This is a genomic window from Pseudomonas tensinigenes, assembly GCF_014268445.2.
Classification (GTDB): domain Bacteria; phylum Pseudomonadota; class Gammaproteobacteria; order Pseudomonadales; family Pseudomonadaceae; genus Aquipseudomonas; species Aquipseudomonas tensinigenes.
Map to the genome: position 1 here is coordinate 5,500,748 of NZ_CP077089.1, position 57,671 is coordinate 5,558,418.

The 57,671-nt window shown below is 59.7% G+C and carries 47 protein-coding genes (2 of these 47 running past the window's edge); 31 read left to right on the top strand and 16 right to left on the bottom strand.

Going from position 1 to position 57,671, the window contains the following annotated elements; all coding sequences use genetic code 11:
- On the top strand, nt 1-523 hold the 3' portion of the coding sequence (gene rnt / locus HU718_RS24400; RefSeq protein WP_186615371.1) for a ribonuclease T. It extends 155 nt beyond the left edge of the window; the window shows 523 of its 678 coding nt (coding positions 156-678); the start codon falls outside the window, past its left edge; its stop codon occupies nt 521-523.
- Nucleotides 524-601: 78 nt separating this feature from the next.
- On the opposite strand, the gene HU718_RS24405 is transcribed toward rnt, so the two are convergent.
- Nucleotides 602-1,204: a peroxiredoxin gene (locus HU718_RS24405; RefSeq protein ID WP_003227723.1), complete on the bottom strand. Its 603-nt coding sequence runs from the start codon at nt 1,202-1,204 to the stop codon at nt 602-604.
- Between the two features lie 314 nt (nt 1,205-1,518).
- On the opposite strand from HU718_RS24405, the gene HU718_RS24410 reads away from it, so the two are divergent.
- Both HU718_RS24410 and bfr read left to right on the top strand, forming a co-directional pair.
- Nucleotides 1,519-1,737 carry a bacterioferritin-associated ferredoxin gene (locus tag HU718_RS24410; RefSeq protein ID WP_003227725.1) on the top strand — a complete coding sequence of 73 codons (219 nt, stop codon included), beginning with the start codon at nt 1,519-1,521 and terminating at the stop codon, nt 1,735-1,737.
- Between the two features lie 201 nt (nt 1,738-1,938).
- Nucleotides 1,939-2,412, top strand: a complete 474-nt coding sequence (gene bfr, locus HU718_RS24415; RefSeq protein WP_007916671.1) for a bacterioferritin — start codon at nt 1,939-1,941, stop codon at nt 2,410-2,412.
- 193 nt (nt 2,413-2,605) lie between these two features.
- Here bfr and grxD read toward each other — a convergent pair whose 3' ends face one another.
- From grxD to plzR, 3 genes are all read right to left on the bottom strand, one after another.
- Nucleotides 2,606-2,947, bottom strand: a complete 342-nt coding sequence (grxD, locus tag HU718_RS24420) for a Grx4 family monothiol glutaredoxin (protein ID WP_007916674.1) — start codon at nt 2,945-2,947, stop codon at nt 2,606-2,608.
- A gap of 97 nt (nt 2,948-3,044) precedes the next feature.
- Nucleotides 3,045-5,150, bottom strand: coding sequence for a molybdopterin oxidoreductase family protein (locus tag HU718_RS24425; RefSeq protein WP_150729704.1), 2,106 nt, complete (start codon nt 5,148-5,150; stop codon nt 3,045-3,047).
- A gap of 134 nt (nt 5,151-5,284) precedes the next feature.
- Nucleotides 5,285-5,575 carry a PlzR type 4 pili assembly inhibitor gene (gene plzR, locus HU718_RS24430; protein ID WP_027612069.1) on the bottom strand — a complete coding sequence of 97 codons (291 nt, stop codon included), beginning with the start codon at nt 5,573-5,575 and terminating at the stop codon, nt 5,285-5,287.
- A gap of 404 nt (nt 5,576-5,979) precedes the next feature.
- Here plzR and argF point away from each other — a divergent pair, with 404 nt between their 5' ends.
- Together argF and HU718_RS24440 are read left to right on the top strand one after the other, a co-directional pair.
- Nucleotides 5,980-6,900 carry an ornithine carbamoyltransferase gene (gene argF, locus HU718_RS24435; protein WP_038369078.1) on the top strand — a complete coding sequence of 307 codons (921 nt, stop codon included), beginning with the start codon at nt 5,980-5,982 and terminating at the stop codon, nt 6,898-6,900.
- Complete coding sequence (locus HU718_RS24440; RefSeq protein WP_095123251.1) at nt 6,897-8,006, top strand: ABC transporter ATP-binding protein; 1,110 nt, start codon at nt 6,897-6,899, stop codon at nt 8,004-8,006. Before argF ends, HU718_RS24440 begins: the two co-directional genes overlap by 4 nt.
- A gap of 78 nt (nt 8,007-8,084) precedes the next feature.
- Here HU718_RS24440 and HU718_RS24445 read toward each other — a convergent pair whose 3' ends face one another.
- Entirely contained in the window at nt 8,085-8,867 is a 783-nt protein-coding gene (locus HU718_RS24445) for a PhzF family phenazine biosynthesis protein (protein ID WP_186615369.1), read from the bottom strand.
- A 95-nt stretch (nt 8,868-8,962) separates the two neighbouring features.
- Nucleotides 8,963-9,433: a Cys-tRNA(Pro) deacylase gene (ybaK, locus tag HU718_RS24450; protein ID WP_003227741.1), complete on the bottom strand. Its 471-nt coding sequence runs from the start codon at nt 9,431-9,433 to the stop codon at nt 8,963-8,965.
- 362 nt (nt 9,434-9,795) lie between these two features.
- Between ybaK and HU718_RS24455 the strand changes: the two genes are divergently transcribed.
- From HU718_RS24455 to glpD, 4 genes are all read left to right on the top strand, one after another.
- Nucleotides 9,796-10,647: an MIP/aquaporin family protein gene (locus HU718_RS24455; protein ID WP_095123248.1), complete on the top strand. Its 852-nt coding sequence runs from the start codon at nt 9,796-9,798 to the stop codon at nt 10,645-10,647.
- A gap of 77 nt (nt 10,648-10,724) precedes the next feature.
- Nucleotides 10,725-12,227 (top strand): glycerol kinase GlpK, encoded by a 1,503-nt coding sequence (gene glpK / locus HU718_RS24460; RefSeq protein ID WP_038369082.1) that lies wholly within the window; start codon nt 10,725-10,727, stop codon nt 12,225-12,227.
- Nucleotides 12,228-12,501: 274 nt separating this feature from the next.
- A complete protein-coding gene (locus HU718_RS24465) occupies nt 12,502-13,257 on the top strand; it encodes a DeoR/GlpR family transcriptional regulator (protein WP_007916700.1) in 756 nt (251 codons plus the stop codon).
- Nucleotides 13,258-13,503: 246 nt separating this feature from the next.
- A complete protein-coding gene (gene glpD, locus HU718_RS24470) occupies nt 13,504-15,042 on the top strand; it encodes a glycerol-3-phosphate dehydrogenase (RefSeq protein WP_186615367.1) in 1,539 nt (512 codons plus the stop codon).
- Between the two features lie 285 nt (nt 15,043-15,327).
- Here the strand turns inward: glpD and HU718_RS24475 are convergent, their stop codons facing one another.
- The gene (locus HU718_RS24475; RefSeq protein ID WP_150729701.1) at nt 15,328-16,215 is read right to left on the bottom strand and encodes a LysR family transcriptional regulator; all 888 of its coding nucleotides are present in this window, start codon (nt 16,213-16,215) and stop codon (nt 15,328-15,330) included.
- Nucleotides 16,216-16,320: 105 nt separating this feature from the next.
- On the opposite strand from HU718_RS24475, the gene HU718_RS24480 reads away from it, so the two are divergent.
- The 15 genes from HU718_RS24480 (at nt 16,321) to HU718_RS24550 (ending at nt 32,562) form a co-directional block, all read left to right on the top strand.
- Nucleotides 16,321-17,688 carry an MFS transporter gene (locus HU718_RS24480; RefSeq protein ID WP_186615365.1) on the top strand — a complete coding sequence of 456 codons (1,368 nt, stop codon included), beginning with the start codon at nt 16,321-16,323 and terminating at the stop codon, nt 17,686-17,688.
- Nucleotides 17,669-18,085: a DUF4440 domain-containing protein gene (locus HU718_RS24485; protein ID WP_150706948.1), complete on the top strand. Its 417-nt coding sequence runs from the start codon at nt 17,669-17,671 to the stop codon at nt 18,083-18,085. Before HU718_RS24480 ends, HU718_RS24485 begins: the two co-directional genes overlap by 20 nt.
- Nucleotides 18,082-19,014 carry a flavin reductase family protein gene (locus HU718_RS24490; protein ID WP_150729699.1) on the top strand — a complete coding sequence of 311 codons (933 nt, stop codon included), beginning with the start codon at nt 18,082-18,084 and terminating at the stop codon, nt 19,012-19,014. Before HU718_RS24485 ends, HU718_RS24490 begins: the two co-directional genes overlap by 4 nt.
- Nucleotides 19,015-19,028: 14 nt before the next feature.
- Nucleotides 19,029-20,327, top strand: coding sequence for a Rieske 2Fe-2S domain-containing protein (locus HU718_RS24495; protein WP_186615363.1), 1,299 nt, complete (start codon nt 19,029-19,031; stop codon nt 20,325-20,327).
- Nucleotides 20,308-20,793 carry an aromatic-ring-hydroxylating dioxygenase subunit beta gene (locus tag HU718_RS24500; RefSeq protein WP_186615360.1) on the top strand — a complete coding sequence of 162 codons (486 nt, stop codon included), beginning with the start codon at nt 20,308-20,310 and terminating at the stop codon, nt 20,791-20,793. The genes HU718_RS24495 and HU718_RS24500 overlap by 20 nt, the downstream gene beginning before the upstream one ends.
- Nucleotides 20,794-20,811: 18 nt before the next feature.
- Nucleotides 20,812-22,521 carry an NAD(P)/FAD-dependent oxidoreductase gene (locus HU718_RS24505; RefSeq protein ID WP_186615358.1) on the top strand — a complete coding sequence of 570 codons (1,710 nt, stop codon included), beginning with the start codon at nt 20,812-20,814 and terminating at the stop codon, nt 22,519-22,521.
- 30 nt (nt 22,522-22,551) lie between these two features.
- A complete protein-coding gene (locus HU718_RS24510; RefSeq protein WP_186615356.1) occupies nt 22,552-23,880 on the top strand; it encodes an amidase family protein in 1,329 nt (442 codons plus the stop codon).
- Nucleotides 23,881-24,030: 150 nt separating this feature from the next.
- Nucleotides 24,031-25,290 carry a tryptophan permease gene (gene mtr / locus HU718_RS24515; RefSeq protein ID WP_186615354.1) on the top strand — a complete coding sequence of 420 codons (1,260 nt, stop codon included), beginning with the start codon at nt 24,031-24,033 and terminating at the stop codon, nt 25,288-25,290.
- A 261-nt stretch (nt 25,291-25,551) separates the two neighbouring features.
- Nucleotides 25,552-26,478 (top strand): glutamate/aspartate ABC transporter substrate-binding protein, encoded by a 927-nt coding sequence (locus tag HU718_RS24520; protein ID WP_110718873.1) that lies wholly within the window; start codon nt 25,552-25,554, stop codon nt 26,476-26,478.
- Between the two features lie 193 nt (nt 26,479-26,671).
- A complete protein-coding gene (locus HU718_RS24525; RefSeq protein WP_102900365.1) occupies nt 26,672-27,418 on the top strand; it encodes an amino acid ABC transporter permease in 747 nt (248 codons plus the stop codon).
- Nucleotides 27,418-28,089, top strand: a complete 672-nt coding sequence (locus HU718_RS24530) for an amino acid ABC transporter permease (protein ID WP_003227756.1) — start codon at nt 27,418-27,420, stop codon at nt 28,087-28,089. Before HU718_RS24525 ends, HU718_RS24530 begins: the two co-directional genes overlap by 1 nt.
- Nucleotides 28,086-28,820 carry an amino acid ABC transporter ATP-binding protein gene (locus HU718_RS24535; RefSeq protein WP_186615352.1) on the top strand — a complete coding sequence of 245 codons (735 nt, stop codon included), beginning with the start codon at nt 28,086-28,088 and terminating at the stop codon, nt 28,818-28,820. The genes HU718_RS24530 and HU718_RS24535 overlap by 4 nt, the downstream gene beginning before the upstream one ends.
- A gap of 177 nt (nt 28,821-28,997) precedes the next feature.
- Entirely contained in the window at nt 28,998-30,899 is a 1,902-nt protein-coding gene (gene aauS / locus HU718_RS24540) for a two-component sensor histidine kinase AauS (RefSeq protein WP_095122381.1), read from the top strand.
- A complete protein-coding gene (gene aauR / locus HU718_RS24545) occupies nt 30,896-32,224 on the top strand; it encodes a two-component response regulator AauR (RefSeq protein ID WP_186615350.1) in 1,329 nt (442 codons plus the stop codon). Before aauS ends, aauR begins: the two co-directional genes overlap by 4 nt.
- Nucleotides 32,224-32,562 carry a GlpM family protein gene (locus HU718_RS24550; RefSeq protein WP_150794611.1) on the top strand — a complete coding sequence of 113 codons (339 nt, stop codon included), beginning with the start codon at nt 32,224-32,226 and terminating at the stop codon, nt 32,560-32,562. The genes aauR and HU718_RS24550 overlap by 1 nt, the downstream gene beginning before the upstream one ends.
- 199 nt (nt 32,563-32,761) lie before the next feature.
- Here the strand turns inward: HU718_RS24550 and HU718_RS24555 are convergent, their stop codons facing one another.
- Together HU718_RS24555 and HU718_RS24560 are read right to left on the bottom strand one after the other, a co-directional pair.
- Entirely contained in the window at nt 32,762-33,427 is a 666-nt protein-coding gene (locus tag HU718_RS24555) for a DsbA family oxidoreductase (RefSeq protein WP_016986626.1), read from the bottom strand.
- A 175-nt stretch (nt 33,428-33,602) separates the two neighbouring features.
- Nucleotides 33,603-34,637: an alpha/beta fold hydrolase gene (locus HU718_RS24560; protein ID WP_186615348.1), complete on the bottom strand. Its 1,035-nt coding sequence runs from the start codon at nt 34,635-34,637 to the stop codon at nt 33,603-33,605.
- A gap of 207 nt (nt 34,638-34,844) precedes the next feature.
- On the opposite strand from HU718_RS24560, the gene HU718_RS24565 reads away from it, so the two are divergent.
- A complete protein-coding gene (locus HU718_RS24565) occupies nt 34,845-40,403 on the top strand; it encodes a hypothetical protein (RefSeq protein WP_225936820.1) in 5,559 nt (1,852 codons plus the stop codon).
- A 63-nt stretch (nt 40,404-40,466) separates the two neighbouring features.
- Here the strand turns inward: HU718_RS24565 and metE are convergent, their stop codons facing one another.
- Nucleotides 40,467-42,779 (bottom strand): 5-methyltetrahydropteroyltriglutamate--homocysteine S-methyltransferase, encoded by a 2,313-nt coding sequence (metE, locus tag HU718_RS24570; protein WP_186615344.1) that lies wholly within the window; start codon nt 42,777-42,779, stop codon nt 40,467-40,469.
- A 112-nt stretch (nt 42,780-42,891) separates the two neighbouring features.
- Between metE and metR the strand changes: the two genes are divergently transcribed.
- The gene (gene metR / locus HU718_RS24575) at nt 42,892-43,809 is read left to right on the top strand and encodes a transcriptional regulator MetR (protein ID WP_016984735.1); all 918 of its coding nucleotides are present in this window, start codon (nt 42,892-42,894) and stop codon (nt 43,807-43,809) included.
- A gap of 110 nt (nt 43,810-43,919) precedes the next feature.
- Here the strand turns inward: metR and HU718_RS24580 are convergent, their stop codons facing one another.
- The 4 genes from HU718_RS24580 to nosR form a co-directional block, all read right to left on the bottom strand.
- Entirely contained in the window at nt 43,920-44,417 is a 498-nt protein-coding gene (locus tag HU718_RS24580; RefSeq protein WP_095122393.1) for a GNAT family N-acetyltransferase, read from the bottom strand.
- A gap of 2 nt (nt 44,418-44,419) precedes the next feature.
- Nucleotides 44,420-45,058, bottom strand: a complete 639-nt coding sequence (locus tag HU718_RS24585) for a LysE family translocator (RefSeq protein ID WP_186615342.1) — start codon at nt 45,056-45,058, stop codon at nt 44,420-44,422.
- A 23-nt stretch (nt 45,059-45,081) separates the two neighbouring features.
- Complete coding sequence (locus HU718_RS24590; RefSeq protein WP_150706961.1) at nt 45,082-45,516, bottom strand: NUDIX hydrolase; 435 nt, start codon at nt 45,514-45,516, stop codon at nt 45,082-45,084.
- 67 nt (nt 45,517-45,583) lie between these two features.
- Nucleotides 45,584-46,945: a response regulator c-di-GMP phosphodiesterase, NosR family gene (nosR, locus tag HU718_RS24595; protein WP_016984731.1), complete on the bottom strand. Its 1,362-nt coding sequence runs from the start codon at nt 46,943-46,945 to the stop codon at nt 45,584-45,586.
- Nucleotides 46,946-47,197: 252 nt separating this feature from the next.
- On the opposite strand from nosR, the gene HU718_RS24600 reads away from it, so the two are divergent.
- Genes HU718_RS24600 through HU718_RS24620 form a run of 5 tightly spaced genes read left to right on the top strand, consistent with a single transcriptional unit; the run spans nt 47,198 to nt 55,532 of the window.
- Nucleotides 47,198-49,456 carry an EAL domain-containing protein gene (locus HU718_RS24600; protein WP_186615340.1) on the top strand — a complete coding sequence of 753 codons (2,259 nt, stop codon included), beginning with the start codon at nt 47,198-47,200 and terminating at the stop codon, nt 49,454-49,456.
- Nucleotides 49,453-51,336, top strand: a complete 1,884-nt coding sequence (locus tag HU718_RS24605; protein ID WP_186615337.1) for a putative bifunctional diguanylate cyclase/phosphodiesterase — start codon at nt 49,453-49,455, stop codon at nt 51,334-51,336. The genes HU718_RS24600 and HU718_RS24605 overlap by 4 nt, the downstream gene beginning before the upstream one ends.
- A gap of 31 nt (nt 51,337-51,367) precedes the next feature.
- Nucleotides 51,368-52,321, top strand: a complete 954-nt coding sequence (locus tag HU718_RS24610; RefSeq protein ID WP_186615335.1) for a cytochrome-c peroxidase — start codon at nt 51,368-51,370, stop codon at nt 52,319-52,321.
- Nucleotides 52,318-54,132: a DAHL domain-containing sensor histidine kinase gene (locus HU718_RS24615; protein ID WP_186615333.1), complete on the top strand. Its 1,815-nt coding sequence runs from the start codon at nt 52,318-52,320 to the stop codon at nt 54,130-54,132. Before HU718_RS24610 ends, HU718_RS24615 begins: the two co-directional genes overlap by 4 nt.
- On the top strand, nt 54,129-55,532 hold the full coding sequence (locus tag HU718_RS24620; protein WP_186615331.1) for an ATP-binding protein: 1,404 nt from the start codon (nt 54,129-54,131) through the stop codon (nt 55,530-55,532). Before HU718_RS24615 ends, HU718_RS24620 begins: the two co-directional genes overlap by 4 nt.
- Before the next feature lie 3 nt (nt 55,533-55,535).
- Here HU718_RS24620 and HU718_RS24625 read toward each other — a convergent pair whose 3' ends face one another.
- Together HU718_RS24625 and HU718_RS24630 are read right to left on the bottom strand one after the other, a co-directional pair.
- A complete protein-coding gene (locus HU718_RS24625; protein ID WP_186615329.1) occupies nt 55,536-56,861 on the bottom strand; it encodes an APC family permease in 1,326 nt (441 codons plus the stop codon).
- A gap of 315 nt (nt 56,862-57,176) precedes the next feature.
- Nucleotides 57,177-57,671: the 3' portion of a carbon-nitrogen hydrolase family protein gene (locus tag HU718_RS24630; protein ID WP_186615327.1), read on the bottom strand. It continues 327 nt past the right edge of the window; only the last 495 of its 822 coding nucleotides appear in the window; the start codon falls outside the window, past its right edge; it ends in the stop codon at nt 57,177-57,179.

Consider the following 57,671-nt stretch of genomic DNA (forward strand, 5'->3'; position numbering starts at 1 on the left):
TGCTGCGACCACCATCGCCATGGATGAAAAGGGCTTTGTTTACCCCGATCACACCTACTTCTTCCGCGTTGAGCCGTTCGAAGGCGCCAACGTTGAAGCGGCAGCGCTGGAGTTCACCGGGATCAAGCTCGATCATCCACTGCGCATGGCGGTCAGCGAAGAAACCGCGCTGACTGACATTTTCCGAGGTATCCGCAAGGCGCTGAAGGCCAATGGCTGCAAGCGCGCGATTCTGGTCGGTCACAACAGCAGCTTCGACCTCGGCTTCCTCAACGCCGCAGTTGCGCGACTGGACATGAAGCGCAACCCGTTCCACCCGTTCTCCAGCTTCGACACCGCGACGCTGGCGGGTCTGGCCTACGGTCAAACCGTGCTGGCTAAAGCCTGCCAGGCTGCCGACATCGATTTCGACGGCCGTGAGGCGCACTCGGCGCGTTACGACACCGAGAAAACCGCAGAGCTGTTCTGCGGCATCGTCAACCGCTGGAAACAGATGGGCGGCTGGGAAGACTTCGAAGACTGATTGATGGTCGTCGGGTAAATCCCGCGCATAAAAAAACCGGCCACTTGGGCCGGTTTTTTTGTACCTCGACGTTGCGCCTTACAGGGCAGCAGCGTTCTCGGTCAGGTATGCAGCAACGCCTTCTGGCGAAGCGTTCATGCCTTTGTCGCCTTTTTTCCAGTTGGCAGGGCAGACTTCGCCGTGCTCTTCGTGGAATTGCAGAGCGTCGACCAGACGAATCAGCTCTTCCATGTTACGGCCCAGCGGCAGGTCGTTGATGATCTGCGAACGGACAACGCCTTTGTCGTCGATCAGGAACGCGCCACGGAAAGCCACGCCGCCTTCGGATTCAACGTCGTAAGCCTTGGCGATGTCGTGCTTCATGTCGGCAGCCATGGTGTATTTCACCTGGCCGATGCCGCCATTGTTCACTGGAGTGTTGCGCCATGCGTTGTGAGTGAAGTGCGAGTCGATCGACACAGCGATCACTTCAACGTTGCGTGCCTTGAAGTCGGCCATGCGGTTGTCCAGAGCGATCAGCTCGGACGGGCAGACGAAGGTGAAGTCCAGTGGGTAGAAGAACACCAGGCCGTATTTGCCTTTGATGGCCGAGGACAGGGTGAAGCTGTCAACGATCTCGCCATTGCCGAGTACGGCCGGGACGGTGAAGTCAGGGGCTTGTTTGCCTACGAGTACGCTCATTGATATCTCCTGGTGTAAAAACTTGAAGTTCAGGGTCCGCGCCAGCCTGCCATCCTCAGACGACAGCCCTGTGACACGAACCCCCTTCGCAAGGGCCGACCATCATACACTGCGAATTTGGCCTGTCCTTAACGGTTTTTTAAAGCAGGCGCAGAACGGCGCTGCATTTACGGGGCCAGGCAAATCGCCAGTAAATACCGTTCGTCAGTCATGGCTGTTAATCAGCTGAAGCCTTCCGAAAGCACTTTGACAATCATTCTCGTTAACATTAAGATCCATCGCAATTGAGTCACAACCAGCGACGGTTCTCACTTATGTATGTTTGTCTCTGCACTGGCGTCACCGACGGACAGATCCGCGAAGCGATCTATGAAGGTTGCTGCAGCTATAAAGAAGTTCGCCAGGCCACCGGCGTCGCCAGCCAATGCGGCAAATGTGCCTGCCTCGCCAAGGAAGTGGTCCGCGAAACCCTGACCAAGCTGCAAACCGCTCAGGCCGCGATCCCCTATCCGGTAGAATTTACTGCCGCGTAATAACACCCCATTTCAAAGAACCGGACTTATGTCCGGTTTTTTTATGCCTGTAAATCAATTGCTTAGGCTCCAGACGCGGAACACAAACATTCTTATTCCGATTAATTTTCATATATTATTCAATAACTTAGGTTTGACACTTATAAGTACGAAGCTCAAACTCCGCCTTATATACAGCTATTACAGGGCAGGACTCCGATCATGAAAGGCGACATTACAGTCATCCAGCATCTCAACAAGATCCTTGCCAATGAGCTGGTCGCGATCAATCAGTACTTCCTGCATGCGCGCATGTACGAAGATTGGGGTCTGAACAAGCTCGGCAAACACGAATACAAAGAATCCATCGACGAGATGAAACACGCGGACAAGCTGATCAAGCGCATCCTGTTCCTCGAAGGCCTGCCAAACGTGCAGGACTTGGGCAAGCTGCACATCGGCGAGCACACCAAGGAAATGCTGGAGTGCGACCTGCGTATCGAGAAGACCGGCCACGCTGACCTGAAGACCGCGATCGCGCATTGCGAGACCGTCGGTGACTTCGGTAGCCGTGAACTGCTTGAAGACATTCTCGAATCCGAAGAAGAACATATCGACTGGCTGGAAACCCAACTGGGCCTGATCGATAAAGTCGGTCTTGAGAACTATCTGCAATCGCAGATGGGCGAAGAGTAAGTTAGCGCCCGCTAAACTCGAGACACTAAAAAGCCCCGCCCTCTTTCGAGGCGCGGGGCTTTTTATTGCCCGGATTGCGGTCAATACCGCAATCCCTGTGGGAGCCAGCCTGCTGGCGATAGCGTCATGTCAGCCGACAACGTCGTCAGCGGCAGAAAGCATTCGCGAGCAGGCTCGCTCCCACAAAAGCTGATCAGGCTTCGGACTTGTTCGCCGCTGCCGCTTCAACAGCCGACTTGATGGTGGTTTGCAGCGAACCGTCTGCAGCCATCTCGGTCATGATGTCGCTACCGCCGACCAATTCACCGCCAACCCACAGTTGTGGGAAAGTCGGCCAGTTGGCGTACTTCGGCAGGTTGGCGCGGATTTCCGGGTTCTGCAGGATGTCCACGTACGCAAACTTTTCGCCACACGCCATGACAGCCTGCGCAGCTTTCGCGGAGAAGCCACACTGTGGGGCATTCGGCGAGCCTTTCATGTAAAGCAGAATGGTGTTGTTGGCAATCTGCTCTTTAATCGTTTCGATGATATCCATGGAGCACCTCGGCTGAACTTTCCGACTCATGGGTCGGCACGGTGGCGCATTGTAACGGAATCCCGAGCGCCATGCTCGGTCTCCCCGACAGACTAGATCAAGCCGCCGCCACCGTCACCGGCACACCATTGAGCGCGGCGTTGCCGGATAGCTCGTCGAGCTGGCATTCATCGGTCAGGTCATTGGCACTTGACCCCGGCTGACCGCTGGCAATCGCCATTTGCACGCCCGGGCGCGCATGGCCCCAACCGTGCGGCAGGCTGACAACGCCTTTCATCATGTCGAGGCTGCCGAGTACTTCGACTTCGATTTGCCCGACCCGCGAACTGACGCGCACCAATTGACCATCGTTGAGACCACGACTGGCAAGGTCATCCGGGTGCATCAACAACTGGTGACGCGGCTTGCCCTTCACCAATCGGTGATAGTTGTGCATCCAGGAGTTGTTGCTGCGCACATGACGGCGGCCAATCATCAACAGCTCATCGGCGGCCGGTGCTTGCAATGCGGCGAAACGCGCGAGGTCAGCAAGGATCTCCGGCGGAGCGGCCTGTACATGCTGATCAGGCGTTTTCAGGCGCGGCGCCAGATTAGCTTTCAACGCCCCCAGATCAATACCGTGCGGATGATCAAACAGCGTCGCTAAAGACAGCTTTTGCTCAGACGCGTCACCGTACATGCCCATGCGAAGGCCCATGTCGATCATCTTCGCCGGCGGCATGGTCGGTTTCAGCTCCTTGCCGGTCTTCTCGGCAAACGCCTTGGCCAGGCCCACGAAGATCTCCCAATCATGCAAAGCGCCCTCGGGCTTGGCGAGGATCGCGCGATTGAAGCGGGTGACGTTACGCACCGCGAACAGATTGAACGTGGTGTCGTAGTGGTCATTTTCCAGCGCCGAGGTCGACGGCAGGATCAGATCGGCGTAGCGCGTGGTTTCGTTGATATACAAGTCGATGCTGACCATGAACTCCAGACCGTCCAGCGCCTGCTCCAGTTGCCGCCCATTCGGCGTCGACAGCACCGGATTACCGGCGACGGTGATCAGCGCACGGATCTGGCCCTCGCCTTCGGTGAGCATCTCTTCGGCAAGCGCCGAGACCGGCAACTCGCCGCCGTATTCAGGACGTCCCGAGACACGGCTCTGCCATTTGTTGAAATGCCCGCCCGAGGTCGACGCCACCAGATCTACCGCAGGTTCGGTGCACAGCGCGCCGCCAACCCGGTCGAGGTTGCCGGTGACCAGATTGATCAACTGCACCACCCAATGGCACAACGTGCCAAAGGCCTGGGTCGAGACGCCCATGCGCCCATAACACACCGCACTCGGCGCAGCAGCGAAGTCACGCGCCAGCTGGCGGATCTGCTCGGCAGGCACGGCGCACAACGGACTCATGGTTTCAGCGGTAAACGATGCAACTGCCGCGCGCACTTCATCCAGACCATCGACCGGCAGATGACTGTCGCGGGTCAGGCCTTCACTGAACAACGTGTTGAGCATGCCAAACAACAGCGCCGCATCGCCACCGGGACGCACGAACAGGTGCTGGTCAGCCATGGCCGCCGTCTCGCTGCGCCGTGGATCGACCACAACGACTTTACCGCCGCGCGCCTGGATTGCCTTTAAACGTTTCTCAACATCTGGCACGGTCATGATGCTGCCGTTGGAGGCCAGCGGATTACCGCCGAGGATCAGCATGAAGTCGGTGTGATCGATGTCCGGAATCGGCAGCAGCAAACCATGGCCGTACATCAGATAACTGCTCAGGTGATGCGGCAACTGATCGACCGAAGTCGCCGAGAAGCGATTGCGCGTCTTCAGCAATCCAAGGAAATAATTGCTGTGGGTCATCAGCCCGTAGTTGTGCACGCTCGGGTTGCCTTGATAGACCGCCACAGCGTTCTGGCCATGACGCTCCTGAATCGCCGCCAGTTTATCGGCCACCAGCGCAAACGCCTCGTCCCACTCGATCGGCAGCCATTCACTGCCAACGCGGCGCATCGGCTGGCGCAAACGATCCGGATCGTTCTGGATGTCTTGCAGGGCCACGGCTTTGGGGCAAATGTGGCCACGGCTGAAGGTATCGAGGGCATCACCTTTGATCGAGGTGATCGCGACGTGGCCATCGGTTTCGGTGGTTTCGATGGTCAGCCCGCAAATGGCTTCACACAGATGGCAGGCACGGTGATGGAGAGTCTTGGTCATGGCCAGTCTCTGTCTTGTTCTGGGCGGGCAATAACGTCCGCGGGAACAAAACTATGGCCCCGGCGCCGTTCAGGCGCCAGCGACGTTCGTCTTGTGAATCGACGCCTATCAGGAGAGCCGATAAACCGCCATGATCAGTTCGACGGCAACTGCGGCGGCGCGGCCAGCTGAATTTCCTGGATGGTTTCGATCTGCTCGTGGGCGACGTGCACGCCGGTGAGTTCGCCGATCAGGCGCCAGTGCTCGTCGAGGCCGGCACTAATGGTCGCCATGCGATCAATCATGTGCCGGCCGGCGGTCTTCACCACTTCGTCTTCGCTGCGCAGCAGTTCGAAAGACATTGAGGTGACCGACGCGGTGAGATGGGTCAGTGAGCGAGCCGTGTGGCCCAGCAATTCCATTAACAGTTTTTCTTTCGATTCCATGCGGAGGCTTCCTGCGTCGCTCGAAAGTTATTTATAACCCAGCGCTTTGCTTTAGCAAATGTTTCAGCCTGAGCATCCGACCAAATGATGGCATGGCGCCACGGTCGTAAACCGACCCAAGCGACTCGATCCCCGCCACACCGCATTGCCAAGCCCTGCGAGGCCAGTGTACAAAGAGGCTCGCGACGCACCTGAACCCGGCTGCAAATGCGCGACTGCAACATCCAGTGCACCCTTCGATTCCCGCAAAAACCGTAGCCTATTGGAAAAACGCGACATTTAGTGTCAATATCGCGCCTCCCCCTATTTCGTCGCCCCGTGCGGCTTACGCCGCAGGTCTCGCCCGTTGTTCCGTTAAACAAGGCTTTGAGCATCTGCGGTTTGTAGCAAAAAGGTAGTCAATGATGAGCGCAAGGCACTTTCTCTCCCTGATGGATTGCACGCCCGAAGAGCTGGTCAGCGTGATCCGTCGAGGCGTTGAGCTCAAGGACCTGCGTAACCGCGGCGTACTGTTCGAGCCTCTGAAAAACCGCGTGCTGGGCATGATCTTCGAGAAGTCCTCGACCCGTACCCGGATCTCCTTCGAGGCCGGCATGATCCAGCTCGGCGGCCAGGCGATCTTCCTCTCGCCCCGCGATACCCAACTGGGCCGTGGCGAGCCGATCGGCGACTGCGCAATTGTCATGTCGAGCATGCTCGATGCGGTGATGATCCGTACCTTTGCCCACAGCACCCTGACCGAATTCGCCGCCAATTCGCGCGTGCCAGTGATCAACGGCCTGTCCGATGACCTGCACCCGTGCCAGTTGCTGGCCGACATGCAGACCTTCCTGGAACACCGTGGCTCGATCCAGGGCAAGACCGTGGCCTGGATCGGCGACGGCAACAACATGTGCAACAGCTATATAGAAGCGGCGATGCAGTTCGACTTCCAGTTGCGCGTTGCCTGCCCGGAAGGCTACGAACCAAACCCTGAGTTCGTCGCGAAGGCTGGCGATCGCGTGACCATCGTTCGCGATCCGGCCGACGCCGTGCGCGGCGCGCATCTGGTGAGCACCGACGTCTGGACTTCGATGGGTCAGGAAGAGGAAACTGCCAAGCGCCTCAAGCTGTTCGCGCCGTTCCAGGTCAACCGTGCCCTGCTCGACCTCGCTGCCGAGGACGTGCTGTTCATGCACTGCTTGCCTGCGCACCGTGGCGAAGAAATCAGCCTCGACCTGCTTGATGATCCGCGCTCCGTCGCCTGGGATCAGGCAGAAAACCGTCTCCACGCACAGAAGGCCCTGCTCGAGTTCCTCGTCGAACCGGCATATCACCACGCATGAGCCATGAATTACTGCTGAACCTGCGCAACCTCGCTTGCGGCTATCAAGATCAACGTGTGGTGCAGAACCTCAATCTGCACCTCAACGCCGGTGACATCGGCTGCCTGCTCGGCTCGTCCGGCTGTGGCAAGACCACCACCCTGCGCGCCATCGCCGGTTTCGAGCCGGTGCATGAAGGTGAAATCACCCTCGGCGGTGAGACCATTTCCAGCGCCGGCTTCACCCTGGCGCCGGAGAAACGCCGGATCGGCATGGTGTTCCAGGATTACGCGCTGTTCCCGCACCTGAGCGTTGCCGACAATATTGCCTTCGGTATTCGCAAGCATCCGAACAAGGAGCGCGTCACCGAAGAGCTGCTCGAACTGGTCAACCTGAAGAACCTCGGCAAGCGCTTCCCGCACGAGTTGTCCGGCGGCCAGCAGCAGCGCGTAGCCCTCGCCCGCGCCTTGGCGCCGGAACCGCAATTGCTACTGCTCGACGAGCCATTCTCCAATCTCGATGGCGAACTACGCCGCAAGCTCAGCCACGAAGTGCGCGACATCCTCAAGGCCCGTGGCACCAGCGCGATTCTGGTGACCCACGACCAGGAAGAGGCCTTTGCCGTCAGCGATCACGTCGGCGTGTTCAAGGAAGGTCGACTGGAACAGTGGGATACGCCGTACAACCTGTATCACGAGCCGGCAACGCCTTATGTGGCCAGCTTCATTGGTCAGGGTTACTTCATTCGCGGCCAGCTTGGCAGCCCGGAATCGGTGCAGACTGAACTGGGTGAGTTGCGCGGTAATCGGGCTTATACCTGGCCGATTGGCGGGGCTGTGGATGTGTTGCTGCGTCCTGATGACATTGTTTATGCGCCGGACAGTGGTTTGAAAGCACGGATTGTCGGCAAGACCTTCCTTGGCGCTTCGACGCTGTATCGCCTGCAATTGCCGACGGGTGCGCAGCTGGAATCGATTTTCCCGAGCCATGCTGATCATCAGGTTGGCGCGGAAGTCGGGATTCGTGTCGCCGCCGAACACCTCGTACTGTTCCAGGCATCGGGCAGCACCGCCGCACAGATCCCGGCAGTGGAAAACGGCGTCCGCCGCTACAGCGCCACGCTTTAAAGATCAAAAGATCGCAGCCTTCGGCAGCTCCTACAGGGATCAATGTAGGAGCTGCCGAAGGCTGCGATCTTTTAGCTTTTAACCGAGGATCAGGGTTCCACTGGCAACCAGCGTCGCATTGCCGCCAATCTTCACCCGCTCACCTTCCAGCCGACAGAACAACTCCCCACCCCGCGCCGAACGCTGATACGCGGTCAGGCTCGACTTGCCCAGTCGCTTCGACCAATACGGAATCAAGCTGCAATGCGTCGAACCGGTCACCGGGTCCTCATTGATGCCGATCGCCGGCGCGAAATAGCGCGAAACGAAATCGTGCTGATTGCCCCGCGCCGTAACGATCGCGCCCAGCCACGGCAGTTTGGCGAGTGCAACCATGTCCGGCTTGCAATCAAGCACTGCCTGCTCTGACTCCAGCACCACAAACAGTTCGTTGGAGCCGAGCACATCAACGGCTTCAACGCCCAATGCTCGTTCGACGTCCAGCGTCACACCAATCTCTGACGGCACGATCGACGGGAAATCCAGCCACAACCGATCACCTTCCCGCGTGACGCTCAGCGGACCGGATTGACAGGTAAAGTCGATACGCCCGGCGCTTTCCTTGTAAATTTCGAACAGCACATAAGCGCTGGCCAGCGTGGCGTGGCCGCACAGTGGCACTTCAGTAGTCGGGGTGAACCAGCGGATATGCCAGGCCGATCCCTCACGCACCAGAAACGCTGTTTCCGCCAGATTGTGCTCGCCGGCGATCTTCTGCATGAGCTCGTCCGCGAGCCACGCATCCAGCCGATAAATCATCGCCGGGTTGCCACTGAACGGCCGATCACTGAACGCATCGACCTGATGAAACTCGAGCTGCATAACCTTCTCCCTAAGTCAGTCGGCAGAGCATGCAACCGCGAGGCGATCAACGCCAGTGACAGAACCGGCCAATTTTCTGCATACAGTGATAACGACTACGCACGGCCAATATCGGCAAATTTCGCCTGGGTGTGTTCGGCGAGCACGGCGGGTGCCAGTTCCACCTCAAGGCCTCGCCGGCCGGCGCTGACATAAATAGTCGCAAAACCCTGAGCCGAGTTATCGATGAAGGTGCGCAGGCGCTTCTTCTGCCCCAATGGGCTGATACCACCTAACAGGTAACCGGTCGAGCGCTGTGCGGCCGCCGGGTCCGCCATCTCGACTTTTTTCACGCCTGCCGCATGCGCCAGACCTTTGAGGTCGAGGCTTCCGACGACCGGCACCACTGCCACCAGCAACTCGCCCTTTTCGCTGGCCGCCAGCAGGGTTTTGAACACCTGCGCTGGCTCAAGCGCGAGTTTCTCTGCGGCCTCCAGCCCATAGGACGCGGCCTTTGGGTCATGTTCGTAACTGTGCACGCGATGTTCGGCACGAACTTTTTTCAACAAGTCCAACGCAGGGGTCATGGCAGCTCCGGGCTCGGCAGTGATGGAAAAACACTGTGCCGGATTCTAGGTGATCAGCCCCTAAAAGGCTCTATCCCAAGCCACGATTCCCGTGGCTTGCAGACATTCTGCAAACACCATCGCGCGTGGACGACACAGGATCATTCACACAACGAATAGTTTTATTGTGACCGACGGTTCACTTTCGACCTTTGACAGGTTTGTTTCTTGTCTATATTTTTTCGAATCTGAATAATGTAAGAATTATCATCACCGCAGCACTCAGCAGTAAACCGGGAAAGGAATGGGGATTCCTGACCGGGGAAAATCGCGCCATGCCCTGACGGCATCGCGCCAGACAACAACAAAAAACGAGGTTTTCAATGACAACTGCTTTACAGCAACCAACGCTCTCGAGCCAATGCATGGCCGAGTTTCTGGGTACTGCCCTCCTGATCTTTTTCGGCACCGGTTGTGTCGCCGCGCTCAAAGTCGCGGGCGCCAGCTTTGGCCTGTGGGAAATCAGCATCATCTGGGGCGTCGGCGTGAGCATGGCGATCTACCTCACTGCCGGCGTTTCCGGCGCGCACCTGAACCCGGCCGTGAGCATCGCTCTGGCAATCTTCGCTGACTTCGAAAAGCGCAAACTGCCGTTCTACATTCTTGCGCAGATCGCCGGCGCCTTCTGCGGCGCGCTGCTGGTTTACACGCTTTACAGCAATCTTTTCTTCGATTACGAACAAACTCATCAAATGGTCCGCGGCTCGGCCGCCAGCCTTGAGTTGGCCTCGGTGTTTTCGACCTTCCCGAATCCCGTTCTGTCGACTGCTCAGGCGTTCCTGGTCGAGATGATCATCACCGCGATTCTGATGGGCGTGATCATGTCGCTGACCGACGACAACAACGGTCTGCCGAAAGGCCCGCTGGCGCCGCTGCTGATCGGTTTGCTGATCGCGGTGATCGGCAGCTCGATGGGCCCACTGACCGGTTTCGCGATGAACCCGGCGCGTGACTTCGGTCCGAAACTGATGACTTTCTTTACCGGCTGGGGTGAAATTTCCTTCACTGGTGGTCGCGATATTCCGTACTTCCTGATTCCGATTTTTGCACCGATTGTCGGTGCTTGCCTCGGCGCTGCCGGGTATCGCGGGCTCATCGCCCGTCACCTGACCGGCGCCACACCTGCTACAAAGGATGCAGAACCGGCCATTGACGGCAAACCAAGAACTTCTTGAAACAGTCGGCGCGGGTTCCTGCCCTTTAGAGCCTGCGCCACGGCCCACTCTCCCTTATTTCGTCCAAGGCAATCGACATGACCGACATTCAGAATAAGAACTACATCATTGCCCTTGATCAGGGTACGACCAGCTCCCGCGCGATCATTTTCGACCGCGACGCGAACGTGGTCTGCACCGCGCAACGCGAGTTCGCCCAGCATTACCCACAGGCCGGTTGGGTCGAACACGATCCGATGGAAATCTTCGCCACCCAGAGCGCGGTAATGGTTGAAGCGCTGGCCCAGGCCGGTCTGCACCACGACCAGGTCGCTGCCATCGGCATCACCAACCAGCGCGAAACCACCGTGGTCTGGGACAAGACCACCGGCCGCCCGGTGTACAACGCCATCGTCTGGCAGTGCCGCCGCAGCACCGAGATCTGCCAGCAACTCAAGCGCGATGGCCACGAAGAGTACATCCGCGATAACACCGGCCTGGTCACCGACCCGTACTTCTCCGGCACCAAACTGAAGTGGATCCTCGACAACGTCGAAGGCAGCCGCGAGCGTGCGCGCAACGGCGAACTGCTGTTCGGCACCGTCGATAGCTGGCTGATCTGGAAATTCACCGGCGGCAAGGTGCACGTCACCGATTACACCAACGCCTCGCGCACCATGCTCTTCAACATCCACTCGCTGGAGTGGGATTCGAAGATGCTCGAGATCCTCGACATCCCGCGCGAAATGCTTCCGGAAGTGAAGGCTTCTTCGGAAATCTACGGTCGCACCAAGAGCGGCATCGCCATCGGCGGTATTGCCGGCGACCAGCAAGCGGCGTTGTTCGGGCAGATGTGCGTCGAGCCGGGCCAGGCGAAAAACACCTACGGCACCGGCTGCTTCCTGCTGATGAACACCGGCGACAAAGCGGTGAAATCCCAGCACGGCATGCTCACCACCATCGCTTGCGGCCCGCGTGGCGAAGTCGCTTACGCGCTGGAAGGCGCGGTGTTCAACGGCGGCTCTACCGTACAATGGCTGCGCGATGAACTGAAGATCATCAACGACGCCCATGACACCGAATACTTCGCCAATAAAGTGAAGGACAGCAACGGCGTGTACCTGGTACCAGCGTTCACAGGTCTCGGCGCTCCCTACTGGGACCCGTATGCCCGTGGCGCGCTGTTCGGTCTGACGCGTGGTGTGCGTGTGGATCACATCATCCGCGCCGCGCTGGAGTCGATCGCCTACCAGACCCGCGACGTCCTCGACGCCATGCAACAGGACTCCGGCGAACGCCTCAAGGCTCTGCGTGTGGACGGTGGCGCGGTGGCGAACAACTTCCTCATGCAGTTCCAGGCCGACATCCTTGGTACCCAAGTCGAGCGCCCGCAAATGCGCGAGACCACGGCACTCGGCGCGGCGTATCTGGCCGGTCTGGCGTGCGGTTTCTGGGGCAGCCTGGACGAACTGCGCGGTAAAGCGGTGATCGAGCGCGAGTTCGAGCCGAGCCTGGACGAAGTGGAGAAAGAGAAGCTGTACAAAGGCTGGAAAAAAGCCGTCAGCCGCACCCGTGACTGGGCGCGTGAAGACGCTGAATAAGCCAACCTTAGGACTGGCTGAAGCGGTCCAAACAGCGTGAAAGCGTAGCGAGCGAAGGCAAGCCAAGGCAAAAACAGGCGAGGACCGGCTGGGGTCGCACTCGACTTTACGGGTTTGTAAATGAGCAGTCCGAGCCTGTTTTTAACGCAGGATGGCTTGCGTAACGCCGTAGGCGCCCAGCACGAAGTAGCTTTCACGTTGTTTGGAAACTGGTCGGGAGCGGATTCCTGCGTCATCATGGGCAAATTTTGCACGGCAGCCCAAAGGAAGCCCCATGAATCTGCCTCCCCGTCAGCAGCAAATCCTCGAGCTGGTCCGCGAACGCGGCTATGTGAGCATCGAGGAAATGGCCACGCTGTTCGTTGTTACCCCGCAAACCATCCGCCGCGACATCAATCAGCTCGCGGAAGCCAATCTGCTGCGTCGCTACCATGGCGGTGCTGCCTATGATTCCAGCGTCGAAAACACTGCCTATGCGATGCGCGCCGATCAGATGCGCGATGAAAAACAACGCATCGGTGAAGCCATCGCCGCACAGATCCCCGATCACGCCTCGCTGTTCATCAATATCGGCACGACCACCGAATCGATTGCCCGCGCCCTGCTCAATCACAATCACCTGAAAATCATCACCAACAACCTGCACGTAGCGTCGATGCTCAGTGCCAAGGATGATTTCGATGTGTTGCTGACCGGCGGCAATGTCCGTCGTGATGGCGGTGTGGTCGGTCAGGCGAGTGTGGATTTCATTAATCAGTTCAAGGTTGATTTCGCCCTCGTCGGGATCAGCGGCATCGATGAAGACGGCAGTTTGCTGGATTTTGATTATCAGGAAGTGCGGGTTTCGCAGGCGATCATTGCCAATGCGCGGCAAGTGATTCTGGCGGCGGACTCGAGCAAGTTCGGGCGTAACGCCATGATTCGGTTGGGGCCGATCAGTCTGATTGATTGCCTGGTGACCGATCAGCAGCCGGTGCCGGCGCTGGCGCAGTTGTTGAGTCAGCACAAGATTCGCCTGGAAGTCGTTTAACCCCCCAAACATCAAAAGATCGCAGCCTTCGGCAGCTCCTACATGGGTTCATCTGACCTGTAGGAGCTGCCGAAGGCTGCGATCTTTTGCTTTTAATGTTCGAAAATTTTCCTTTCTCTGCCCTTCGATGAGTTTTTTCAATCGAACGTGACTGGCTGCGCGCGTCTTTATGGGCTACCATTTTCGCAAATGAACATTCATGTTCGATTTCCAATATAGAAAATCAAAAGAACCCGAGGCCAGCCGATGTCCACCTCTACCTTGCGTACGCCCCCACTCTCCGAGATCTACGACATCGCCGTTATCGGCGGCGGGATCAATGGCGTGGGGATCGCAGCGGATGCCGCCGGTCGCGGGCTTTCGGTGTTCCTTTGCGAAAAGGACGATCTGGCCAGCCACACCTCGTCGGCCAGCAGCAAGCTGATCCACGGTGGCCTGCGCTACCTCGAACATTACGAATTCCGTCTGGTGCGTGAAGCGCTGGCCGAACGCGAAGTGCTGCTGGCCAAGGCGCCGCACATCGTCAAACCGATGCGCTTCGTGCTGCCGCACCGTCCGCACCTGCGCCCGGCGTGGATGATCCGCGCTGGCCTGTTCCTCTACGACAACCTCGGCAAGCGCGAAAAACTGCCAGGCTCGAAAAGCCTGAAGTTCGGTGCCGACAGCGCGCTGAAAAGCGAAATCAAGAAAGGCTTCGAATACTCCGACTGCTGGGTCGACGACGCCCGCCTCGTGGTGCTCAACGCCATGGCCGCCCGCGAAAAAGGCGCCCACGTGCACACCCAGACCCGTTGCGTCAGCGCCCGCCGCGCCAAAGGCTTGTGGCACCTGAACCTGGAACGTGCCGACGGCAGCCTGTTTTCGATCACTGCCAAAGCGCTGGTGAACGCCGCTGGCCCATGGGTTGCCAAATTCATTCGTGACGATCTGAAGATGGAATCGCCGTACGGCATCCGCCTGATTCAGGGCAGCCACATCATCGTGCCGAAGCTCTATGAAGGCGATCACGCGCACATTCTGCAAAACGAAGATCAGCGCATCGTTTTCACCATTCCGTACCTGAACAACCACTTCACCCTGATCGGCACCACCGACCGTGAATACACTGGCGATCCGGCGAAAGTGGCAATCACCGACGCCGAAACCGATTACCTGCTGAAAGTGGTCAATGCGCATTTCAAGCAGCAGCTCAGCCGCGACGACATCCAGCACAGCTACTCGGGCGTACGTCCACTGTGCAACGACGAATCCGACAACCCGTCGGCCGTGACCCGCGATTACACCCTGGCGTTGTCGGCCGGCGGCGAAGAAGCGCCGCTGCTGTCAGTGTTTGGCGGCAAGCTGACCACCTACCGCAAACTCGCTGAGTCGGCGATGGCGCAGTTGCTGCCATTTTTCACCCAGATGCGCCCGAGCTGGACGGCCACCGCCACCCTGCCCGGTGGCGAAGACATGACCACCCCGCAGGCTCTGTGCGCGCAGATTCGCGACAAGTTCGACTTCGTGCCGACCGAGATCGCTCGTCGCTGGTCCACCACCTACGGCAGCCGCACCTGGCGCATGCTTGAAGGCGTGGAAACCCTGGCCGACATGGGCGAACACCTCGGCGGCGGGCTCTACACCCGTGAAGTCGACTACCTGTGCAGCGAAGAGTGGGCAACCACTGCCCACGACATTCTGTGGCGCCGCAGCAAACTGGGCTTGTTCACCACCCCGGTCGAGCAGGAAAAACTGGCGGCTTATCTGGGCAAGGTTGAACAGAACCGCAAGATCGAAGCGGCCTGATCAACGCTTAAACGAAAGCCCCTGAATTGTGAGATTCAGGGGCTTTTTGTTGTGCCATGAGATCCAGCCCCCCTCACCCCAGCCCTCTCCCCCCAAGGGGGGCGAGGGGGAAAGGGAGCAGATCGGGGCTCGCTCAAATACCGCGCTGGGAAAAAGGAGCCGATCGAGGGCTTTTTCAATCCTGAGTTCGACTCGATATTTCAGGTCGGCATCACTCGCAAGGACAACACGATCAGTCCCCTCTCCCTCTGGGAGAGGGCTAGGGTGAGGGCTTTGGAGCCGGCATCACTGCGCCAAATGCAACAACAGAAAATCAATGAACGCCCGCGACTTGTGCGGCAGATGCGGGGTGTTGGGAAATACCACATTGATTGACTGCGAAGGCAGCGAATACTCCGGCAACAAGCGCACCAGACGTCCGGCGGCAATGTCATCTGCCACCACCCACGCCGGCAGAACCGATACGCCCAGCGACGACAACGTCATCGAGCGAATGGCCGTCGACGAGTTCGATTCGAAGTGGCTGGTACCGCCAACCTCGACGCCCTGCCCTGACCCATGACGCAATGTCCACTGGGTCGGCGCCTGCAAATTGCTGTTGGCAATCCACGGCACGTTGTTCAAATCCTGCGGTTGACCCACAGGGTGTCGGGCGAGAAATTGCTCGGTGGCGACCAGCACAATTTCATAATCAGCCAACTTGCGGCTCTTGAATGCCGAATCCGCCAAGTTGCCCAGACGAATCACCAGATCAAGCTTTTCCGCCACCAGATCATTCAACGAAGAGTTGAAGTTGTAGCACAGGCGAATTTCCGGATAACGCTCGGAGAACAGTGGGATCAACGGCAGAATATACTTTTCACCGTATTCACTGGTTGAACTAATCCGCAACTTTCCGGATACCCGATTATTACCTTTCAGAACATTATCAAACGCATTGTCGATGTCCGCGACAATACCCTTGAACTCCTCATAAAACTCCTGACCTATTTCGGTCAGCGATATATTGCGGGTATTGCGGATCAACAGCGTCGCCGACAAAACCTCTTCCAGCGCCTTGACATGCAGGCTGGCCATGGCTTTGCTGATACTCAGATAATTCGCGGCTTTGGTGTAAGAACCAAAATCCACCACCGCAAGGAACGTCTGAACCCGATTAAGATGAGAATGCATGGCGCTATGGCTCACTGTTAAATCCTGTCAAACATTGTTTTAAGCATAGTCGTATCGACACTTCAAGTCCATCGCCCCTATGCTGCGCGGCAAAGGGGATACAACATGAACTATCGCTACAAGATTGCGCTGATCTTTTTGATCGGCTTTTTTATTGACTGTATAAACATATTCATGTCGGCTGTGGCTTTGCCGAGTATATCGGCAACTTTACAGGTCAGTACTTCATCAGTGGCGTGGGTCGCCAATGCTTATATTCTTGGCCTGACCCTGATTATTCCGGTCAGCACCTGGCTGGCCGGGCGTTTTGGCAGTCGCGAGATTCTCACCGCTTCGATGCTGGTGTTCACCGGCTCTGTGTGGATGTGCGGCATGGCCGACAGTTTCCATGAACTGGTGATCTGGCGGTTCGTGCAGGGCGTCGGTGGTGGCTTGCTGATTCCGGTCGGTCAGGCGCTGACCTTCAATCTGTTTCAGGGCGAGCAGCGGGCGAAGATCTCCACACTGGTGATGGCCGTCGCGCTGATTGCCCCGGCCATTTCGCCAACGGTCGGCGGCATCATCGTCGACAGCAGCTCCTGGCGTTGGGTGTTCTACAGCAACATTCCGTTCTCGCTGATCGCCGCCGGACTGTCGTGGTTGTGGATCAAGGAAAGCAAACCAGCGGACCTGCCACGTCCGGACATCAAAGGCCTGCTGTTGGTCAGTGCCGCACTCGCCAGCCTGCTGATGGGCATGTCGCTGTACGGCGGCGACTACCCGGCGCTGGCCGCGTTGAGCTGTGTCGCGGCGGGCTTGCTGTTCATCGTGCTGTACCTGCGGCACTACCGCCGCTGCAGCAACGCGATCATCGAATTGAGCCTGCTCAAAAGCAAAAAACTCAGCACCTCAATCTTGATCTATTACGCGATTCCCGGCGTGTTCACCGGGGTCAACCTGATGAGCATTTTCTTCCTGCAGAACACCCTGCACTTCAGCGCCCGGCTGACCGGGATGTTCATGATCCTCTACGCCATCGGCGCGTTCGTTGCGATGACGATTTGCGGCCGGGTCTACAACCGCGTCGGCGCGAAACGTCTGTTCACCCTCGGCATGCTGCTGCACAGCGCCGGCATCGCCACGCTGATGCTGGTCAACGCGCCGACGGACCTGTGGGTGATCGTCATCGCTTACAGCCTGATGGGCATCGGCGGTGGCATCGGCGCCAACACCGCACAGACCACCTCGTTGATGGATTTCGCCGGCGGCGATACGCACAAGGCCAGCGTGATCTGGAACATCAATCGGCAGATGTCTTTCAGCCTCGGTGCTGCGTTGTTTCTGATGATCTTCAATGTGCTGCTCAAGCAGTTCGACACCACACAGGCTTACCACGCGACGTTCGCGATTGCGGCACTGGTCGGGCTGTTCCCGCTGTTTCAGATGAGTCAATTGAACCCTCCAAAGGAATGCCATGAACAACAACCTGGTTGAACGAGCGCAACACAGTATTCACCACGTGCACGATCTGATTCACCGCGTCTTCACCGATGCCGACGGTGCTGGCGCAGAGGCCATCGCGCCGCTGATGGCGGTGTTCGCCGAACACTTCAGCATGGTCACCACGTCGGCCGCCGTGATCGGCCGGGCGCAAGTCGAGCAACTGTTCAGCGGTGCCGTCGGTGCCCGCAAAGGTCTGGAGATTCTGATCAGCGACCTGCAAACGGTCTGGCACGAAGGCTCGACCGTGGCCCTGCGCTACAAGGAAAGCCACCGCCTGAACCAGATAGAAACGTCGCGCATCTCGGTCGCGATCCTTCGCGTCCAGCACCATGACGTCCAATGGTTGTACCTGCACGAAACGCCGATCAGTCAGGAACAGCCTGCATGAAATTCACCGTCACTCAATGCCGGATGCTCTCGGCGTCGATCAAGGAAGTTACCGTCAGCGGTCCGGCCACCCTGGCGGACATGACCCACGCGGGTGCGCATTTCAAATGGCTGATCCCGGGGCTGGACGAGTGCCGTCATTATTCGACAGTTCATGTGGACGAGGTGGCCGAAGGTTGCTTCACCTTCGCCATCCGCCTCTCGCCGAATTCCGTCAGCGGCCGCTACGTCAACGCACTGGCCGTCAATGACTGGGTGGAACTCGAAGGCCCGTTCAACACGTTCAACTACCCGCTCGACGTCAGCAGCGGCCGCGATATCGCGATTGCCGGCGGCATCGGGATCACGCCGCTGACCGGCATCCTGCGCCATCTGCAATCGCTTGAGCGAATGCCGCAGCTTCACTACTTCGCCAAAAGTGACGTCGACGCGGCCTACGCCCAGGACCTGCAAGCGCAGCTGCAGGAACGCATGCAGCTGCACTTTTCCGGCAGCCGTCCGGCGATCAGTCAGCTCCTTGCCGACCTGAGCGCCGATGACCGTCTGTATGTCTGCGGCCCGGCGGCGATGCTCAGCGCCGTGCTCAGCCACGCCGAAAGCGTTGGCCTGGCGCGGGAGCAGATCCATCTGGAAGTGTTCAACGTTGCCCGCGATGACGCCGCGCAAGGCTTTGTCATCGAGGCGGCCGACTCCGGCGTCAGCGTCAATGTCGGCCCGCAACAGTCGCTGCTCGAAGCCTTGGAGGCGGCCGGACTCGATCCGCTGTACGACTGCCGTCGTGGTGAATGCGGAGTCTGTGCGCTGGACGTACTGGAAGGTGAAGTCGACCACCGTGATTTCATCATGAGCGAACAAGAAGCTGCCTGTAGCGCACGGATCTATCCCTGCGTCTCCCGCGCCAAAAGCCCGCGCCTGAAACTGGCAATCTGAGAGAGGACACCCCGTTGGACAACTATTTCAATGGCAGAGAAGTGCATAAATCTCTGTTCCTTGATCAGGCGCTTTTCGAACAGGAACAGCAGCGCGTGTTTGCCGCGAGCTGGTGCTACCTGGGTCACGACAGCCTGATCCCCGAGACCGGCGATTACTTCACCACCACCCTCGCGCAACAGCCGCTGGCGATGGTGCGGCAGAAGAACGGCGCCATCGTCGTGCTGCACAATCGCTGCCCGCACAAAGGCGTGAAAGTGCTGGCCGAAGCACGCGGCAATGTCGGCCGCTTCATGCGCTGCCCGTACCACGCCTGGACGTTCAAGACTGACGGCGAGCTGCTGAGCATTCCGCTGAAAAAGGAATACGACGACTGCGACCTCAGCAGTTGTTCTGCGCACAAAGGCATGCGCCCGGTGAACGCGGTGCACAACTATCGCGGCTTCGTCTTTGTCCGTTTGACGGAACAAGGCATCGGCTTCGAGGCGTTTTTCGGCGAGTCGCTGTCGACGCTGGACAATATGGTCATGCGCTCGCCGCTTGGTCAGCTGAAAGTGATCGGCCAGCCATTGCTGCACCGCCATCGCTGCAACTGGAAAATGGTCGTCGACAACCAGACCGACACCTGCCACCCGATGATCGCCCACGAATCTTCGGCCGGCGAAGCCATACGCCTGTGGCAGGAAACCGGCGCTCAGGGCAAGCCACCGATGGCGGTCGAACTGTTCTCGCCGTTCATGGCCTCCTACGAGTTTTTCGCCGGCATGGGCATTCGCGTCTGGGCCAACGGCCACGGGCACACCGGGGTCAGTAATTCGATCCACAAGGCGTACACCGACATCCCCGGCTACTGGGAACAGATGGTCGAAAGCTACGGTGAAGAGCAGGCCCAAGCAATCCTCGATGACACCCGCCACAACACCGTGTATTTCCCCAACCTGATGGTCAAGGGACCGATCCAGACCTTGCGCGTGATCAAACCGGTCAGCGCCCGCGAAACCATCGTCGAGTCGTGGATCTTCGAACTGCAAGGTGCGCCCGTGCAGTTGCTGGAAAGAACCGTGCAGTACAACAACCTGATCAACTCGCCGTGCTCGATGGTCGCCCACGACGATGTGGAAATGTACGAACGGGCCATGGAAGGCCTGGGCAGCGACGCCAACGAATGGGTCAACGTCGCCCGCCTGTTCAGCCCGAACGAATCCTATGCGCAGACCCAAGTGGTGTCCGGCACCAGCGAAATGGCCATGCGTAATTTCTATAACAGTTGGCAGCACTTGATGCGGGACGACCATGCAACACGATCAATCTAATCACCACGCCATCGAGCAACTGATCGAAACCGAACTGCACTTGCTCGACCAGCAGGATTTCGACGCCTGGCAACAACTGCTCAGCGATGACTACCACTACTGGATTCCCATGACCCGTGAGCAGGTCAGCCCGTTGCACGAATCGTCGCTGGTGTATGAGGACCGTTTTCTGACCACGCTGCGGATCAACCGGCTGTCCAATGCGCGCAACTTTTCCCAGCAGCCCAAGAGTCGCAGCCTGCACATCGCCCAGCGCCCGCGGATCACCCTCGACGCAGCCTCATTCAGCGCTTTCGCCAGCTCCAACATGCTCTATTGCGAAGCCCGCGGCGACAACGAATGGCACTACCCGGTGACCGTCGAACATCAACTGATCAACATCGATGGCACGTGGAAAATCCACGGCAAGAAGATCCTGTTGCTCAACCCCGCACGCGCCCTTGAAAGCCTGCAGCTCATTATCTGATCGACCGAGAAATCCCCTGTGAAGTCTATTCCCCATGATTCCAGCCAGGCGTCCGCGTGCCTGTCTTTTCCCTACGTCGATCTGCTGTATGACTATGGCCAGTTCCTGCGCAGTGCCGATGAGGCCATCGGTTACCTGCCGGCGGAAACTGCCGAGAAACACATCGGCATCGTTGGCGCCGGCCTCAGCGGTCTGGTCGCCGCTTACGAATTGCTGCGCGCCGGTGCGCGTCGCGTGACGTTGTTTGAAGCCGAACCTGAGCATGTTGGCGGGCGTCTGCTGACCCAATGTTTTGACGAAGAGCAGCCGCAATTCATCGCCGAAATGGGCGCCATGCGCTTTCCGCCGAGTGAAGTCGGGCTGTTTCACTACCTCAATCGTTTCGGCATCCAGACCACCGAAGCGTTTCCCGACCCGGGCGTCGTCGACACTGAAATTCACTACCGCGGCGAAGCCCATCACTGGGCAGCCATGCAACCGCCGCCAGCGCTGTTCAGCACCGTGCACCAGGGCTGGATCGCGTTTCTCAGCGAGGGCGTCACCCTCGATGACGGCACGTGTCTGGCGCCACCGCTGCTGATCACCGAATTGCTCAAGCAGCACAATTACTGCGAAGTGCAGCCCGAGTGGCAACGCTATCTGGACTGCTTCGGCGACAGCTCGTTTTACTCGGCGATGGTGCGTATCTTCACCGGCAAAAAGCCGCCCGGCGGCAAACCGTGGCGCAAGCCCGAAGACTTCCACCTGTTCGGCTCGCTGGGCATTGGCTCGGGCGGTTTCCAGTCGGTGTACCGCGCCTCGTTCACCGAGATCCTGCGGCTGGTGGTGAATGCGCTGGAGGTCAATCAGCGTCTGGTGCCCAACGGCATTTCTTCGCTGGCCGAGCGGATTGCCGACAGCGAATTCAACGGTATTCAGGTGCGCGACATGATTTGCCGCACGCGCATCGAGTCGATCAACAAAGGTGCGCACGGCGAGATTCTGCTGGCCGGCAGCAATGGCGAAACCTACGCCTGCGACCGGGTGATCACCACCACCACGACCCGCGCCCTGCAAGTGAACCTCAAGCTCACGCAGAACCAGGCCTTCGTCAATCGCGACGTCGCGCGGGCGATCAACGAAACGCACATGGTCGGCTCATCCAAGCTGTTCATCCTGACCAAGGACAAGTTCTGGCTCAAACATGGCCTGGCGCAAAACATCCAGACCGACACCCTGGTCAAGGGTGTGTATTGCCTCGACTACGCGCCGCACGATGCGGATTCCTGGGGCGTGGTGCTGATCAGTTACACCTGGGAAGACGACTCGCACAAGATGGTCTCGATGACCGACAAGGTGCAACGCTGCCTGCGGCTGGTCGATGAATTGGCGATGAGCGCGCCGGAATTTGCCAGCCATCTGCTGCCGCTGGACGGTGACTACCAGCGTTACGTTCTGGAATACGACTGGCTGACCGACAAGCACGCGTTGGGCGCTTTCAAGCTGAATTTCCCCGGCGACGATATTTATTCCGAGCGCCTGTTCTATCAGTTCCGCACCGCACTCGATCCGCAACAGGACACCGGTTTGTACCTGGCCGGTTGCGGCGCCTCGTTCACCGGTGGCTGGGCCGAGGGCGCGATTCAAACCGCGCTGAATGGCGCGTGCGCGGTGATCAGCAGCCTGGGCGGCGATTTGATTGCCGGTAACCCGCTCGACGACTTGCACTCGCAGTACCGCTACTGCTGACCCAGTCCCTTTTTACGCCGAGAATCATCCATGTACAGCCAGCTTTCTATTGAACAGCTCGTCAATGGCTTTCGCAGTGGCCAACACTGCCCGGACACCTGGCAGCGCGCCCTGCGCGAGCGCCACGGGCAGATGCAGCACCTGAACAGTTTCATCACCTTCGACCCGTCAGCGTTCAAGGCAAATGCCGCCGAACGCGAGAACGCGCTGTATGGCCTGCCAGTGTCGTTCAAGGACAACATCAACGTCAGCGGCATGCCCACCACCGCCGGAACACCCGGGCTGGCCGACTATGTGCCGCAGGTCGATGCCGGCATCGTCGAGCGCTTTCGGCAATTGGGCGCGCAGATTGTCGGCAAGAACAACATGCACGAATTGTCGTTCGGCGTGACCTCGGCCAACCATTCTCATGGTGCCGTGCTCAACCCCGTCAACGAACGCTACAGTGCCGGCGGCAGCAGCGGTGGTTGTGCCGCGGCTGTCGCTGCCGGACTGGTGGCGTGCGCAGTCGGCACCGACACCGGCGGTTCGGTGCGGATACCGGCGGCGTTCTGCGGCATCGTCGGGTTTCGACCCACCACCGGCGTGTATCCGGTCGACGGCATCGTCCCGGTGTCGCAAACCAAAGACACTCCGGGCCTGCTGACCCGCACCGTGGAAGATTGTCAGTTCGTTCACGCGCAACTGACCGGCAGCCTGCATCAGCCTGAAACCCGGCCGTTGCGCATTGGCATTCCCGAGCGTTTTCTCTGGGCCGAGCTCGCCGACAATGTGCAGCGTGATTGCCACGCGGCCATTGATACCTTGGCCGATCGCGGTGTGATCATCGTGCCGGTCGACGATGCAATGATTGGCGAGATCAACGAGAGCATTCAGTTTCCGCTGCCGATCTACGAGTTCTTCATCGACTTTCCACGCTTCCTGATGAAAGCAGGACGCGGCGAACAGTTCCTCGACATCCTCGCGCAGATTCGCGACCCGGCGATCAAGAGAATCCTCACCGCGCAACTGGAAAGCCCGGCGATTTCCTACACCGACTACGTGCAGGCATTGATGAGCAAACTGCGTCTGGAGAAGGAATACCGCGCCCTCTTCAGCCGCCATCAACTGGATCTGCTGGCTTACCCGACCGTCACTTGCAGCGCGCCACTGCTCAGCGCTTGCGCGGATGAGAGCAACTTCGAAACCTTCGTGCGCAACACCGACCCGGCGAGCAACCTGGCGGCGCCGAGTATCAGCGTTCCGGTCGCGGCGGCGGGTGAGTTGCCAGTGGGTTTGTCGTTCGATGCGTTGCCGGGGCAGGACGGCTTTTTGCTGGCGAATGTTCAACGGTTAGCTCGTTTGCTCAACATCGCCTGAACCACGATCCCTGTGGGAGCGAGCCTGCTCGCGAAGGCGTCGTGTCAGTCGACATCAACTTCGTCTGCCAGACCGCTATCGCGAGCGGGCTCGCTCCCACAAGGGCTCTGCGTCGATGCACCTATAACAATTCAGATTGCAGGCCTTGCCATGCGCGTCACCTCAATATCCTCCATTCCCGCTGTCGAACGCTCGCCGTCGATTCTCGGCGGCGCCATGATCATCGGCGGCACCATCGTCGGTGCCGGCATGTTCTCGCTGCCAGTGATCATGTCCGGACTATGGTTCTACGGCTCCGTCGCCGTGCTGCTGTTTGCCTGGTTCTGCACCTTGCACTCAGGCTTGATGATCCTCGAGGCCAATCTCAACTACCGCGAAGGCGCGAGTTTCTCCACGATCACCCGCGATCTGCTCGGCCGTGGCTGGAGCCGTTTGAACGGTTTGAGCATTGTGTTTGTCCTCTACACCCTGACGTACGCCTACATTTCCGCCAGCGGCTCAGTGATTCATCACACCGCGCAATCCTTCGGGCTGGAGTGGTCATCGCGCGCCGGCGGTTTCGGGTTCACGCTGCTGGTGGCGTTCATTGTCTGGTTGAGCACCACGGCGGTGAGTCGCATGACCACGCTGGTGTTCGGGGCAAAAATCCTCGCATTCTTTTTGACCTTCGGCGGTTTGCTCGGCCATGTGCAAAGCACCACGCTGCTTGATCTGAACGGCGGCGACAGTCATTACTGGCCCTATCTGTTGGTGACCCTGCCCTTCTGCCTGACTTCGTTCGGTTTTCACGGCAACGTGCCGAGCCTGATGAAGCATTACGGCAAGGACCCGCAGCGAATTCGCGCCTGTCTGGTTGGCGGCACCTTGATCGCACTGGCGCTGTATCTGGTGTGGATGCTCTGCAGCATGGGCAACATTCCCCGCGACACGTTCAAGGACATCGCCCAGCGCGGCGGTAACATCGATGTGCTGATCAGCGCCCTGGGGGCACGGCTCAACAGCGCCAACGTCGATCTGCTGCTGACGTTTTTCTCCAACTTCGCCGTGGCCTGTTCATTTCTCGGGGTGACCCTGGGTTTGTTCGATTACCTGGCCGATGTGCTGGGTTTCGATGACAGTCCCCTCGGTCGCTTGCAGACCGCCGCCGTGACCTTCGTGCCGCCGATGCTTTGCGGCTTGCTCTGGCCGGAAGGCTTTCTGCATGCCATCGGCTTTGCCGGTCTGGCGGCAACGTTGTGGGCGGTGATCACCCCGGCGCTGCTGGCGCGGGCTTCGCGCAAACGCTTCGGCAGCCCGCGCTATCGCGTGTGGGGCGGCACGCCGATGATCGCGCTGGTGCTGTTTTTCGGAGTGATCTGCGCGGTATCCCATTTGTTGTTCGTGTTTGATTGTCTGCCGGTGTGGCGCTGAAGTGTCTCGTTCGGTTTTCCGAACGCGACTTCACGGTCGATTCGGTTAACCGGATCAGCCAAGGTGAAAAATACCGCCACAAAACTTTAATAACGTTATAAATCATCAGGTTAGCTATCAGCGACTGGTCTGGCACGACTCATGCTCTACACTCTCTCGACGAATGCCTGTTGTGCCAACACTTCAGGAGCCGTCAGGCATTCGAAGCACAAAAGGGCCGACGAACTGGCTCCATAAAAAAAACAATTCGAGGAAAATTTGATGCGCATCGTTCCCCATATCCTGGGCGCAGCCATTGCGGCCGCTCTGATCAGCACGCCAGTTTTCGCCGCCGAACTCACCGGCACCCTGAAGAAAATCAACGATTCGGGCACCATCACACTCGCTCACCGCGACAGCTCCATTCCGTTTTCCTACATTGCCGATGCTTCCGGCAAACCAGTGGGCTACTCCCACGACATTCAAGTGGCCATCGTTGAAGCCCTGAAAAAAGACCTGAACAAGCCAGACCTGCAGGTCAAATACAACCTGGTCACCTCGCAAACCCGTATCCCGCTGATCCAGAACGGCACCGCGGATATCGAGTGCGGCTCCACCACCAACAACGCCGAACGCGCTCAACAAGTCGACTTCACCGTCAACATCTTCGAAATCGGCACCCGTCTGCTGGTCAAGAAAGACAAGGATGGCAAGCCGTCCTACGCTGACTTTGCCGACCTCAAAGGCAAAAACGTCGTGACCACCGCCGGCACCACGTCCGAGCGCATCATCAAAGCGATGAACGCCGACAAGCAGATGGGCATGAACATCATCTCCGCCAAAGACCACGGCGAATCCTTCAACATGCTGGAAAGCGGCCGCGCCGTTGCCTTCATGATGGACGACGCCCTGCTGGCCGGCGAAGAAGCCAAGGCGAAGAAACCGGCTGACTGGATCATCACCGGTACTCCGCAGTCCTTCGAAGCCTATGCGTGCATGGTTCGCAAAGACGACCCGGCCTTCAAGAAGGCGGTCGATGCCGCCATCGTTGGCCTGTACAAGTCTGGCGAGATCAACAAGATCTACAGCAAGTGGTTCGAGAGCCCGATTCCACCAAAAGGCCTGAACCTGAACTTCCCGATGAGCGACAAGGTAAAAGGACTGATCGCCAACCCGAGCGACAAGCCGGCGCCTGACGTAAAAATCTGATTACTGACTAACCTTATCTCCTGAGGGAGCCACCCTCCCTCAGGCGTCTGTTACTACCTGCTGGCTATACAGTGGAACACTCGACCTGGCGGTTTTCGAGCCGATCGCGTGTGCCTGGCGTTCAACGTCAGGCGGGAAAGGATCTTCCCCACGCGGGTGCTTGTACATCGATCGATTTCGAGGGGAGACCCTAATGAATTACAACTGGGACTGGGGCGTGTTCTTCAAGTCCACCGGCGTCGGCAGCGAGACTTATCTCGACTGGTACGTCTCCGGTTTGGGCTGGACCATTGCCATTGCCATCGTGGCATGGATCATCGCCTTGCTGCTGGGCTCCATTCTGGGGGTCATGCGCACGGTGCCAAACCGCATCGTATCGGGCATCGCCACCTGCTACGTCGAGCTGTTCCGTAACGTGCCGCTGCTGGTTCAGCTGTTCATCTGGTACTTCCTGGTACCCGACCTGCTGCCGCAGAACCTGCAGGACTGGTACAAACAGGACCTTAACCCAACCACCTCGGCTTACCTGAGCGTTGTCGTCTGCCTGGGCCTGTTCACCGCTGCCCGTGTCTGCGAACAAGTGCGTACCGGCATCCAGGCGCTGCCACGCGGCCAGGAAGCCGCCGCCCGCGCCATGGGCTTCAAGTTGCCGCAGATCTACTGGAACGTGCTGCTGCCCCAGGCCTACCGGATCATCATTCCGCCGCTCACCTCGGAATTCCTCAACGTCTTCAAGAACTCCTCCGTGGCGTCCCTGATCGGCCTGATGGAACTGCTGGCGCAAACCAAACAGACCGCTGAATTCTCGGCCAACCTGTTTGAAGCGTTCACCCTGGCCACGCTGATCTACTTCACCCTGAACATGAGCCTGATGCTGCTGATGCGCATGGTCGAGAAGAAAGTCGCAGTGCCCGGCCTGATCTCCGTGGGGGGTAAATAATGGACTTCGATTTCAGCGGCATCATCCCCGCCATTCCGGGCCTGTGGAACGGCATGGTCATGACCTTGCAGTTGATGGTCATGGGCGTGGTCGGCGGCATCGTGCTCGGTACCATCCTTGCGCTGATGCGCCTGTCGTCGAGCAAACTGCTGTCGCGGGTGGCCGGCGCTTATGTGAACTACTTCCGTTCGATCCCGCTGCTGCTGGTGATCACCTGGTTCTATCTGGCGGTGCCGTTCGTGCTGCGCTGGATCACCGGCGAAGACACGCCGATCGGTGCGTTCACCTCCTGCGTCGTGGCGTTCATGATGTTCGAAGCCGCGTACTTCTGCGAAATCGTCCGCGCCGGTGTGCAGTCGATCCCCAAAGGCCAGATGGCTGCCGCGCAAGCGATGGGCATGACCTATGGCCAGACCATGCGCCTGATCATCCTGCCCCAGGCGTTCCGCAAGATGACGCCGTTGCTGCTGCAACAGTCGATCATTCTGTTCCAGGACACCTCGCTGGTTTACACCGTGGGCCTGGTGGACTTCCTCAACTCCGCCCGCTCCAGCGGCGACATCATTGGCCGGTCCAACGAGTTCCTGATCTTCGCCGGTGTCGTCTACTTCATCATCAGCTTTTCCGCCTCGCTGCTGGTCAAGCGTCTGCAAAAAAGGTTCGCCGTATGATCTCTATCAAGAACATCAACAAGTGGTATGGGGACTTCCAGGTGCTGACTGATTGCAGCACCGAGGTCAAAAAAGGCGAAGTGATCGTGGTCTGCGGCCCGTCGGGTTCCGGCAAATCGACCCTGATCAAATGCGTCAACGCGCTGGAGCCGTTCCAGAAAGGCGACATCGTCGTCGACGGCACCTCGATTGCCGACTCGAAGACCAACCTGCCGAAACTGCGTTCGCGCGTGGGCATGGTGTTCCAGCATTTCGAACTGTTCCCGCACCTGACCATCACCGAAAACCTGACCATCGCGCAGATCAAGGTGTTGGGCCGCAGCAAGGAAGAGGCGACCAAAAAAGGTCTGCAACTGCTCGATCGCGTTGGCCTGTCGGCGCACGCTCACAAGCATCCGGGGCAACTCTCCGGTGGTCAGCAACAGCGTGTGGCGATTGCCCGTGCGCTGGCGATGGACCCGATCGTCATGCTGTTCGACGAACCGACCTCGGCGCTCGACCCGGAAATGGTCAACGAAGTGCTCGACGTGATGGTGCAACTGGCCCACGAAGGCATGACCATGATGTGCGTGACCCACGAAATGGGCTTCGCCCGCAAAGTGGCCGACCGCGTAATCTTCATGGACGCCGGCAAGATCATCGAAGACTGCCCGAAAGAGGAATTCTTCGGCGACATCAGTGCTCGCTCGGAACGCGCGCAGCACTTCCTCGAGAAAATCCTGCAGCACTAAAAGCAACACACCCGCCGGGGCATTGCTCCTTCCCTGTGGGAGCGAGCCTGCTCGCGAAGAGGCCATTACATTCAGCCTGGATGTTGAATGTCAGTGCGCTTTCGCGAGCAGGCTCGCTCCCACAAGGGCCGGCGTTGCCCTCGCAACAAGTGTGGTGGTTGACCCAAGGCAACTGTGATGAAATGCGACCCCAATCTCTATCGCGCCGCGCCGCCATCACTTGCCGTGAAGCCTCGTCTGATTCGTCATTTGTTCCTGCCGCCGCTGGTCATCATCCTGATGATCGGCTTGGGTTTTATCGGCTTCTGGACCAGTGAGCATTTCGGCATTCGCAGCCTCGGCGAGAACGGTCAGCGTCAGCTGGAACTGCATGCCCGCGCGGTCGAAAGCGAGATCAGCAAATACACCTACCTGCCCAGCCTGCTGGAACTCGAAACGAGTGTGTCGCAGTTGCTGGCCGACCCGACCCCGCAATACCGGGAAACGGTCAACGCTTACCTCGAAGGCCTGAACCGGCGCAGTCGCAGTCGGGCCATCTACGTCATGGACACCACCGGCCGCGTCATGGCCACCAGCAACTGGCGCGATGTCGACAGTTACCTCGGTGAAGACCTGTCCTTCCGCGCCTATTTCCAGAAAGCCGTACGCGGCGAACCCGGGCGTTTCTACGGCATCGGCAGCACCAACGGCGAACCCGGTTACTACCTCGCTCATGGCCTCGAAGAGCATGGCAAGATCATTGGCGTCGCCGTGGTCAAAGTGCGCCTGGAAGCCATGGAAGAACGTTGGCAACGGGCGCGTCTGGAAGCCTTCGTCAGCGATGAAAACGGCATCATCATTCTCTCCAGCGATCCGGCCCGGCGCCTGAAAGCAGTGATTCCCTTGAGTGAAGCCACCAAGGAAAAACTCGCCCGCAGCCTGCAGTACTACTGGTTCCCGCTCAACGAACTGCAACCGTTGGCTCGCGAAACCCTGTCCGAAGGCGTGGAGAAACTCACCTTCCCGGCCAACAGCGAAGTGCAGTCCGGCGAGGATGACATCAGCTATCTGGCGCAGACCCGACCGCTGAGCGACACGCCGTGGAATTTCACCCTGCTCACGCCATTACAGGACTTGCGCCGCGAAGCGATCAACCAAGGCATTCTGGTTGCCGTCGCGTTCGCCTTGGTGGCCTTCCTGCTGATCGCCTGGAACGAGCGGCGCAAGGTCATCGCCACTCGGCTTGCCGCCCGCGAAGCCTTGCAGGAAGCCAACAATCAACTGGAGCGTCGGATTACCGAACGCACCACCGACCTGCGCGCCAGCAACGAGCGACTGAAAAGCCAGATCCGCGAACGCCGCCAGGCCGAAGAGACTTTGCGCCGCGCGCAGGATGAACTGGTCCAGGCTGGCAAACTCGCCGCCATCGGCCAGATGTCGACCAGCATTGCCCATGAATTGAACCAGCCGCTGGCCGCGATGCGCACGCTGTCGGGCAACACCATACGCTTCCTCGAACGCGGTCAGCTCGACGTCGCCAGCACCAACCTGAAGACTATCAATGACCTGATCGACCGCATGGGCCGGATCACCGCCAGCCTGCGCTCGTTCGCCCGCCGTGGGGACGATCAGGGCCAGGCCAGTCTTGGCAAAGCGGTCGATGCCGCGTTGCAAGTGCTCGGCGCGAGGGTGGAAACCTCGGGGCTGGACGTGCATCGCCAGTTCGTCGACGTACAAGTGCAGATCGACCAGACCCGCCTCGAACAGATTCTGGTCAACCTGATCGGCAACGCCCTCGACGCCATGCAGGCGCAACCACAGCCCGAACTGTGGCTGGAGGGCGAAGAGTTCAACGCCAAGTATCGCCTGCGCGTGCGCGACAACGGCCACGGCATCGACGCCGAAGCGCGCAAGCATCTGTTCGAGCCGTTCTTCACCACCAAGCCCGGCGAACAAGGCCTGGGCCTGGGCCTGACCCTTTCCGCCAGCCTCGCGGCCGCCACCGGCGGGCATCTGGGTGTCGAACACCCGGCCAGCGGTGGCACCACCTTCGTCCTCAGTTTACCGTTGGTAAGCCCTACTCCTGCCGAGCCAATATGAACCACGACCTTAGTGTGCTGATCGTCGAAGACGACCCCCATGTGCTGCTCGGCTGCCAACAGGCGCTGACCCTGGAAGATATTCCCTGCGTCGGCGTCGGCAGTGCCGAGGAAGCGCTGGAGCGTGTCGGCGACAACTTTGCCGGCATCGTCATCAGCGACATTCGCTTGCCGGGCATTGATGGCCTGGAACTGCTGACCCGCCTCAAGCAGCGCGATCGCAGCCTGCCGGTGGTGTTGATCACCGGCCACGGCGACATTTCCATGGCCGTGGGCGCGATGCAGAAAGGCGCCTACGACTTCATGGAAAAACCGTTCTCGCCGGAGCGCCTGGTCGACGTCGCGCGGCGGGCGCTGGAGCAACGCAGTCTTGCTCGCGAAGTGTCATCGCTGCGTCGGCAACTGGCCGAACGTGATTCGCTCGAGGGACGCATCATCGGCCGCTCGCCAGCAATGCAGAATCTGCGCGAACTGATCGCCAACGTCGCCGACACTTCGGCCAACGTGTTGATCGAAGGCGAAACCGGCACCGGTAAAGAATTGGTCGCCCGTTGCCTGCACGACTTCAGTCGGCGCCACAGCAAACAGTTCGTCGCGCTGAACTGCGGCGGCTTGCCGGAAAACCTCTTCGAAAGCGAGATCTTCGGCCACGAGGCCAACGCGTTCACCGGCGCCGGTAAACGCCGGATCGGCAAGATCGAACACGCTGATGGCGGCACATTGTTCCTCGATGAAGTGGAGAGCATGCCGCTGCCGCTGCAGATCAAACTGCTGCGTGTGTTGCAGGAACGTACCCTCGAACGCCTCGGCTCGAACCAGAGCGTGGCGGTGGATTGCCGAGTGATCGCGGCGACCAAGTCCGACCTCGACGAAGCGAGCAAGGCCGGCGAATTTCGCAGCGACTTGTACTATCGCCTCAACGTGGTGACGCTGGAATTGCCGCCACTGCGTGAGCGCCGTGAAGACATTTTGCAACTGTTCGAGCACTTCACCCAGCAGTCGGCCCTGCGTTTCGACCGCGCGCTGCCGGAACTGGACAACCAGACCCTGTCGAACCTGATGAGCCACGACTGGCCGGGCAACGTGCGTGAACTGCGCAACGTTGCCGAACGTTTTGCCCTCGGTCTGCCGGCGTTCAAAAAGTCCGGCGCCAGCAGTGCTGGCCAAGGCCTGGCGTTTGCCGAAGCGGTGGAAGCGTTCGAACGCAACCTGCTCAGCGATGCCCTGCAACGCAGCGGTGGCAACCTGACTCAGGCGAGTCTTGAGCTGGGTATGGCCAAGACCACGCTGTTCGACAAAGTGAAAAAGTACGGGTTGAGCCACTGATGGATCTGTTTTTCAAAGCCCTGTTGGGCGCCGCAGTAGTACTGATCATCGCGGCGCTGTCGAAAACCAGAAACTATTACATCGCCGGGCTGGTGCCGCTGTTTCCGACGTTTGCGCTGATTGCGCATTACATCGTCGGCAAGGGGCGTTCGATTGAGGATTTGAAGACCACGATCGTGTTCGGGATGTGGTCGATCATTCCGTACTTTGTGTATCTGGCGACGTTGTATGTGATGGTCGATCGGATGCGGCTGGAGGCATCGCTGGCGGTGGCGGCGGTGGCGTGGCTGATGGCTGCCACTGTTTTGGTGACTGTTTGGGTTCGCCTGCACAGCTAAGGTCAAAAGCCACCCTCACCCCAGCCCTCTCCCGGAGGGAGAGGGGGCCGACCGCAGTGTCTCGCGTCTGACATCGACCTGAAAAACCGAGTCGATTATGGATTCGGTACAACACGCTCAGGTCGGCGTATCACTCCAACATCCCCCAATCAGTCCCCTCTCCCTCCGGGAGAGGGTTAGGGTGAGGGGCTTTTGCTCTTCAGTTGACGGTACCGCCCTTGGACTCCGCCATAATCTGCCGAATCGCCCCGACAAACGTTTCCACCGGTTGCCCACCCGTCACCGCATACTGCCCGTTGAACACTACCGTCGGCACCGAACTCACCCCACGCTGCAGCCACTGCTGCTCTTCTTCGCGCACCTCATCGGCAAACTCGTCGGACGCCAGAACGGCCTCGGCCCGCTGGCGATCCAGGCCGACGTTTTCCGCAATCTGCACCAGTTGCCGGTGATCCGACGGATTGCCGCCATCACTGAAATACGCCTTGAACAGCGCCTCTTTCAACGGTAGCTGCACACCTTCAAGCCCCGCCCAATGCAGCAAGCGGTGTGCATCAAAGGTGTTGTAGATGCGGCTGTTGCCATCGGTGCGAAAGGCAAAACCCAATTCAGCACCACGGGCACGAATGGCTTCGCGATTCTTCTGCGACTGCTCCGGCGTCGAGCCGTATTTCTCTTGAATATGCTCGGTGATGTTCTGCCCTTCGGCGCCCATCTTCGGATTCAGCTCAAACGGCTGGAAACGGATCTCGGCCTGCACTTCGTTGCGCAGGATCTCCAACGCTTCGAGCAAGCCATACAAACCGACGACGCACCAAGGGCAGGACACGTCGCTGACAAAGTCGATTTTCAGAGCGGAACTCATCAAATACCTCGCAGGGGAAATCGTGCGGGAAAGTTTGCACAATACACCTGCGTCAGATTTTTTGGTGACCATAGCGGCCCCTTCGCGAGCAGGCTCGCTCCCACAGGGCTAGGCATTCCAAATGTGGGAGCGAGCTTGCTCGCGAAGGGGCATAACCAACACCGCCAACTGTCGGTTACAGCAGATTCCCGCCCACCGCTGGCTCAATCTGCGCCCAGTGCGAAGTGTCTTCACGATGCGCCTGCAAATACGGCAACACCGCCGCCAGTAACGGCTCTTTGAACGCCTCCTGAAAACGATGCGCCAGGCCAGGAATCAACTTCAACTGGCTTCCACGAATATGCGCCGCCAGATGGACACCGTGCATCACCGGCAACAATGGATCTGCCGTGCCATGCACCACCAGCGTCGGCACGCGCAATTGGTTGAGCAAGGCCACCCGACTTGGCTCGGCGAGGATCGCCATGATCTGGCGCTTCACACCTTCCGGGTTGAACGCTCGGTCATACGACAGCGCCGCCTGATGCAGCAAGGCCTGGCGATCATCGGTAACCGCCGGGCTGCCCAGTGCCGCCAGCAGATCAGCCTGTTGCTCCAGTGCCACCTGACGATTCGGTGCACCGCGTCGCGATAAAAGTTGGACCAGCGCCGCACTCGGTGCCGGCAAACCTTCGGCGCCAGAGGTGGTCATGATCAACGTCAGGCTCTCGACCCGCTGCGGCGCCATGGCCGCCATGTGTTGGGCGATCATCCCGCCCATGCTCGCGCCCAGGACGTGGAATTGCTCGATGTGCAACGCGTCCATCAAACCCAGTGCGTCATCGGCCATGTCCGTCAGGCTGTACGGTGCCGCCACCGGCAGACCGAGCTTGTAGCGCAGCACTTCGAACGTCAGATTGGCTTCCACCGGCGCCTGACGCCAGGTTGACAGGCCGACATCGCGGTTGTCATAGCGAATCACCCGAAAGCCTTGCTGACATAGCGCGACCACCACTTCGTCCGGCCAGTGGATCAACTGCCCACCCAGGCCCATGACCAGTAACAACGCAGGATCCGACGCACGACCGATGCTCTGGTAAGCCAGGCTCACCTGCGCCAGGTCGGCATACTCGGTCGGCACATTCACATCACAACGCGCCGCCGCCCACGACGACGATCCGAAAAAAATCGCGGCCAACAAAGCCGCGACCGATAAAAAACCCTTAGCCATGAAAAACACCGAAACGCAGAACCCCAGTAGAGCGCGAGTCTGATGAAGTTTGTACAAGTGCGCTGCCACAGTTCGATGACAGTTTGATGAAGAGTGCCGAGCGGTCGTGCGGCGATAACTATGTACCGCCATGGGTTGCCGGGTTTTCAGTTCAATGGTGGCGCCAAGAAGCGGATCCGCCGCTTCACAACTCGAGCCATCGTTGCCATGCCCGACCGTTTTTTGTCCGAACTCTTAGATCCCGGCCCGACGGCCTCATCGTCCTGGGCTCATCTGCCCGGCAATCCTGACACCGCGCTGGCGCTGAGTGCCGCGAACCGATGGCGCGACAGTAGCCAGGCACTGCGTGAACTGGTCGCCGGGGTGCCGACCACTCGAGAGGCCCTCACTCGGTTGCTCGAGCAGAAGCTGGATCTGGGCGAGCCTGATATCGGTTTCCTCTTTGCGGCGACCCCGCAACGTCCCGAACATTTCATGGCGATTGTGCAGGCCTGTGCCTTCGCTTTTCAGCAGCCGTTACCGGCGGACACGCTTGACCAGCAATGCCGTGTGACCGGCCTGCCCGCCAGCCATCGACTGTTTGCCCTCACGCCACTGCAATTGCTTGAACGGCTCAAGGGTCTGGACCTGGTCAAGGCGCTGGACGAGGACTGGAATCAATATTGGCAGGCGCGGGCATCCGGTACTCCGGTCTCGCGGCGCGAACGCGCCAACCAACTGTATCGCCAGCATTTCGAGGCGACCGTCCTGAGCGCCGTTGCCCAGCGTCGTGTGACGGCTGAACAGCGTATTTCGCTGTTCGCGTTGATGGATGCAACCAGCCATGAGGCGACGGTCACCTGTGAACAGGTTTCGCTGGTGCTGAGCAACGGCAGCAAAGTGAAATTCCCTGCGGCCTGGGTCATCAGCTTTGGTGACCAGCCGCCATTGCACTGGCTGTACCTGCCGCTGCGCCCCGAAGCATTCAAAGGTTTTACCCAACGCAGCGACCTTGAGGCGTGGATGTCCGCTCAGTCGCTGATTCCCAGCGGTTTGCCGCAAACCGGTCTGAGCTTTGAATACGCCCGTAGAGACTTGCCACTGTCCACCGGCATGAGCGACCTGCTGACGCACTTTCGCCAGGCTCGAGTCGATGCCCTGCGTAACGGTAGCGCGGGCAAGTCCGGATTCGCCGAACACGCCAGCAACGCCCTTGATTTCGCCGACCGCACAGATCGCCAGCGCCAAACCGCTGCCGTGTTCGGTTCCCCCGCCGTTACTGACGCCGTCATTGTCGAGGACGCTGAACAGTCGCTGTTCGGCAGTCTTTATGCCGACATTCCCTTGGCCCTGCGTCAGGCCGCTCTCAATCGCCAGCGTGATGCCCTGGAAGCGCGACTGGGTGCATCGGGCGACAGCGCCGCCCTGCAATCGATCGAGGCGTTGCAACTGACGCTGGAAACCGCCGAGCAAGCAGCAGACAACGCCGCAATAGCCCTGTTGGGGCGCCCACGGCCTCTTGACCTGCTGACGTTTAATCGTCAGTTCACCGCTTTGCATCAGGCGCACAAGGCAGGTCTGCAAGCCGAAGCCGACTTGCAACGGGAGCTTGAACAGATCAGCAGCGAAGACCACCAACTGCTCAAGCTTCTGCTCGACCCTGCTACCGCCCTGCGCAGCGACTGTGTGGCGGCCAGCCTGGAGCTTTCAATGGGCGAACCGGCTGACGGCAGCATGAACGAGACCCTCAACGGCTCGTTTGTCATGACCCGCGCAGCTACGTTGCTCGACCCGACGTCGCCCCACAGCCTGTTGCTTTACTGGCCCGGCACAGGTGGAGGACTGCAGCACTTTGCCAATCGTCGGGCGCTGGAAAGCCAGATGTTCGCGATTACCGAGCCGGCCACATCGCTGACTCTGCGCTTGAAAAAAATCAGTGGTGACCCACTGCACTACGCGTTGGATCAACTGACCAGTGAGTTCGAAGTGCAGGCCGGCGAAATCCGTGTGCGCTATCCCGAGTCGACAGCGTCCTCCGAGCGCAGCAGCCAACTACAGGCCTTGCGTACACGCTTCAGGGGCCTGCTGCAGGTGCCATTACACGCCGCACGAAACCTGGCTTTTGCCCACCTGCTGGAGCAGCACCGCAGCGGCACGCTGGCTACCCTTCTGCCGGCCTGGCAACGCAAGATGTCCACTGACGAGCGCAGTCACCTGAAGGCACAGATACAGGCCTACATCACTGCCATGCACCGCAGCCACTCGTTGCTGACGCTGGCCGTGCCGCCGCGTGATGACTTCACCCGTCAGCATCTGTACCAACGCCTGCGTGAGGACTTCTCGGTTGAGGGAACCTTCTCGGTGCTGATCGATCTGCCGGATTCAGCCAGGCTGCAAAAGCAACTGAGCAATGGCTCCACCATGACCACCCCGCAAAAACTGGTTGCGGTACCCAGCGCAACTCGCAGCAAGATACCCCTTGAAGAGCTGGCGCAATCGAACATCGACAACACCCCCTCCATGCGCCTGGGATCGGAGTCCTTGCGCCTGCTGTTCATGAAGGTCGAGGTCACCGCTGCCAATGACCGCACACGAGAAGCCTTGAAAAGCGGCATTACCCATGAATACCTGCGCACGATCCTGCCGGATATGGACTTGCCCAAAGCCTACGAGCAAACGATCCGTGACGCCTTCATGGGCGGGCCCGGCGAAGCCACATTCGTACGCGAACATCGCCGCGAATGCCTGCTCGAACCATGGCAACTGATGCTCAAGATGCAGGGCGAATGCGCACGCCTGCAACAGCGGATCAACGACCACGAGTGGCAAATATTCAACATCGCCATTACCGCCGACACCACACAGGCCTGGAACAACGGCACCAGGCGCATTGTGTTGTTGCCGGCCTTCCTCAGAGCCGGTGGCAACGACACGCCCAATCAAGGTCCCGTGACGTTGTCCGGTGTAACCTTTATCCAGGAGCAGATCAGCGGGACAACCTTGCTGTATTTGCCGGACGGTCCCGACGACCAGGTCTTGCGTCGTTACGACAGTCTGGAAGATGCCCGCATCGGACTGTTCAGACTGTGCCAGCAAGACTCATGGATCAGCTATCTGTCCGGCCGGGCCCTGCAGGGTGATGTGCGCGCCCATGCATTGCGCCTCGGTCAGGCGATCGAGAAGAAAAATAACGCCATGATTGGCGTCGGCATACCGTGGCCTTCAACCACGTCATTGACCCAGCACCTGCTCAACGTCCACATGGGACGGCTGATCGAAGCGCATCGGGGCACGTCGCGCTCCAACGATGCGCTATACATGGAGCGCTATGCGCTCAAAGGACCCAGGGCCTTCAACTACTTGAAAATGGCGCTGGGATTACTGCCCCTCATCGGCACCGCGTTTGCCCTTTACGATGCCTGGAGCAGCGCCAATCAGGCCGTGGCGGCTTTTTTGCGCGGCGATGTAGGGGATGGCCTGGCGGAGGTTGAGTCCGTACTGTTGTCACTGATCGACGCGGCCATGGACCTGCTGCCGGGCGAAGCGGCGGTCTCGGCGGTGTCCCGAACGGCCCGCTCGCTGACCCGTGCCCGCCAACTGCGTACGCTGGCACGAAGTGCCGGCGCATTGCATGTGCCCAACCGACGTCAGGCGCAGAATCTGGCGGCGCGCTTCTCCGGCTACGAATACGAAAAGCCGATTTCGCTGTCCGGGCAGGAACCGGCCGCCGATGGGCCCTATCGCGGCATCTACCGGCATGCCGACGGCGACTTCATCCTGAGTCAGGGGCGGATCTTCGAAGTTCACCGCAGCCACAAAGCCGACGAATGGCGTTTACGCGGCACAAGTACCAAGACCTATAAACAACCCATTGCTCTGGATGAAAACGGACAGTGGGATACCTGGTTCGGCGTTTACGGCACCGCTGTCGGCGGGTTGCCTGGTGGCGGAAATGTCGCCGGGTATCTGGTCGATACCGCTGATTCATTCTGGCCGCAGGCGATCCGGCAGCGATTGCCTCGCTGGTTGGTGGCCAGTGACACGGCTCGTCAGCTGCGCTTGACCCGCGAAGCCGACAACCTGGCCGATCAGCTCCAGGCCAGGGGCGTGGCGAGCGATGCCGCTATCAACCGCTATGGCAGTGCCTCGCCGCAGGACAGGCGGGCCAGGTTGCCGGCGTCCGAAGCCGCCTGTGCCGGCGATATCCAGCTGGCTACCCGACAATACGAAAAACTGGCGGAGTTGATGCCCCTGACCAAGGGCAACAAAAAACGAACCCTGCTCGAAATACAAAGCAAGTGCGCCTCGTTGCTGACCGATCGTTACTGGCGCCGCGCTTACCACCTCTCCCAAAGCAGCGTCGATGTGATCAACCGGATTGACGAGCTGATGCAGGCGCTCGACAACCTGCCGGGCAATACGCTCGTCCAGCAGTTGGAAATGCTCGAAGGCATTCGCTCATTGCGTGTGGATTACCTGCGTCAGCTCAATCAAATGGAACAGCTCAAGGCCGATGCCAATTACTGGTATGAACGCATCCGCGTCAAAGCGCACAAAGAAACCAGAACAGCACTGATCGAAGACATCAACACCAAGCACAGCTATGCCAACCTGCTGTATCTGAAAACCGGGCAACGCCTGGAAATCATCAAGCGACATGGCCGAACCGACGATGTTTCCTGGTTTTACCTGATGGCGCAGGCTCACGAGCTTCGTGCCAATGTCGATCGGGCCCTGTACACGCAATACAACCTGCGCAACAGCAATGCGAGCCGGGTTCAGCGCAGTCAGATTTTGCAGAACTGCGTTGATCTGTACACCCGCTTCCTTCGCGAGATGAAGATCTGGACCTCCACGTATCCGCAACACTTTCACCTGGAGGAAGTGCCGGCGTTGCTGAGCGGGATCGAATGGCTCGCGGAACGGGCCCGCAAAGGCATCATCGAAGAGCCCGCGCCCGTGCCGGCAGGGCAGGCGGTACCAAGCGTGTTCACCACTGCAGACAACCAACTGCTGCACGGTGCCGAGCGCTGGGAACCGACAACGCACAAACATCAATACGTTTCGACCACGCGCGGCGGCTACGAGGAAGTCTGGGAGCAAGGCAGCGATGGCAGCTACCGACTGTTGAACCCGCGAAACACAGAGCCACCGGCCCCCGCGTCAATCAGCCTGGCCGCGTTAATGGTCGATGCGCAACGGCGCCTGGATGCCCAGACGGATTACCAGATCAGGGTCGAGTCCTACGCCGAGCAGGACATGCTGCCGGTCGACCTTCAGCACATGATGGACAGCGAAGCGACCGAGCTCAATCGGCGCGCCGCCCGCATCGAGACGCTGGCAGCGCAAAACCCGATCATTGCGCAGTTGCGCAACAAGGCCAGCGAACTGACCCTTACCGGCCGGGCTCTGCGTACCCGCCAATCGCTGACCAGCCAAAGACCCACCGATGGCATGCTCGAAGACCTGATCACGCAGAAGGCCGTGGATATCCGCAAGACCAGCCCACTGAAAAACCTCGGCAAACGCCACGGCCGCACTGATTACCTGCAAGAATATGAGATCTGGGATGTAACGCTGTCGCCGGCAGAACTGCTTTGGTATGCCCACTTCCATTATCGCAGCGCGACCAGAACGTTCAGGGGGTTCGAGAAAGCCCATTTGAAACTGCCTGGCCACCGCTTCCTGACCCACGCGGACGACGCCACCCTGCCCTATGCCGATATTGGCACGCAGTCGGCGGTGCTTGTGCACTTCGAGGCGATCCTGGCTAACGAAGCGATCTAACCCCTGGCTCATCAACCACTAAAAAAGCCAGCCTCACTCATGAGGCTGGCTTTTTTGCAGGCGTTACGCCAACTGACTGCGCAACTGACGCGCCGCCGCCACCATGTTGACCAATGCCGCCTCCGTCTCCGGCCATGCCCGAGTCTTCAAGCCGCAATCGGGGTTGACCCACAGTCGCCCGGCTGGAATCCGTTTGACCGCTTTGCTCATCAGCTTGACCATCTCGGCAGTGTCCGGCACCCGTGGCGAGTGGATGTCATAGACGCCGGGGCCGATGTCGTTCGGGTAGTCGAACGCCTCGAACGCATCGAGCAGCTCCATGTCCGAACGCGAGGTTTCAATGGTGATGACGTCGGCGTCCATGTCGGCAATCGCCTTGATCACGTCGTTGAATTCGCTGTAGCACATGTGGGTGTGAATCTGAGTGTCGTCCTTGACACCGGATGCCGTCAGGCGGAACGCCTCGACCGCCCAGTCCAGGTATTCCTGCCATTGCGCGCGGCGCAGCGGCAAGCCTTCGCGGAACGCGGCTTCGTCGATCTGCACGATCTTGATTCCGGCGCGTTCCAGATCCACCACTTCGTCACGCAGGGCCAGCGCCAGTTGTTGCGCCTGGACTTTGCGCGAGACGTCTTCGCGGGGAAACGACCACATCAGCATGGTCACAGGGCCGGTGAGCATGCCTTTCATGACCTTGTCGGTCAGGCTCTGTGCGTAGGTGATCCAGTCCACCGTCATCGCCTGCGGACGGCTCAGGTCACCGTAAATCACTGCCGGTTTGACACAGCGCGAACCGTAGCTTTGCACCCAGCCGAACCGGGTGAACAGGTAACCATCGAGCTGTTCGGCGAAATACTCGACCATGTCGTTGCGCTCGGCTTCACCATGCACCAGCACGTCCAGCCCCAGACGTTCCTGCACCTGTACGGCGTGGCGGATTTCACTGCGCATGGCGTCGTAGTAATCGTTGGCCGACAGCTTGCCCTGCCTGAACGCCTGACGCGCCAGACGGATGGAACCGGTCTGCGGGAACGAGCCAATGGTTGTGGTCGGAAACGTCGGCAATTGCAGACGCGCCTGTTGTTGGGCGATGCGTGTGGCAAACGGTGAATGACGCTGACTGTCACTGGCATTGACTGCGTTGATGCGGGCCTGCACCTGGGCTTTATGAATGCGTGGCGAGTGCGCACGGTTGCGCGCAATGGTGCGACTGGCCTCCAGCGCGGTGCGTACGTTGGCCGCTTGCGGATCATTCAGCGCATCACGCAGAACGGCGATCTCGCCGCACTTCTGCACGGCAAAGGCCAGCCAGCTTTTCAGTTCCGGATCGAGTTTGTCTTCACGCTCGACATCCACCGGGCTGTGCAGCAACGAACAGGAACTGCTGACCCACAGGTTGTCGCCGAACCGCTCTTGCGCCGGTTGCAATTGCGCCAGCGCCTGCTCCAGTTCGCAGCGCCAGACGTTGCGCCCATTGACCAGACCGACCGAGAGAATCTTGTAAGCAGGCAGACGATCAAGCACCTGCCCCAATTGCTCCGGCGCCCGCACCGCGTCGATATGCAGCCCCTGCACCGGCAGACCTACAGCCAGGCCGAGGTTGTCTTCAAGACCACTGAAATACGTCGCTACCAGTTTTTTCAACGGCGAGTACTGCAGGATGTGATAGGCGCGTTCAAAGGCATTTTTCCATGCCTGAGGCAGATCCAGGGTGAGGATCGGTTCGTCGATCTGCACCCATTCCACGCCTTGCCCGGCAAGACGAACAAGGATTTCGTTGTAGACCGGCAGCAAGCGCTCAAGCAGCTCGAGCTTGTCGAAATCTTCGCCTTTCGCCTTGCCCAGCCACAGGTAAGTCAGCGGGCCGATGATCACCGGTTTGACGTTGTGGCCCAGCGTCCTGGCTTCTTCGACTTCGTCGAACAACTGCTCCCAACTCAGCTTGAACTGTTGGTCAGCGCTGAACTCCGGGACCAGATAGTGGTAGTTGGTGTCGAACCATTTGGTCAGCTCTTGCGCATATTGCGTTTGGCCGTGCTCGCCGCCGCAGCAGCTGGTCGTCGCGCCTCGGGCCATGGCTAACAGGGTGTCGAGGCTCGGCTGACCATGCTCGTCGCGCACGCTGGCGAAACGCTCAGGGATCACGCCGAAGGTCAGCGAGTGGGTCAGCACCTGGTCATACCAGGCGAAGTCGCCGACCGGCAGCAAATCGATGCCCGCATCCTTTTGCAATTGCCAGTGAGTGGCGCGCAGATCACGGCCGACCTTGTTCAAGGCAGCTTGGTCGAGATCGCCTTTCCAGAAGGCTTCGAGGGCTTTTTTCAGTTCGCGGTCGGCGCCGATGCGCGGAAAACCAAGGGTGTGGGCCACGGCCATGTCGAATGTGCTCCATTGAGTAAATGATGGCGCCATTGTCGACAGCCAAGCCAACATGAGACAAACTCAACCTTTTCGTGTTGATCACAAGTTTTACTCATGGAGCCAATCGGTGCTTGAAATACGTCACCTGAAAACCCTGCACGCACTTCGCGAAGCCGACAGTCTGGTGGATGCTGCCGACCGTTTGCACCTGACCCAATCGGCGCTGTCCCACCAGTTCAAGGAACTGGAAGAGCGCATGGGCATGCAATTGTTCGTGCGCAAAACCAAACCGGTACGTTTCACCAGCGCCGGTCTGCGTCTGTTGCAACTGGCCGACGCGACACTGCCACTGCTGCGCGCCGCCGAGCGTGACATCGCTCGACTGGCCGGTGGCACCGCCGGTCGTTTGCACATGGCCATCGAATGCCACAGCTGTTTCCAGTGGCTGATGCCAACCATCGACCAGTTCCGCGATGCCTGGCCGGAAGTTGAACTCGACCTCGCTTCGGGCTTCTCTTTTGCACCGCTGCCGGCCCTGGCCCGTGGCGACCTGGATCTGGTGGTGACCTCCGACCCACTGGAAATCGCCGGCATTACCTATGTACCGCTGTTCACCTACGAAGCGATGCTGGCAGTGGCCAACCAGCATGCACTGGCAAGCAAACCGTACATCGTTCCCGAAGACTTGCTGACTGAAACATTGATCACCTACCCGGTGGAGCGTGACCGTCTCGACATCTTCACGCGCTTCCTGGAACCAGCCGACATCGAGCCGGCGCAGGTGCGCACCTCAGAGCTGACGGTGATGATGATGCAACTGGTCGCCAGCGGCCGTGGCGTTTGCGGGATGCCGCACTGGGCGCTGCACGAATACAGTTCGCGCGGTTACGTGAAGGGTAAGCGGCTGGGGGAGAAAGGCTTGTTTGCGACTTTGTACGCGGCGATTCGCACCGACATGCTCGATGCACCGTACATGCGTGATTTTCTGCTGACGGCGAAAGACACGTCGTTTTCGACCCTTGATGGTGTCAGCGCGGTTCGCTGAGTCACTTGTGGGAGCGAGCCTGCTCGCGAAAGCGATGTATCAGACACACAAATAGTGACTGTCAGATTGCCTTCGCGAGCAGGCTCGCTCCCACAGGGATCAGCGCAATATCAGAGCTGACGCCACATGTGGATCTTGTCGAAATAGTCTTCGCCCACCCGCACTGCCAGCGGTTCGAGGCCGAACTGGATGAAGCCGCAGCGCTGGTAGAGGTTGAACGCGGCGTCATTGCCAGCCGTGACGGTCAATTGGATGAGTTTCAACGCCGGATGGGTTTGCGCTTCGGCAATCGCCGCCTGCACCAGTTCGAGCCCCAAACCGTGCTGACGAAAATCGGCTGATACGTACATGCCAAACAGGGTGGCCTTATGGCGGGCCTTCTCGCGAGGCTCAAACGCCAGCCCGACAATCCCGGCCAACGTGCCGGCTTCAAACGCGCCAAGCACCACATCGAGTTTGCTGGTCAGGCGCCCTTCCCACCAGCTCAACGGCATCACCGCGCGCTCACGCACGCTGGAAGTGAACGCCTGCGGATGTCGGTCATACGCTTCGAGCATCAGTTCGCGGTAAGCCAGGGCATGACTGGCGTCCAACCGTTCGATCCACATGTTCACGCCGACCTGCGTTGCTCAAACATCAGGCGCACGGCCAGACCAGCCAAAACGAAGCCCATGAAATAACGCTGCAGCGCCAGCCATGTCGGGTTGCGCACAAACCACGAAGCGATGCCCGCCGCGAACAGTGCGATCAGCAAATTGACAGAGAAACTCACGCTGATCTGGGTCAGGCCGAGAATGATGCTTTGGGTGAACACAGAACCGTGTTCTGGCGTGATGAATTGCGGGAATACCGAAAGGTAGAACACCGCAATTTTCGGGTTCAATGCGCTGGTCAGAAAGCCCATGGTGATCAGCTTGCGCGACGAGTCCGCCGGCAATTGCTGCGCCTCGAACGGCGAGCGCGCGCCAGGTTTCAGCGCTTGCCAGGCCAGCCACAGCAGGTACAGCGCACCGGCCCATTTCAACACTTCATAGGCCATCGGCACCGCCAGAAACACGGCGGTCAAACCCGCCGCTGCCGCAAACAGGTGCACAAAGAACCCCGCCACCACGCCCAGCAACGACGTCACCCCGGCCTTGCGTCCCTGACAGATCGAACGCGAGATCAGGTAGATCATGTTCGGCCCCGGTGTCAGCACCATCAACAAGGCTGCAGCGGCGAAGATCAGCAAGTCTTGAAGCGGGATCATGGCAAAGTCCTTTGCGTGGATGATCAGGCGATGGCCGTCAATGACTGGCGATAAAACGGCAGGATCAGGTCGCGTGTCAATGGCGCCAGCTCGACGACTGGATCAGTGGCAGGATCGACCCAGATCACCTCTTCGATTTCCGCTGCCGGCATGACTTCAGTGTCGATCGTCAGTTGAAAGATCTGCGCCTGAACGACAAACCCCGGTTCGTTGGCGGCAGGCGCCGAGAACTGCCCGAGAAATGCAGCCTGCGCCGGGTCGATCTGCAAACCCAGCTCTTCTTCCAGCTCACGCGCCAGTGCGTGCACCGGCAACTCATGCGCTTCGATCTTGCCGCCCGGTTGCATGAACGCCGTGGTGCCGCGCTTGCGCACCAACAGAGTCTGGCCTGCGGGATTGAGCACCAGCGCGGCGGCGATACGAATGAGGTTTGCAGAGACAACGGATGCAGAGGTCATGGGTCAGCCACCGGCCTGGAAAAACCGCAAGGATCCCATGCCCGGCCCAATGACGTCACCTCACCGATCATTCGCCCAGCGCCTTGAGCGTGGCTTCAACCTCCTCCGGCACCTTGACGAAAATCGTGTACTTGCCACCCTCCATGGCTTCGAACGCAATCAGTTTTTCCACCAGCAGCGCGCTGAGCACCTTGCCGGCGTTGAGCAGTAGCATGCCGTTATCGGCATTGAGGTTGCGCGCCAGAATCATCCCCGCCGCCAGATCCCGAGTGGAGAGCACCTTGACCGACGGATCGGCCAGCGTCACGTCGCTGAGGAACGCCGCGCACACCAGAATGAAATCTTCGACCAGATCAGGATCGTACAAACGCCCGGCGTACTGCCGCAAGTACAGCAGCGCTTCATCGCTGTTCATCTGCCGCTCGAGGATCAGCCCGCGCTGCAACTCGACGAAATCCACCGCCAGTTTCAGCAAGCGTGAGCCGAACGGAATGCCCTCGCCCTTGAGCCGGTCGGGAAAGCCGCTGCCGTCCCAGCGCTCCTGATGATGCAGGATCAGACGCGCCGCATCCTTCATCGGGTCCAGGGTCATGAGCAACGATTCGCTCTGCTTCGGATAACCGCGATAGCGCTCGCGTTCGGTATGGCGCAGCAGATCCGAGGGCGTGGTCATCATCGCATCGGTCCAGCTCAGCTTGCCGACGTTGTACAGCGCCGCCGCCATGGTCAGGTCGCGGCTGGTGGCCTCGTCCAGCCCGTGCTGTTTGCAGTAGCTGCGCACCAGTTCGATGATCTGCCGGTTGGTCTGTTTGGCAGGTGGCAAGCGCAGATTGGCCAGCAGCGAAAACACTTCGGTGCCGGTGACATAGCTGTGTTTGAGCTCTTCGTACGCCAGATCGAGCATGTCGGCGGTTTGCTGCAGTTCGGCGGTGCGCGCCGCGACATGCTTTTCCAGGGTGCTGTTGAGCAGTTTGAGCTGCTCGTTCTGCACCTGGTTCAAGCGTTCCAGACGCTCGCGCTCCTGCTCGGAGTGCTGGTGTTCGAGGGACTGGCGCAGAATCAGCTGCAACTCTTCGTCATTCCACGGTTTGCTGATGTAACGGTGAATCTGCCCGTCATTGATGGCTTTGATGATCGCCGCCGGGTCGGCATAACCAGTGAGCATGATCCGCGCAGTCGCCGGATAGCGCTCACGGACATGCGCCAGCAACGACGCACCGTCCATGCCCGGCATGCGCGCATCGCTCACCACCAGATTCACCGGCTGCTGCGCGAGGATCTCCAGCGCCTGGGCGCCGCTGGTGGCCAACAGAAGATCGTAGGGTTGGCCGCGTAACAGGCGACGCAGGCTGTTGAGGATCGATTCCTCGTCATCGACCAGCAGCACTGTGGGTCGATGCGCCGGCGTCGGCGCGGATAGCTCTTCCATGGCATGGCCTCAAGCAAACAGGGAAATAACGACGCACCGACCCAATACTTCGCCGGTCCGCGCCTGAGTCCAAGGCTAGATGATTTTGGCCGGCCTTCACGCCGATCTTTGTCCGGGGCCGAAAGCGCAGTACCGGGGAGCCGACTATGCTGAACACAGCGCAAGACTCCATCGGCTGATACAAACAGGCAAATGGCGAGGGAAAAGGATGCCCCGGATCACCACAGCATGCCTCCCCACGGGTGGCGCGGCATGACAATGCCAACCGTGCACATCAATCGCCGCGTGCTGATCGTTGACGACAGCCCGGCGATCCATGGCGATTTCGCCAAGATTCTCAGCCCGGTCATCCCCGGCGACGATGGTTTGGGCGAAACCGAGAATCTGTTGTTCGGCACCCCGTCTGCAAAACAATCCCAACATTTCGAGCTGGACTCGGCGTTTCAGGGCCGCGAAGCGCTGGACAAACTCGAAGCCGCGCTGGCTGAAAACCGCCCCTACGCCATGGCTTTCATCGACATGCGCATGCCGCCGGGCTGGGATGGTCTGGAAACCATCGAACGGCTGTGGCAGGTCGACCCCAAGCTGCAAGTTGCGCTGTGCACGGCCTATTCCGATTATTCCTGGGAAGACATCGACCGGCGTCTGGCACTGAACGACCGGTTACTGATTCTGAAAAAGCCCTTCGACGCCATCGAGATCCGCCAGATGGCCAGCGCCCTCACGGTCAAATGGCAGATGACCGAAGACGCCGAACTCAAGATGAACCTGCTGGAGCAAGCGGTGCAGGAACGCACCCGGGAGCTGTCGGACGCCAACGTGATCGTGCAGAACAGCCCGACCATTCTTTACCGTTTGCGCGGCGAACCCTCGTTTGCGCTGATGTACATCTCCCACAACATAACCCGTTACGGCCATGTCGCCGCCGACCTTGTGGGGTCGCCCGACTGGGCACAGGCACTGATTCATCCGGACGATCAGGCGAACGTCGATGCGGCCATGGCCCGGGTGCTGGATCGGCATGCGTCGGGCGCGTCCATCGAATTCCGCATGCGCACCGGTCAGGGCACCTGGCGCTGGGTGGAAAACCGCTACATCCCGGTGCGCGATCAGGACGGCCGACTTCTGGAAGTCGAAGGCATCATCCTCGACATCACCGAACGCCGCCTGGCCGAGGAAAAACTGGCCTTGCTGGCGCGCTCCGATGGCCTGACGGGCCTGGCCAATCGCGCCACGCTGATCGAGCGCCTGCATCAGGCGTTCGCCGCCGCGCGACGGGGTGCCATGCCGTTCGCGGTGTTCTATCTGGACCTTGACCATTTCAAGCGGATCAATGACACCCTGGGCCACCCGGTGGGCGACCTGCTGCTGCAGGAAGTCGCCCGGCGCATCAAGTCCGGCGTACGGGAAAGCGACGTGGTAGCGCGCCTGGGCGGCGACGAGTTCGCGATCCTGCAACTGGACGTCAGCGACCCGACCCAATCGGCCACGATGGCTGCCAACATCCGCGACACGCTGCTGGCGCCCTACCTGCTGGCCGGCAATGCGCTGCACATTTCGGTGAGCATCGGCATCAGCAGTTACAGCGACCTCAGCCTCGACGCCGACAGCCTGCTCGGGCAGGCCGACATGGCGCTGTACCGCGCCAAGGAAATGGGCCGCAACCAGTACCACTTCCACTCCGAGGAAATCTCTCGGGAAGTGGCCGAACGCATGACCCTCGTCAGCGAATTGACGACCGCCCTCGAGGGCAATGAGCTGATGCTGCGGTATGCGCCGGATGTCGATCTGCACAGTGGCAGGATTCTCGGCATGGAGGCGCAAGTCCTCTGGCAGCATCCCCGTCGCGGCCTGCTGTCGGCCGCCGACTTCGTGCCGATCGCGGAGAAAACCGGCGCGATCATTCCGCTCGGGCACTGGGTGCTGGATCACGCCTGCCACCAGATGCATCTGTGGCGTAATGAAGGCGTCGCGCCGCCGGTGATGGCGATCAAGCTCTCGCTGGCCCAACTCAAGAGCGGCCCCGAACTGATCTACAACGTGCTACGCACTACCGCCCGCTGGGAACTCGCGCCCTGGGACCTGCGCTTCGATGTCACCGAGGCCACGCTGGCCCAGACCAAGTGGACACACAACGACGCGTTACCGCGCCTGCGGGAACTGGGCGTGAGTATTGCCATCGATGATTTCGGCACCGAATACTCCTCGTTCGACTACCTGAAAACCTACCGGGTCAATCACCTCAAACTGGCGCAGAGTTTCGTCGACAGTGCTGCCCACGATGTCGCCGGTGCCAATGCCCTGCGCGCGATCGTCAACTTCGCCCGGGACCTGGACATCGGCATCATCGCTGAAGGCCAGCCGTCGTCTGATCAGCCGTGCACACCACCCGCCGCGCCCCCGCTGCCGAGCGCCCGGGGCATGTATTTCAGTGCAGCGGTCAGCGCCGAACAGGCCGGGCATTTGCTCAAGGACAGTGCCCGTCTGACGCCAAGGGAGGACGAGGCATGAAAACGCCTTTTCCCCAGACCAACCGGCGCATCCTGATCATCGACGACACGCCGGCGATCCACGAGGACTTTCGCAAGATCCTCGCCCCGCAGGTGGCGGACGCCGTCGATTTGCAGCAACTGGAACAGACGCTGTTCGGCAGCCAGCAGACGCCGCGCCTGAGCTTCCAGCTCGACTCCGCCTATCAGGGCCAGGAAGCCTTGGCACTGGTCAACCGCGCACTGGCCAGTGGCAATCCCTACGCCCTCGCCTTTATCGACATGCGCATGCCGCCCGGCTGGGATGGCCTGGAAACCATCGAGCAACTGTGGCGGGTCGACCCGAACCTGCAAATCGCCTTGTGCACGGCGTACAGCGACTACAGCTGGGAGGCGATGGCTGAACGGCTGGAGTTTGGCGACCAGTTGCTGATCCTGAAAAAGCCGTTCGACAGTCTGGAAATCCGTCAGATGGCCAACGCCCTGACCTGGAAATGGCAACTGGCGCAGGACGCGGCGCTGAAGATGCTCAGTCTTGAACGGACCATCGAAGCGCGGGTGCACGAACTGCTCAAGGTCTCGCACCTGCTGCAATACGACAGCCTCACGGAACTGCCCAACAGCACCCTGCTCGGTGATCGCCTGAGCCAGGCCATGGCGGTGTGCCGCCGGCATGACAAACAACTGGTGGTGATGTTTCTCGGCCTGGATCGCTTCAAGCGCATCAACAATGCGCTGGGCCATCCGGCGGGTGACGAGATGCTTAAGCGGGTCGCCCGGCAACTGTTGTCCTGTGTGCGTGATTCGGACTCGGTGTTTCGCTACGGCTCCGATGAGTTCGTGGTGATCCTCGGCGACATCAACCACCCTCAGCAAACCCACGGCATCGCGGAAAAACTCCTCGCCGCCATTCGCCTGCCGCAGACGATTGCCGGCCACGACGTCAGCGTTACCGCCAGCGTCGGCATCAGCGTCTACCCGGATGACGGCCTCGAAGCCACCGAGCTGATCAAGAAGGCCGAGACCGCGATGCGCAACGTCAAGGAACAGGGCCCCGACAGCATCGGCTTCTTCATCGAAGCCATGAACCAGCACGCCCGGGAACAGCACAGCATCGAGTCGGGCATTCGCCGAGCGCTGCAAGAGCATGAATTCGTCCTGCACTATCAGCCGAAAATCGACCTGCGCACGGCCGCCGTAGTGGGTGCCGAAGCACTGGTGCGCTGGCAAAAACCGGGGCATGGCTGGGTCTATCCGGCGGACTTCATCCCGGTGGCCGAGGACAGCGGTCTGATCGTGCCGCTGAGCAAATGGGTGCTGGCTGAGGCCTGTCGGCAGACCCGCGCCTGGCAACTGGCCGGACTGCCGCCGATCCGTATGTCGGTCAACACCTCGCCGATCGATTTTCGCCAGCGTGACTTTGTCGCCGGCATCGAGCGCGTACTGGAACAGACAGGTCTGGCGCCCGAGTGGCTGGAACTGGAAATCACCGAAGGCGTGCTGATGCAAAACGTCGAGGCAACGATGGCTGCGCTCAATCGCCTGAAGGGGCTGGGCACGCGTCTGGCCATCGATGACTTTGGCACCGGCTATTCCAGCCTGAGCTACCTGCGGCGGTTTCCCATCGACGTGCTGAAGATCGACCAGTCGTTCATTCGCAACCTGTGCAACGACCGCAGCGATGCCGCGCTGGTGAGCGCGATCATCAACCTGGGCAAGAGTCTTGGCCTGAACGTCATCGCCGAGGGCATCGAAACCGCCGAACAACTGGCGTTTCTCAAGGCCCATCACTGCGAAGAAGGCCAGGGTTACTTTTTCAGCAAAGCCCTGCCGGCAGACACGTTTGCGCGTTTGCTCGCCGGCACGCAACCCGCGCCGTGGACGATGGGATCAGCACTGTGAAACCGGCCTTGAGTCAGGGAGACAATTGCCAATGAAGCTTTTCCACCACGCCATGGCGTTACTGCTGTGCGGACTCTGTGTCGGCGCCAGTGCCGAGCCACTGGACGAGCCGCTAAAACCGTTGCCCGCAATGCCGTCGCAGGATGCCCGGCACGTGGAACTCGGTCGACGGCTATTCCACGAGCCACGCTTGTCGATCAACAACACGCTGTCCTGCGCCAGCTGCCACCAACTCGACAAGAACGGTGCCGACAGCCGCGCCTTGTCACTGGGCTTCGACGGCAAACCGGTGGCCGTCAACACCCCCACCGTGTTCAACGCGGCCCTCAACTTTCGCCAGTTCTGGGATGGCCGCGTCGAAACACTGGAGGAACAAAGCAACGTCGTCATCACCAGCCCCCATGAAATGGGCAGCGACTGGCACACCGTGATCGAACGCATCGGCAACGACCCCGACTACCGTCGCGATTTCGCCGCTGCCTACCCGGACGGCGTGACCCAGGCCAATGTCCAGCAGGCGCTGGCCAGTTTTGAACGTACCCTGTTGACGCCCGATTCGCGCTTCGATCAATACCTGCAAGGCAATACCGACATCCTCACCCTGGAAGAAAAGTACGGTTACCAGCGCTTCAAGGAGTACGGCTGCATTGCCTGCCATCAGGGGGTGAACATCGGCGGCAATATGTTCCAGAAGTTCGGTGTGTTCGGCGATTACATTGCCGATCGCGGCAACCCGACCGTGGCCGACCAGGGCCGCTTCAACGTGACCGGTGACGAAGCGGACCGGGCCGTGTTCAAGGTGCCGAGCCTGCGCAACGTCGCGATCACCGCGCCGTACTTTCACGACGGTTCGGCACCCACCCTCGAACGCGCCGTGGATGTGATGTTCCAGTACCAGTTGGGTCGCATGCCAAGCGCTGAGGACAAGCGGCTGATCATGCTGTTTCTTACAACCCTGACCGGCCAACGGGAAGACAAGCCATGATCAACATCTCGCGGCGACGCAGCCTGCTGTTGCTGACCCTGGTCGCCCTGGCGCTGGCGTCGATCCTGCTGTTCCTGTACATCAAATCCAGCTCCGACCAAACCATGACCTACACCGAATCGCGGGATCTGATCCGGCAGATCAAACAGCAGAACTCGCTGTGGGAAAACGAGCTCCTCAAGGCGCGAGTGGCGCTCACCCACAACTACGATCCGCTGGTATCACCGATGAACGAGATGAACCGGCTCTGGGCGCGCTTCGACGCGATCGAGTCCGGGCATGGGCGCAACAACTCGGCGCAATGGAACGAGGCTCACGAAAGTTTCCTGCAGGCGATGCAGGAAAAGACCCGTCTGGTCGAGCAGTTCAAATCGCACAACGCGCTGTTGCGCAACTCTCTGGCCTTCTTGCCCACCGCTGAAGACGACATCCAACAGCAACTGGCCAGCCTGTCGGACTTCGATAAATTGCAGCTGCAAAACATCACCACCGACACCTACGACCTGCTGCTCAGCGCCCTCGAATTCGCCCAGGTCACCTCCGAGGACCGGGCCGCCGACATCGAGGTCGGCCTGAACAAGCTGAAGGTCAACGCGCAACGCCTGCCACCGGTGTTTCAGACTCCGATCAAAATCATGAGCAGCCATATCTCACTGATTGCGCGCGAGCAGCCAGTGGTCAATCAGTTGCTCGAAAGCATCGAAGGCATTCCCGTGGCCGACAGCCTCGACAACATCACCACCATGCTCGATCGCGATCAGCAGCGCGCCGATGAGGTCGACCGGCAGTACCACTTCTACCTGCTGCTGTTTTCGGTGCTGCTGATGTTGTCGCTGGTGTGGCTGGCCATCCGTTTGATCGGCAGTTTCGCCGAGATCAACCGGGTCAATAACGCCCTGCAAACGGCCAACGATGCGCTGGAACAAAGAGTCGAAGAACGCACCCGGGAACTGCGGGACGCCCAGAGCGAACTGCTCGACGCGGCACGTCAGGCGGGCATGGCGGAAATCGCCACCAATGTGCTGCACAACGTCGGCAACGTGCTCAATAGCGTAAACATCTCCAGCGACCTGATTACGCGCAAGCTGCGCAGCAGCAAGAGCCAAGGCCTGGGCAAGGCCATGCAATTGATCAACGAACACCCGGATGACCTCGGCGGGTTCCTCAGCGAAGACACCAAAGGCAAATTGCTCCCCGGCTACCTCAACCAACTGGTGGTCGCGATTGCCCAGGAACAGCAGGAAATGCTCGACGAGTTGCACCAGATGAATAAAAGCGTCGACCACATCAAGGACATCGTCGCCACCCAGCAATCCTATGCCGGCGCCAACAGCATGACCGAACCGCTGTTCATCAACGAACTGCTCGAAGACGCGTTGCGCATGAACGCCGGCGCCCTGACCCGCCACCACGTCACGGTGGTCCGGGAATACGCCGACGTGCCGCAGGTGATGGGCGACAAACACCGCTTGTTGCTGATCCTGATCAACTTGATCAGCAACGCCAAATACGCCATGTCCGACCTCAGCAACCGCCCCCGGACCATGACCCTGGCGGTCAAAATTGTCGATGACAATTTCCTTGAAATCAGCGTCAAGGATGACGGCGAAGGCATCGCCCCGGAAAACATGACGCGGATCTTTGCCCACGGTTTCACCACCCGCAAGGAAGGCCACGGCTTCGGTCTGCACAGCTGCGCCCTGGCGGCCATCGAGATGAGCGGCCACCTCACGGCGCACAGCGACGGCCCCGGCCAAGGTGCGTTGTTCACCTTGCAGATCCCCCTGATCAGCGTCACGGAGAACGCATGAGCGAGCTGTCGAACCGCCGCATTCTGCTGATCGACGACATGCCGTCGATTCATGAAGACTTTCGCAAGATTCTCGCGCCGCCGGCGGCGCAGTCAGTGGAACTGGACGAGATGGAAGCGGCCCTGTTTGGCGCTCAGGTGCGCGCCGAACGTCCGCCGTTCGAACTGGACTCGGCCTACGGCGGCGAGGAAGGTCTGGGCAAGCTGAACCAGGCCTTGGCGGAACAACGCCCCTACGCGCTGGCCTTTGTCGACATGCGCATGCCCGACGGCTGGGACGGCGCGAAAACCATCGAGCATCTCTGGCAGCAGGATCCGCAGTTGCAAGTGGTGGTCTGCACCGCCTATTCGGATTATTCCTGGGATGAACTGCTGGAGCGTCTGCAGGCGCATGACCGCTTGCTGATTCTGAAAAAGCCGTTCGACAACATCGAAGTGCAGCAGATGGCCAACACCCTGCTGACCAAGTGGCAGATGACCGAACGCGCGTCATTGCAAATGCATCACCTGGAACATCTGGTCGATCAACGCACCGCCCAGTTCAAGCAGGCCAGTGAAGAACTGCAGCGGGAAATCGATGAGCGCAAGCAACTGGAAAGTCAGTTGGTGCAGTCGGAAAAACTTGCGTCACTGGGGCAAATGGCGGCGGGCGTGGCCCATGAAATCAATAACCCGATCGGTTTCATCTCCTCCAACCTCGGCACGCTGGACGGCTACTTCAAACAATTGCTCAGCGTACTCGATGCCTGGCAGACGCTTGGGCCAACGCCAGACAGCGAGTCAGTGGCGCGGCTTGAGCAATTGCGCAAAGACGCCGATCTGGATTTTCTCCTCGAAGACATCCCGGTGCTGATCCGCGAATCCAAGGAAGGCATTGGCCGCGTCGGGCAGATCGTCAAGGACCTGAAGGACTTCTCCCGGGTCGATAGCCATCAGCAATGGCAGTGGGCCAATCTGCAGCAAGGCATCGAGTCGACCCTGAACATCGTCGCCAGCGAACTCAAGTACAAGGCCGACCTGATCAAGGAGTATCAGCCCCTGCCGGACATCGAATGTCTGCCGTCGCAAATCAATCAGGTGATCATGAACCTGGTGGTCAATGCGGCGCAGGCCATGGGCCCGGAACGCGGCACCATCACCCTGCGCACCGGGCAGCAACAAGACACGGCCTGGGTGGAAGTCGCGGACACCGGCGCGGGGATTGCGCCGGAGATCCTGCAGAAGATCTTCGATCCGTTTTTCACCACCAAACCGGTCGGCCAGGGCACCGGGCTTGGCCTGTCCCTGTCCTACGGCATCGTCAAAAAGCACGGTGGCGATATTTCGGTACGCAGCGAACCGGGCGTGGGCACGACCTTTCGCGTCGAATTGCCGATGCGCCAGAACCGGCCCGCTGCCTGAGCCTCAAGTGGCTTCCTGAAAATCCATCTCCGGCGGCTGGCGACGGAAGCCACCGGTGAGCACGGCAAGATAAACCACGCCGATCGCCAGCCAGCTCAAGCCCAGATACACCGCCAAGTGATCAAGGCTGACCATCAGCCATAAATCCGCCACCAGACCAATGAACGGGAAGAGCAAAAACAGCACCATCTCACGCAGTCCCTTTTTCTCGCCGCCGATCCAGTAATGAAAGATCACCGACAGGTTGACCAGACTGAACGCCAGGAACGCGCCGAAGTTGATGAACGACGTTGAAGTAGTGACATCGAGTTTCAGCGCCAGCAATGCCACCACGGCGCAGAGCAGGATGCTGTTGACCGGTGTGCCGAAGCGCGCGTGCAGCGTGCCGAAGAATGATTTCGGCAGGACGCCGTCGCGGCCCATGGCAAACAACAACCGCGATCCGCTGGCCTGTGCCGACAGCCCCGAAGCGAACTGGCCGACAATCAGACCGATCAGGAAGATCGAGACGAACAGATCACCGCCGATGTTGCGGGCGATTTCATAGGCCGCCGAATCTACGCTGTCGAACTGAAACGACGGGTGCGCGATCTGCACGAAGTATGAAACGCCGACGAAGATCAGCCCGCCGATCAGGGTGATCAACATGATCGCCCGTGGGATGGTGCGGCGTGGGTCGCGGGTTTCTTCGGTCAAGGTGCTCACCGCGTCGAAGCCGAGGAACGAATAGCAGGCGATGGCCGCGCCGCTCATGATCAGCGGCATGTGCATGTCGCCATTGAAGAACGGTTTGATCGACCACAACGGCGCACTCGCATCGCCACCGATGTAGTGCACGCACAGCGCGACGAAGGCGATCAACACAAGGAACTGAACAAGCATCAGCAAGGCGTTGATGCCGTTGGCCAGTTTCAGGCCAATGATGTTGATCGCGCTGGTGATGCCGATAAAGGCCAGCACCCAGATCCATTGCGGGATCGACGGGAATGCCGAGGCCAGATAAGCCGCGCCGATCAGCCAGATCGCCATCGGCAGAAACAGGTAATCGAGCAACACCGCCCAACCAGCGATGAAGCCGAGTTTCGGGCTGATTGCCTTGCGCACGTAGCTATAGGCGGAACCGGCGACGGGGAATGCAGCGGCCATGCGCCCGTAACTCATAGCGGTGAAGAACATCGCCACCAGCGCCGCCAGATACGCGGCTGGCACCATGCCGGCGGTGGATTGGGCGAGGATGCCGAAGGTGCCGAGGACAATGATCGGCGTCATGTAGGCGATGCCGAACAGCACCACCGACCCTAATGAAAGGGTGCGTTGCAAACGAGCCATGGGCGACTTACTCCGAATGTTATTGGATTTATGGCAGAGCCGGGTTCGGCGAATGTTTTCGGGTGTGTTTTATTGTTCTGGTGTTGCCTGGTTCTTTTGTTCGACTTGAAATCTTTTCCCCCTCACCCCAGCCCTCTCCCCCAAGGGGGCGAGGGGAAAGGGAGCAGATCTCCATGGCTTTCAAATCCTGAGTTCGACTTGAATTCGCAGTTCCAAATCCTGAGTGCGACTCGGTATTTCAGGTCGGCGTACCTCGGACAATCAACTCGGTCAGTCCCCTCTCCCTCCGGGAGAGGGCTAGGGTGAGGGCAGCGGTCAACGGCGTGGAATCAACAATTCACGAACACCATCGCCGCGCTCCACCACCTCCCCCGGCAACTTCAAACGCTGATCATCCAGATAGCGGTAATCCCTGCGCGCAATCGCCAGTTGAGCGAAATCCAGCTCAACACTGAACTGCCCTTCTTCCCGTCCGGCCTCAAACAGCAACGTCCCCAACGGATCGACCAGCGCACTGCCACCGGCAAACATCAAACCGTCATCCCCCGCTTCAACGCGATTGACCATCAACGCAAACGCCTGATTCTCCTGCGCGCGGGCCATGATCGCGGTGCGGTGTGTCGGCGCGTACGGGTCCATGTTGCCGTTGGTCACGATGAGCAATTCCACACCCAGTTGCGCCAGGGCGCGGGCCGACTCCGGGAATTCAATGTCGTAGCAGATCAATAAACCAACGCGCACACCGTTCCACTCGCAGGTGGCGTAGCGGTCGCCCGCCTCGAACACGCCGCGATCCGACGCCCACAAATG

Excerpts from the sequence above, each read along its gene's own strand:
- HU718_RS24405 (WP_003227723.1), bottom strand. The coding sequence starts at position 1,204 with ATGAGCGTACTCGTAGGCAAACAAGCCCCTGACTTCACCGTCCCGGCC.
- HU718_RS24410 (WP_003227725.1), top strand. The coding sequence starts at position 1,519 with ATGTATGTTTGTCTCTGCACTGGCGTCACCGACGGACAGATCCGCGAA.
- bfr (WP_007916671.1), top strand. The coding sequence starts at position 1,939 with ATGAAAGGCGACATTACAGTCATCCAGCATCTCAACAAGATCCTTGCC.
- grxD (WP_007916674.1), bottom strand. The coding sequence starts at position 2,947 with ATGGATATCATCGAAACGATTAAAGAGCAGATTGCCAACAACACCATT.
- HU718_RS24425 (WP_150729704.1), bottom strand. The coding sequence starts at position 5,150 with ATGACCAAGACTCTCCATCACCGTGCCTGCCATCTGTGTGAAGCCATT.
- plzR (WP_027612069.1), bottom strand. The coding sequence starts at position 5,575 with ATGGAATCGAAAGAAAAACTGTTAATGGAATTGCTGGGCCACACGGCT.
- argF (WP_038369078.1), top strand. The coding sequence starts at position 5,980 with ATGAGCGCAAGGCACTTTCTCTCCCTGATGGATTGCACGCCCGAAGAG.
- HU718_RS24440 (WP_095123251.1), top strand. The coding sequence starts at position 6,897 with ATGAGCCATGAATTACTGCTGAACCTGCGCAACCTCGCTTGCGGCTAT.
- HU718_RS24445 (WP_186615369.1), bottom strand. The coding sequence starts at position 8,867 with ATGCAGCTCGAGTTTCATCAGGTCGATGCGTTCAGTGATCGGCCGTTC.
- ybaK (WP_003227741.1), bottom strand. The coding sequence starts at position 9,433 with ATGACCCCTGCGTTGGACTTGTTGAAAAAAGTTCGTGCCGAACATCGC.
- HU718_RS24455 (WP_095123248.1), top strand. The coding sequence starts at position 9,796 with ATGACAACTGCTTTACAGCAACCAACGCTCTCGAGCCAATGCATGGCC.
- glpK (WP_038369082.1), top strand. The coding sequence starts at position 10,725 with ATGACCGACATTCAGAATAAGAACTACATCATTGCCCTTGATCAGGGT.
- HU718_RS24465 (WP_007916700.1), top strand. The coding sequence starts at position 12,502 with ATGAATCTGCCTCCCCGTCAGCAGCAAATCCTCGAGCTGGTCCGCGAA.
- glpD (WP_186615367.1), top strand. The coding sequence starts at position 13,504 with ATGTCCACCTCTACCTTGCGTACGCCCCCACTCTCCGAGATCTACGAC.
- HU718_RS24475 (WP_150729701.1), bottom strand. The coding sequence starts at position 16,215 with ATGCATTCTCATCTTAATCGGGTTCAGACGTTCCTTGCGGTGGTGGAT.
- HU718_RS24480 (WP_186615365.1), top strand. The coding sequence starts at position 16,321 with ATGAACTATCGCTACAAGATTGCGCTGATCTTTTTGATCGGCTTTTTT.
- HU718_RS24485 (WP_150706948.1), top strand. The coding sequence starts at position 17,669 with ATGAACAACAACCTGGTTGAACGAGCGCAACACAGTATTCACCACGTG.
- HU718_RS24490 (WP_150729699.1), top strand. The coding sequence starts at position 18,082 with ATGAAATTCACCGTCACTCAATGCCGGATGCTCTCGGCGTCGATCAAG.
- HU718_RS24500 (WP_186615360.1), top strand. The coding sequence starts at position 20,308 with ATGCAACACGATCAATCTAATCACCACGCCATCGAGCAACTGATCGAA.
- HU718_RS24510 (WP_186615356.1), top strand. The coding sequence starts at position 22,552 with ATGTACAGCCAGCTTTCTATTGAACAGCTCGTCAATGGCTTTCGCAGT.
- mtr (WP_186615354.1), top strand. The coding sequence starts at position 24,031 with ATGCGCGTCACCTCAATATCCTCCATTCCCGCTGTCGAACGCTCGCCG.
- HU718_RS24520 (WP_110718873.1), top strand. The coding sequence starts at position 25,552 with ATGCGCATCGTTCCCCATATCCTGGGCGCAGCCATTGCGGCCGCTCTG.
- HU718_RS24525 (WP_102900365.1), top strand. The coding sequence starts at position 26,672 with ATGAATTACAACTGGGACTGGGGCGTGTTCTTCAAGTCCACCGGCGTC.
- HU718_RS24530 (WP_003227756.1), top strand. The coding sequence starts at position 27,418 with ATGGACTTCGATTTCAGCGGCATCATCCCCGCCATTCCGGGCCTGTGG.
- HU718_RS24535 (WP_186615352.1), top strand. The coding sequence starts at position 28,086 with ATGATCTCTATCAAGAACATCAACAAGTGGTATGGGGACTTCCAGGTG.
- aauS (WP_095122381.1), top strand. The coding sequence starts at position 28,998 with ATGAAATGCGACCCCAATCTCTATCGCGCCGCGCCGCCATCACTTGCC.
- aauR (WP_186615350.1), top strand. The coding sequence starts at position 30,896 with ATGAACCACGACCTTAGTGTGCTGATCGTCGAAGACGACCCCCATGTG.
- HU718_RS24550 (WP_150794611.1), top strand. The coding sequence starts at position 32,224 with ATGGATCTGTTTTTCAAAGCCCTGTTGGGCGCCGCAGTAGTACTGATC.
- HU718_RS24555 (WP_016986626.1), bottom strand. The coding sequence starts at position 33,427 with ATGAGTTCCGCTCTGAAAATCGACTTTGTCAGCGACGTGTCCTGCCCT.
- HU718_RS24560 (WP_186615348.1), bottom strand. The coding sequence starts at position 34,637 with ATGGCTAAGGGTTTTTTATCGGTCGCGGCTTTGTTGGCCGCGATTTTT.
- HU718_RS24565 (WP_225936820.1), top strand. The coding sequence starts at position 34,845 with ATGCCCGACCGTTTTTTGTCCGAACTCTTAGATCCCGGCCCGACGGCC.
- metE (WP_186615344.1), bottom strand. The coding sequence starts at position 42,779 with ATGGCCGTGGCCCACACCCTTGGTTTTCCGCGCATCGGCGCCGACCGC.
- HU718_RS24580 (WP_095122393.1), bottom strand. The coding sequence starts at position 44,417 with ATGTGGATCGAACGGTTGGACGCCAGTCATGCCCTGGCTTACCGCGAA.
- HU718_RS24585 (WP_186615342.1), bottom strand. The coding sequence starts at position 45,058 with ATGATCCCGCTTCAAGACTTGCTGATCTTCGCCGCTGCAGCCTTGTTG.
- HU718_RS24590 (WP_150706961.1), bottom strand. The coding sequence starts at position 45,516 with ATGACCTCTGCATCCGTTGTCTCTGCAAACCTCATTCGTATCGCCGCC.
- nosR (WP_016984731.1), bottom strand. The coding sequence starts at position 46,945 with ATGGAAGAGCTATCCGCGCCGACGCCGGCGCATCGACCCACAGTGCTG.
- HU718_RS24600 (WP_186615340.1), top strand. The coding sequence starts at position 47,198 with ATGACAATGCCAACCGTGCACATCAATCGCCGCGTGCTGATCGTTGAC.
- HU718_RS24605 (WP_186615337.1), top strand. The coding sequence starts at position 49,453 with ATGAAAACGCCTTTTCCCCAGACCAACCGGCGCATCCTGATCATCGAC.
- HU718_RS24610 (WP_186615335.1), top strand. The coding sequence starts at position 51,368 with ATGAAGCTTTTCCACCACGCCATGGCGTTACTGCTGTGCGGACTCTGT.
- HU718_RS24615 (WP_186615333.1), top strand. The coding sequence starts at position 52,318 with ATGATCAACATCTCGCGGCGACGCAGCCTGCTGTTGCTGACCCTGGTC.
- HU718_RS24620 (WP_186615331.1), top strand. The coding sequence starts at position 54,129 with ATGAGCGAGCTGTCGAACCGCCGCATTCTGCTGATCGACGACATGCCG.
- HU718_RS24625 (WP_186615329.1), bottom strand. The coding sequence starts at position 56,861 with ATGGCTCGTTTGCAACGCACCCTTTCATTAGGGTCGGTGGTGCTGTTC.